Source organism: Pseudomonas sp. BNK-44-b (genome assembly GCF_047456245.1).
In the GTDB taxonomy this organism is placed as follows: Bacteria; Pseudomonadota; Gammaproteobacteria; order Pseudomonadales; family Pseudomonadaceae; genus Aquipseudomonas; species Aquipseudomonas machongensis.
Genome location: NZ_CP179908.1, coordinates 2,282,904 through 2,339,558, shown reverse-complemented (window position 1 = coordinate 2,339,558; position 56,655 = coordinate 2,282,904). Strand labels below are relative to the sequence as shown.

Below are 56,655 nucleotides of genomic sequence, written 5' to 3'. Positions count from 1 at the left end.
CCGCGCCCTTTTCGAACGGCGAATCATCCCAGGTCAGGTGCGGCGCACTGGCATCGGCACCGGTCGGCAACAAGGGCACGATGGCTGGGTAATCACCGCCATGGCCATCGGCACCCTGGATGCCGCTGCTGTAGATTTCGGCCACCAGTTCGTTCTTGCGCAGGCCCGGTTCGATCCGTTCAAGGATCCGCCCGTGCATGTTTTCCACGATGCGTGCGGCAATGCGCATGTAGGCGATTTCCTGCCGCGACTTGACTGCCCGCTGCCAGTTCACCAACCCGGCCGCATCGATCAGCCGGGCCTTGGGCAAATGTTTCTGCAACGACAGGAAGGCTGCGGCGCTGAAATAGTAGTTATCCATTTCGACGCCGATGGTCAGCGCGTCCCAACCACGGGCAGCGATCACTTCCCGCGACAGGTAGTCCATGGGATGCCGCTCCCGGGACTGCACGTAGATGTCCGGGTAACCGACGATGTTGTCCTGCTGCATGAACACCGTGCGCCTGGCGCCGTTGGCGTCCTGGCCGCGGCCGAACCAGACCGGCTCGCCATCCATCGCCAGCAGCACGCACTGGTGAACATAAAACGACCAACCGTCGTAGCCGGTCAGCCACGCCATGTTCGACGGATCGGTGACCAGCAACAGCTCGATGCCCTGGGCCTGCATGGCCATTCGCACCTTGGCCAGCCGCTGGGCGTATTCCTCCCGGCTGAACGGGAGATTGACGACTATCTGAGACATGCACCTGCCCTCTTGTAGATGAAGCGGGGTAAATGACGCGCGGACAAAAAACCCTTAGCTGCCGAACTGGACGCCCTTGCCCGCCGAGCGCGCTCGCTCGAACGCGAGATTGGCCATGGCGGTATCCTGGGCGCCGGTACCGGTGAGGTCGCACAGGGTGACCTGCGAGGCGTCCGTGCGAGCGGGGCGTTGACCGGCCAGCACCTGGCCCAATTCGGCGAAGTTCGATTCGTCGCTGACGACGCCCGCCGCGAGGGCGTGATGCAACTCGCCGAGGATGCGGGTCTGGCTCAGTCGATCGGCCACGTAGCGGTCGACCTGTGCCAGCACCTGTGGGGAGATTTCGTTCTTGTGCTCGGCATCCGAGCCCATGGCGGTGATGTGCAGACCGGGATGCAGATGGCGCACATCGATCAACGGCTCGCGACTTGGCGTGCAGGTGATGGCGATATCCACCTCGACCATGGCTTCGTCGAGGGTGGCGCAGGGCTTGACCGCCAGACCGGTGTCACGGGTCAATTCCACGCTGAAGGCCTGCGCCTTGGCCAAGTCCCGCGCCCATACCCGCACGTTGTCGATGGGGCGCACCAGGCGCAGGGCCTGCAACTGCAACGCGGCTTGCTCGCCAGCGCCGATCAGCGCCAAGCTGCGGCTGTCGGATCGCGACAATGCCCGCGCCGCCACCGCTCCGGCAGCGGCCGTACGCACCGCGGTCAGGTAACCGTTATCCAGCAACAAGGCATCCAGCAGACCGGTGCGCGCCGACAACAGCATCATCATGCCGTTGAGGCTGGGCAGGCCGAGTTTCGGGTTGTCGAAAAAGCCCGGGCTGACCTTGATCGCAAAGCGCTCCAGCCCCGGCAGGTAGGCGGTCTTCACGTCCACTTCGCCGTTGTGCTCGGGGATGTCCAGACGCAGGATCGGTGGCATCTCCACGGCGGCGGTGGCCAGCAGCACGAAGGCCTGCTCGACGGCTTCGATACTGGGCAGATCAAGCGCCACACAGGCGCGCAGATCGGCTTCGCTCAACAGGGTGATTTCACTCATCAACGGGCGCTCCCATGACGTCGTTATTGTTCGGTTTCATGCCTCGGCTCCGGCAAGTACCCGCAGATGCTGATCGGTGTCGACGTTACGTCCGCTGATCACCACCACCACAGGGCCACGAGGCTGGATCAGGCCTTCGAGCAGCGCGGCGATTCCCACAGCAGCCGCGCCTTCCAGCACCTGGCGCTCTTCGCGATAGGCGTGGCGGATAGCGTTGGCGATGGAGGTTTCGCTGAGCAAATGCAGGTGATCACAGGTGTCGCGGGTCATGCTGAAGGTGTATTGGTTGTCCAGACCGATACCGCCGCCGAGGGAATCGGCCAGCGTCGGCAGCTCCTCGACTTCCAGCGGATGGCCGGCTGCCAGGCTGGCGTGCATCGCCGCGCCACGCTGCATGCTGATGCCGTGGGTGACGATCTGCGGATTGGCGGTTTTCAGCGCCAGCGCCACGCCGGCGAACAGACCACCGCCGGACAACGGCACCAGGACCTGGGCGACGTCCGGTCGCTGCTCGAGGATCTCCAGCCCCAACGTGCCCTGGCCGGCGATGATCGCCGGATGATCGAACGGCGGCAGCAGGATCGCACCCTGCTCGGCGGCAAGGCGCTCGGCTTCGCGCTGGGCATCATCCTGGGAGTTGCCGACGATGCATACGTGGGCCCCAAGATCGCGAATCGCCCGCACCTTGTTTGCCGGTACCCGTTGCGACAGGCAGATCGTCGCCTTCACGCCCTGGCGGGAAGCCGCGTAAGCCAATGCGCGACCGTGATTACCGGTCGACGCCGCCACAACACCTCGTTGTTTTTCTTCAGCACTGAGTTGCGCCACGGCATTGCTCGCACCGCGCAACTTGAAGCTGCCGGTGATCTGCTGGGACTCGAGCTTGAGGTAGACCGGCACGCCCACCAGCCGAGACAGGCTGGGCGAATGCTCCATGGGCGTGCGTCGCACCAGCGCTTCGATACGCTGGCGGGCGAGGTAGATATCGTTGAGCTGTGGCGTTGGCATGACCGCGTCCCGATAAGATATTGGGCGCAGTCTAAGAGGCCAGGATTGTCGCGCTGAATGTACTAGGTCAATTCAGGACAACTTTTTTCGGCGTCTGTTTTCCCGCTCAAAAGTCATGGATACGTGGGTACTGACCAAAGATTTCACGCATGTTGATCAAGGCTTCGCGCGCGTCCTCGTCGCTGCATTCGGCGCCAACACACACCCTCACCGCCCGTGCCCTGGGTGTGCCACGCACGGTGAACGGGTCAGGCGGCGTGACGGCAATATGCCGATGGCGCAGGGCCCGCACGAGGCTGTCGACCTCCCAATGCGGCGGGATACCGACCCAGGCATTCAAGGCATGGGGATGTTGGCCCAGCACGAACTCCCCCAGGTATTCGCTGACCATCGCCTGGCGCACCGAGAGCAACTGGCGCTGCAAGCGCAGCAGCGTGTCGGCGCGACCATCGCGAATCCAGCGCGTGGCAATCTCCGAGACCATCGGCGTGCCCATCCAGCTGTTGACCCGCAGGATGCTTTCGGTACGCAGTGCCAGGCGCTTGGGCATCACCAGATAACCCACGCGCAAACCGGTCAGCACCGACTTGGTCATGCTGGTGCAGTAGAAGGACAGCTCCGGTAGGTAATGACTGATCGGCGGAGCGTGGCGCTCTTCGAGCAACGGGCCGTACACATCGTCCTCGATGATGTGCACGCCGAAGCGCCGGGCAATCTCGGCGATCTCCCGGCGGCGACTGTCCGGCATCAGCGTGGTGGTGGGGTTGTTCAGGTTCGGCGTGCACACCAGCGCAGTGATGCGCTCATTGCTGCACATGTCTTCGAAGTGCTCGGGATCGATGCCGTGGCGGTCCATTTCGAGCCCCTTGAGGGTGAACCCCAGCACTTGGGAATTGCCGATGACGCCGTGATCGGTTCTGCCTTCGCATAACACCACGTCGTCGGGCCCGGCGAGAGAAGCCAGGGCGAGGAAGATCGCATGAGCCGCGCCGTTGGTGATCAGGATGTCGTCACGTTCAACCCGCAGGCCCAGGCGGCCGATCCATTGCATGGCCGCCTCGCGGTGGGATTCGAACCCGGCGATGGGGCGAAAGGCGTGAATCCACGGCTGATCTTCCTCGGTGCTGAGCTCCCGGCAGGTATCGCGCCAGACCTGGTCGTGCTCGCGGGTATGGAGGATGCGTGCGATGGAAAAATCCACCAGCGCTCGCTCGGGGCTGTCGAGAATGTAAGTCGCGACCCGGTCGCTCATGCGCCGCGAAACGAAGCTGCCGCGCCCTACTTCACAACGCACCAGGCCCTGGCGCTCAAGCTCCTTGTAGGCATTGGTCACGGTCTGCACGCTGATGCCCATGGCATCGGCCACATTGCGCTGCGCAGGCAGGCGTTGATCGTTGGCCAACAAGCCCTGTTCGATGTCGTCGGCAATCGCCTGAACCAGAATCTTGTATTTCGACTCGCCGCTGCGGGCGATTTCCAGTGCTGCTTTCCACTTGTCCATCGGCGTAGAACCCGCGTGTTCCCCAGTGTCGACAGCATCCCGCGAGAATTCGTGCAAAGCAATTGTCCTAGTGCAATGCAATGTCGTGTAGGGCTTTTGTATGCTCGTTCCAAGGTCGATGCCCGGACTTCTCGGCAAGCCCGAAAAATAAAACCAATCGATCTGTACGGCTGCAGTGCCCAAGCCCTGGTATCAGCTTTCGTGCGCTTTGCTCTTGTCACACTGCCTCCTAACACAGAGCCGTCATCGACGGGTCCACAAGAAACAGGAGATTTTATCGATGAGCAATTCCTTTCCCCGCAAGCCCAATGGTTTACGCCACCTGTTCGTGGCGTGCGCAATGTTCGGCCTCGCCGCCGGCGCCCACGCCGCCACGACGCTGGAAACCATCACCAAAAACAGCAAAATCCGGATCGGCTACGCCAACGAAACCCCGTTCGCCTTCACCGAAACCGACGGCCGGGTCACCGGTGAATCGCCGGAAATTGCCAAGGCCATCTTCGCCAAGATGGGCATCAAGCAGGTCGACGGCGTGTTGACCGAATGGGGCTCCCTGATCCCGGGCCTGCGTGCCGGGCGTTTCGATGTGATTGCCGCCGGTATGTACATCACCCCGGAACGCTGCAAACAGGTGATTTTCACCGACCCGCAATACCAGCTGCCCGATGCGCTTCTGACCGCCAAAGGCAACCCGAAGAATCTGCACAGCTATGAAGACATCGTGAAGAATCCGGAGGTGAAACTGGCGATCATGGCCGGTACCGTTAACCTGAAATATGCCCGGGATTCCGGCGTGAAAGAGGCCCAGATCCTCCAGGTTCCGGACACCACTGCCCAGTTGCAAGCCGTGCGCGCCGGCCGCGCCGACGCCGCCGTGGGCACTCAGCTGACCATGAAGGGCCTGGCCGCCAAGGGCGGTGAGAAGGTCGAAGCGGTCACCGAGTTCAAGGACGATCCGTCACACACCGGCTACGGCGCCCTCGCCTTCCGCCCGGAAGACAAGGACCTGCGCGATGCGGTCAACGCCGAACTGAAAAAGTGGCTGGGCTCCGAAGAGCACCTCAAGGCGGTCGCGCCGTTCGGTTTCGACAAATCCAACGTGACAAGCAAAACGGCTGCAGAGCTCTGCGCTCAATAGTCGAAACAGGCATGGCGCTGGCATGGCGCGATGCCTATTTCCCTGCTTAATCGGGATGCTGAACCATGGGTGAGTTACTTCCGCTATTGATACAGGGCGCCTGGGTCACTATCCAGGTGACGTTCTTCGGTTCGCTGCTCGCGATCGTCGCGGCCATTCTTGCGGCACTCGGGCGCATGTCGCCGTGGCGGCTGGTGAGCTGGTTTTCGGTCACCTACATCGAAGTGTTTCGCGGTACTTCGTTGCTGGTGCAACTGTTCTGGCTGTTTTTCGTGTTGCCGCTGCCGCCATTCAACCTGGAGCTGAGCCCCTACGCCGTGGCGATTGTCGGACTAGGCCTGCACATCGGCGCTTACGGTGCGGAGGTGATGCGCGGTGCGATCAGCTCCGTGGCCAAGGGTCAATACGAAGCGGCGACCGCGTTGAACTTCAGTGCCTACAAGCGCTTTCGCCGGATCATTCTGCCCCAGGCGCTGCTGGCCGCGATTCCCCCCGGCACCAACCTGCTGATCGAGCTGCTGAAAAACACCTCGCTGGTGTCGCTGATTACCCTGTCCGACCTGAGTTTCCGCGCTCGGCAACTGGATCAGGCTACCTTCCAGACCCTGGAAATTTTCAGCCTGGCACTGGTGATGTATTTCATCCTCGCCCAGGCGATCAACCTCGGCATGCGCGCAATTGAGCGTCGCCTGGCACGTGGCCGGATGCGTGGAGGCCTGTCATGAATCTGTTCGACTGGACCTATGCCTGGCAGATCCTGCCCGATCTGCTGCGCGCCTCGCTCAACACCGTGGGCATTACCCTGATCGGCTTCCTCATCGCCATCGTGCTGGGGCTGTTCCTCGCCATCGGCCGGCGCAGCCGCCTGTACTGGCTGTCGTGGCCGATCGCCGGGACGATCGAGTTCATCCGCAGCACGCCGCTGCTGATCCAGGTGTATTTCCTCTACTACGTGCTGCCCAACTACGGGGTGAGCATGACCGCCATGCAAGTGGGGATCATCGGCATCGGCGTGCATTACGCCTGCTACATCGCCGAGGTTTACCGCGGTGGGCTGGACGCGGTGCCACGGGCGCAATGGGAAGCCGTCACCGCGCTGAACATCGCGCCGTACAGCGCCTACCGCAACATCATCCTGCCCCAGGCCCTGCGGCCGATTCTGCCGCCACTGGGCAACTATCTGGTGGCGATGCTCAAGGACACACCGGTGCTGTCGGCCATTACCGTGGTGGAAATCATGCAGCAGGCCAAGAACATCGGCTCCGAGAACTTCCGATACCTGGAACCGATCACCATGGTCGGCCTGTTTTTCCTCGCCCTGAGCATCGCCCTGGCTTATCTGGTACGGCGCCTCGAACTGCGCCTGGAGCTACGCTAATGACTTCTCCACTCTCGACTTCCCATGACCTTTCCCGGCGCGGCAATCTGACACCGCTGCATTTGCAGGAGGCCACGGCCATGCATCAACCGAAGGCAGTCCAGCCGATCGTCAGCTTCCAGGATGTCACCAAGAGTTATGGCAGCTTCACGGTGCTCGACCACTTGAACCTGGATGTCACGCCGGGCGAGAAAGTCGCGATCATCGGCCCCAGCGGCTCGGGAAAATCCACGTTGTTGCGGGTGCTGATGACCCTGGAAGGCATCGACGACGGGGTGATCCGCATCGAAGACGACCTGCTGACCCACATGCCCAACCGCAATGGCGTGTTGGTGCCAGCCAATGACCGGCATATCCGTCGCGTGCGCGGCAAGATCGGCATGGTGTTCCAGAGTTTCAACCTGTTCCCGCACATGACCGCGTTGCAGAACGTCATCGAGGCGCCGGTGCAGGTGCTGGGCATGAAGCCTGCCGAAGCCCGTGAGCGAGCAGCGGATCTGCTGGAGCTGGTGGGGCTGGGCAGCAAGCTGGGGCACTACCCTTCGCAGTTGTCCGGTGGACAGCAGCAGCGGGTGGCGATTGCGCGGGCTTTGGCGATGCGGCCGAAGGTCATGCTGTTCGACGAAGTGACTTCGGCGCTCGATCCTGAGCTGTGCGGTGAAGTGCTCAACGTGATCCGCAAGCTCGGCGCCGAGCACAACCTGACGATGCTGATGGTCACTCACCAGATGGGCTTCGCCCGGGAGTTCGCTGATCGCGTGTGCTTCTTCTACAAGGGGCAGATCCACGAACAGGGCACACCAACGCAGGTCTTCGAGCATCCGCAACAGGAGCGTACGCGTGCGTTTCTCAGTGCGGTGAAAGAAGCCAACTAGGGCCTGTCGGGTTCTATTCCATTTCCACGGACGGTTTGAAACCCGGCACTGACGGTCTGATCAGATAAACCCAGAACATGGCAAGCCCGTGTATATCTGCCCTGCAGACGAACTTGCCATGCACGGTCAATTAAATCCACATGAAACCCTAAGCTGCAAAGTGCGACAGGGGTCACAACTATCCAACCCATAAAAAATGCCGACAACTTCCCGACATTAACATGCGGCACCCGCCCTTCGGTAACCCAATGATTTAGCACTATTAATACAATTGAAAGCTTATATTGGTGCACGTTCTGCGCAGCGATTCATCATTTTGATTCCAATCAAAAAAAGAAGGATCGTTGTATGCGTCATTCACGCTTGAGACTTCCCCTGTGCCTGTTATTTACCAGTTTGAGTGTCGGTGCATTCGCGGCCAATGAATTCACTCGCGATTCGGGTGCACCGGTAGGCGATAACCAGAACTCTCAGACAGCGGGTGCCGATGGCCCGGTACTTCTGCAAGATGCCCACCTGATCGAAAAACTTCAGCGTTTCGATCGCGAGCGAATCCCCGAACGCGTGGTTCATGCACGCGGCACAGGTGCCTACGGCACGTTCGAACCCACCGCAGACATCACCGACCTGACCCGCGCCGAAGTGTTCAAGAGCGGCACGAGTACCCCGGTCTTCGTGCGGTTCAGCACCGTGATGGGGTATCGCGGCTCACCCGAGCAAGCCCGTGATCCGCGGGGCTTTGCCGTCAAGTTCTATACCACCCAGGGCAACTGGGACATGGTTGGCATCAACGTGCCGGTGTTCTTCATTCGTGACGCCATCAAGTTCCCGGACTTCGTCCATGCCAACAAGCCCAGTGCTGTCACCGGTGTGCAGGACCCCAACCTGGCCTTCGACTTCTTCGCCCACAGCCCCGAAGCGACCAACATGCTGACCCACATGTACTCGCTCGAAGGCATGCCGGACTCCTACCGGCACATGAACGGCTCGGCGGTGCATGCCTTCAAGTTCGTCAACGCCCAAGGCGAGGTGCACTACGTCAAGTTCGCCTGGAAGACCCAGCAAGGTCTGCACAGCCTGGAGCCTGGGCAGATCAGCGAGTCCATCGGCAAGGACCCGAACATGATGACCAACGACCTGTACGGCGCGATCAACAAAGGCGACTTCCCCAAGTGGGACCTGTACGTCCAGGTGCTCAAGCCCTCGGAACTTGGCCAGTTCGCGTTCAATGCACTGGATGACACCAAGGTCTGGACCGGCGTGGCCGAGCGCAAGGTCGGCACCATGACCTTGAACAAGGTTCCGGACAACTACTTCGAGTCCACTGAAGAGTCCGCGTTTGCCCCCTCCCGCCTGGTGCCAGGTATCGAGGCCTCCGAGGACCGCATGCTGCAAGGCCGCCTGTTCGCCTACGCCGACACCCAGATGTACCGCCTGGGCGCCAACTATCAGCAGATTCCAGTCAACCAGCCGCGTAACAAGGTGAGCAACAACTCGCAGGACGGCGCGATGAACAGCAGCGGTCGCAAGGGCGAGGTCAACTACGAGCCTTCCGGTATCGCCGAAATCCCGCAGGACCCGCAATACAAGTACGCCAGCACCCCGGTCAGTGGCGTCACGCAGCAGTTGGCAATCAAGAAACAGGCGAACTTCCTGCAGGCTGGCGAGTATTACCGCGCCCTCTCCTCCAAGGAAAAGGGGCTGCTGATCGAAGCCCTCAGTGGCGACCTGAACCATGTGACAAACGAAAGCAACAAGTACGCGATGCTCTCGTACTTCTACAAGGCCGACCCGGACTACGGCACTCGCCTGGCCAAGGCCACCCATGCCGATATCAAGCGTGTGGACACCGCCGCCAAGGCATTGGCGAACTGATCAGCCTGTGAGTGGCAAGCCTGCGCTGTCTGATGGCGCAGGCTTGCGGGAGAGTCCCGATGAGCATTGCACGAATCAAGACCAGCCTCGCCGCCGCCGCGGTGCTGCTGCTTCTGGTGATTGGATACCGGCTCTTGCATCTGTTCGTCCCCGGCCTGTGGCTACCTGCCGATACCGAACAGTTCCAGGCGCAGGCTGGAGTCCAGCGCGTCGATCCGCACCTGTACGACAGCCAGTGGTTCGATGCCGCGCGCGCCGGGCGCAGCGACATCACCGATGCGCTGCTCCAGGCCGGATATCCGATCGACAGCCAGACCAGCCGAGGCCATACCGCGCTGATCCTGGCGACTTATCACGGCGACCTCGACGAAGTGAACGTCCTGTTGCGGGCCCATGCTGACCCCTGCCTTGCCGACAACAATGGCAACACCGCGCTGATGGGGGCCCTGTTCAAAGGTGAAATGGTCATTGCCCGGCGCTTGATCGGCCTGTGCCCCATCGATGCAAGCAACAACGATGGCCAGACTGCACTTTCGTTCGCAGCCCTGTTCGGCCGCCTCGACATCCTTGCCGAGCTGGTACGGCACGGTGCCGACCCGCAGCACAGGGATGCCAGGGGCAATACCGCGCTGATGATCAGCGAGTCGCAGGGTAACGATGCGGCGGTTGCGGCCTTGAAGGCCATTGCAGGTCATTGATGGCTATGCCGTTTGAGGTCGTTCGACATTTCTCGCAGCTCGTCCTTTTGTTTGCCAGCAGAACAAAGATGGGCTGTGGATCAACGAGCCAAGTGTTACACTGCGCCGCTTCAAATCAGCGCTCGATGCGCTGAACATCCGTGACCGCCGCCAGCGCGATACCCGCCTCAGCTTCGCAACCCTGTGCCTGAGGGCTGCGCCATACATTCCCGCAGGACAAGTACTTGATTTCTACAGCCAATATCACGATGCAGTTCGGCTCCAAGCCGCTCTTCGAGAACGTCTCGGTCAAATTCAACAACGGCAACCGCTACGGCCTGATCGGGGCCAACGGCTGCGGCAAGTCGACCTTCATGAAGATCCTCGGTGGCGACCTGGAGCCGTCCGCCGGCCAGGTCATGCTCGAGCCCAACACCCGCCTGGGCAAGCTGCGCCAGGACCAGTTCGCCTACGAGCAGTTCAGCGTCATCGACACCGTGATCATGGGCCACGGCCAACTGTGGAAGGTCAAGGCCGAACGCGACCGTATCTACTCGCTGCCGGAAATGACCGAAGAAGACGGCATGGCCGTCGCCGAGCTTGAAACCGAATTCGCCGAGATGGACGGCTACACCGCCGAATCACGCGCCGGCGAGCTGCTGCTGGGCCTGGGCATTCCGCTGGAGCAACACTTCGGGCCGATGAGCGAAGTGGCGCCAGGCTGGAAACTGCGGGTGCTGCTGGCACAGGCGCTGTTCTCCGATCCGGACGTGCTGTTGCTCGACGAACCAACCAACCACCTGGACATCAACACCATCCGCTGGCTGGAAAACGTGCTCACCGCACGCAACAGCACCATGGTGATCATTTCCCACGACCGTCACTTCCTCAACAGCGTCTGCACCCACATGGCCGACCTGGACTACGGCGAGCTGCGCCTGTTCCCGGGCAACTATGACGAGTACATGACCGCCGCCACCCAGGCGCGCGAGCAGTTGCTGTCGGACAATGCCAAGAAGAAAGCCCAGATCGCCGAGCTGCAGACCTTCGTCAGCCGCTTCTCGGCCAACGCCTCCAAGGCCAAGCAGGCCACTTCGCGCGCCAAGCAGATCGACAAGATCCAGCTGGCCGAGGTCAAGCCGTCGAGCCGGGTCAGCCCGTTCATCCGCTTCGAGCAGACCAAGAAGCTGCACCGCCAGGCCGTGGTCGTGGAAAAGATGGCCAAGGCCTTCGACGACAAGGTGCTGTTCAAGAACTTCGACATTACCGTCGAAGCCGGCGAGCGCGTAGCGATCATCGGCCCCAACGGCATCGGCAAGACCACCTTGCTGCGCACCCTGGTCGGCGAGCTGCAGCCCGATGCAGGCTCGGTCAAGTGGACCGACAGCGCCGAGGTCGGCTACTACGCCCAGGACCACGCCCACGACTTCGAAGACGACGTCACCCTGTTCGACTGGATGGGCCAGTGGACCAGCGGCGAGCAGGTGATTCGCGGCACGCTGGGGCGCATGCTGTTCTCCAACGACGAGATCCTCAAGTCGGTGAAGGTGATTTCCGGGGGTGAACAGGGCCGCATGCTGTTCGGCAAGCTGACCCTGCAAAAGCCCAACGTGCTGGTGATGGACGAACCAACCAACCACCTGGACATGGAATCGATCGAAGCGCTGAACCTGGCGCTGGAGAACTATCCGGGCACCCTGCTGTTCGTCAGCCATGACCGTGAGTTCGTGTCGTCGCTGGCCACACGGATCATCGAGCTGTCGGCCGATGGCGTGGTCGACTTCAGCGGCACCTATGACGACTACCTGCGTAGCCAGGGTGTGGTGATCTAAAGCGGCAAGCCTCATCGAGGCACCGTGCAATGCGGTGCCCGTGAGGCGGCGGTGGAATTGCGGTGAGAGCGGTTCCGCTGGTTACGGCCGGTCGCGAGACGATCCCCTACCTTTGATCATCCCGCCGGCAGACGAATCCTGAATTGCGCCCCACCCAATGACGACTGCGCCACGGTCAGCGTCCCGCCCTGCCCTTCGATCGCCCTGCGGCTGATCGCAAGCCCCAAGCCAAAACCACCGGTACTGCGGTCCCGACTGCGGTCCAGGCGGTAGAACGGCTGGAAGATCCGCTCGCGCTCCTCAGGCGGAATACCGATCCCGTCATCCTCTACCGTCAGCAGGCAAGCGCCATCCGCCTCGAGCTTGAGTCGCAGCAGCAGGCTTTCGTCGCAATAGCGCATGGCATTGCGCACCAGGTTCTGCACCGCCCGCGCGGTCAAGCGAGGATCGAGGACGAAACGTGGCAGCCTGTCGTCAGCGCGCACCTCCCATCTGATCCCGCGACCATCGAGTTCTTCGGCAAAGCTGCCCAGCACACTGTCGACCAGTTCCAGCAACGACACCTCGACCCGCTCGCGGACCTGGTCGGCGTTCTCCAGGCGGCTGTACGACAGCAGCTCAAGCACCAGCTCGTCCAGCTCCCGCACATGCCCCACCAGTTCCAACAAACGCTTGCGGCTGGCCGGCGGCACTTCATCGAACAGCAGCACCAGGCCGAAGTCCAGGCGCGTCAGGGGGGTACGCAGCTCATGCGAGACCGCATTGAGCAGCTCGCGTTGCTGGTTGACCTGGCGCTCCAGGTCGCCTGCCATGGTGTCGAACACTCCGGCCAGCTCGCCGATGTTCGAGCGCGGCGAGATCTGCGTACGCTCCGCCATCTCCCCGCGCCCCAGGCGCCGCGCGGTTTCCTTGAGCCGTTCCAGGTCGCGCCAGTGCGGCCAGACCCACAGCAGCAGGCAACCCAGCATGGCGGCACCGATCAGTACCGTGACGCCCCACGACAACACATTGATATCGAGCGGATCCGGCGGCGAGTGCAGGCGCACCAGCCAGTCCTTGTCCAGCGGAGCCAGCACGGTTTCGTAATAGCCCCAGTCGGCGATGCGCACTGCATACAGCCCGTGCTCCAGCCGCGCACGCTCCTGCGGCGCAAGGTCGGCGGCGTCCATGCGCAGCAGTTGCACCTGCAGGGGCGCAAAGGCCGAGGCCAGGTCCTGCTCCACCGAAGGCCATTGCTCGCGCGGGGCTTGGTGGAACTGGCGGACGATCAACGACTGCACGCCCTTGGCCTGGTCGAGGTTGTACGCCATGAAGCGTTCATGGAACGCCCCGACGATAGCGTCGGGGATCAGCAGCAAGGCACCGGCATAGGCGACGATGATCACCAGGTACAGGCGCACCAGGATCTTGAGCATGGCGCGTCAGTACTCCCACTCGACCCGGCTGAACAGATAGCCCTTGCCCCACACGGTCTTGATCTTGCGGGCTTCGCCGGCATTGTCGTCGAATTTGCGCCGCAGCTTGGAGATGGCCACGTCTACCGAACGGTCGGTACCGTTGAACTCGATGCCGCGCAGTTGCTGGAGGATGCGGTCGCGGCTGAGCACTTCACCGGCATTGCGTGCCAGCACCACCAGCAGGTTGTATTCGCCACTGGACAGCTCCACCTCGCAGCCGCGCCAGCTCACGCTGCGCTCGGCCAGATTGATGCTCAGGCCACCGACCTGGATCAGCTCGCTATCGAGCCGTGGTTCGTTGACATTGCTGCGGCGCAGCAAGGTGCGGACCCGGGCCAGCAGTACGCGGGGCTCGCATGGCTTGGTGACGTAGTCGTCGGCGCCCATTTCCAGGCCCAGCACCTGGTCATGGCTGTCGTCACGGGCGGTCAGCATCAGGATCGGCAGGCTTTGCGACTCCTGGCGCAGCAGGCGGCACACCTGCAGGCCGTCAAGGCCGGGCAGCATCAGATCGAGCACCACCAGGTCGGGGCGCTGACGACGAAACTCGTCGAGCACATGATCGCCACGGGCGATGACCCGGACGTGGAAGTCGTTGCGCTGCAGGTAGCTGGCAATCAGTTCGGACAGCGCGCTGTCGTCTTCGACCAGAAGGATATTTGGCATGTGGGTCGTCATGAACAGATAGGCTTGAGACCTTACCGTCGTCATTGCCGGACAAGCCCACGCCTACAGAGGCTGCGACTACCTGTGGAAGCGGGCTTGTCCGGCGATGGGGCCAGTGCAGTCAGTTGCTCGCAGGATATAGAATCCTACGCTCCACACGGCACGAGCCTTACACTTTTTCACACACGGCGTACACAGCTTAACAGCCCATGCGCGAGCGCCTGCCTTAGCATAGGGGCGATCCTATCCGGAAGATCCGTATGTCCATTCCCTTCTCCAAGCGCCCTTTGGCGATTCTCGCTTTGCTTACACTGGCCCTGACCGGCTGCAACGACGCCCCCGAACAGGACGCGCAGGCACCCGCCCCCCAGGTGCGGGTCGAAACCGTGCAGTTGCAAGCCATGGCGATCAGCACCGAACTCAGCGGGCGGATTCTCGCGCCACGCACCGCCGAAGTCCGCGCCCGGGTTGCCGGCGTGGTGCTCAAGCGGGTGTATCGCGAGGGCAGCGACGTCAAGCAGGGCGATGTGCTGTTCCTCATCGACCCGGCGCCGTTCAAGGCGGACCATGACAGTGCCCGCGCCGCGCTGGCCAAGGCCGAAGCCACCTTGTACCAGGCGCGCCTGCAGGAACAACGTTACCGCGAGCTGGTCGACGACAAGGCCGTGAGCCGCCAGGAATATGACAATGCCCGTGCCGCCTTCCTCCAGGCGGACGCCCAGGTTGCCGAAGCCCGGGCCGCACTCGAACGCGCGCGACTCAACCTGGGCTATGCCACGGTCACCGCACCGATCTCCGGACGGGTTGGCCGCGCGCTGGTCACCGAAGGGGCGCTGGTCGGACAGAACGAAACCACCGCGTTGGCCGTCATCCAGCAACTGGACCCGATCCACGCCGACGTCACCCAGTCGACCCGCGACCTCAACGCCCTGCGCCGCGCCATGCGCGCTGGCGAGCTGCAGCAGGTCGGCCAGGACCAGGCCCGCGCCACCCTGATCCAGGACGACGGCAGTGCCTATCCGCTGCCGGGCAAGCTGCTGTTCTCCGATATCAGCGTCGACCCGAGCACCAACCAGATCACCCTGCGCAGCGAATTCCCCAACCCTGACCTCGATCTGTTGCCCGGCAGCTACGTGCGTGTGCGCCTCGAACAGGCCCTGCAGCCCAAGGGCATCAGCGTGCCGCAGCGGGCGATCCTGCGTGACAGCGCAGGCGTACCCAAGGTCCTGGTGGTCGACGCCCAGCAGCGCATCGAGGAACGCCAGGTGGTACTGGGCAATGCCCAGGGCGACCGCTGGATCGTCAGCGAAGGCCTGGCCCCCGGCGAACGGGTGGTGATCGAGGGGCTGCAGCACGTCAAGGTCGGCGATCAGGTCCGGGTCGATGCCGACAAGGCCGCCAACCCCATCGTCCAGCGCAACGGCCAGTGAGGGCCTGATCCATGCCGCAATTCTTCATCGACCGCCCGATCTTCGCCTGGGTGGTTGCGTTGTTCATCCTGCTCGCCGGTGCCTTGGCCATCCCGCAATTGCCCGTGGCGCAGTACCCCGATGTCGCTCCGCCGCAAGTGGAGGTGTACGCCGTCTACCCCGGTGCCTCGGCGCAGACCATGGACGAAAGCGTGGTCAGCGTGATCGAGCAGGAGCTCAATGGTGCGGACAACCTGCTGTACTTCGAGTCCCAGAGCAGCCTGGGCAGCGCGACCATCACCGCCACCTTCGAGCCGGGCACCATCCCTGACCTGGCCCAGGTCGATGTACAGAACCGCCTCAAGGTGGTCGAGTCGCGCCTGCCGCGGCCCGTCACGCAGCAAGGCCTGCAGGTGGAAAAAGTCTCCACCGGCTTCCTGCTGCTGGGCACCCTCACCTCCGAGGACGGCAGCTACGACGAGATTGCCCTCAGCGACCTGTTGGCGCGCAACGTGATGAACGAGATTCGCCGGCTCAAAGGCGTCGGCAAGGCACAGTTGTATGGTTCGGAGCGGGCCATGCGCATCTGGATCGACCCGGCGAAGCTGGTCGGCTTCAAGCTCACACCCCAGGACGTCGCCGACGCCATCGCCGCGCAGAACGCCCAGGTTGCACCAGGCAGCATCGGAGACCTGCCCGCCCGTGCGACCCAGGAAATCACCGCCAACGTGGTGGTCAAGGGCCAACTGAGCACGCCAGAGGAGTTCGCGGCCATCGTGCTGCGGGCCAACCCGGATGGCTCGGTGGTCACCGTGGGTGACGTGGCGCGGGTCGAGATCGGTGCCCAGGAATACCAGTACGGCACACGCCTGAACGGCAAGCCCACCAGTGCCTTCAGCGTCAAGCTGTCGCCGGGGGCCAACGCCATGGAAACCGCGACCCTGGTACGCCAGAAGATGGATGAGCTGGCACGCTATTTCCCGGCCGGCGTGAAGTACGACATCCCCTATGACACCTCGCCGTTCGTCAAGGTCTCGATCCAGCAGGTCATCAGCACGCTGTTCGAAGCCATGCTGCTGGTGTTTGCGGTGATGTTCCTGTTCCTGCAGAACATCCGCTACACGCTGATCCCTACGCTGGTGGTTCCGGTGGCGCTGATGGGCACCTTCGCGGTGATGCTGGCGTTGGGTTTCTCGATCAACGTGCTGACCCTGTTTGGCATGGTGCTGGCCATCGGCATCCTGGTGGACGACGCCATCGTCGTGGTGGAGAACGTCGAACGGATCATGGCCGAGGAAGGTCTATCGCCGAAGGCCGCGACGCGCAAGGCCATGGGCCAGATCAGCGGGGCTATCGTCGGCATCACGCTGGTGCTGGTCGCGGTGTTCCTGCCGATGGCCTTCATGAAAGGCTCGGTGGGCGTCATCTACCAGCAGTTCTCGTTGTCGATGGCGGTATCGATCCTGTTCTCGGCCTTCCTCGCCCTGAGCCTCACCCCGGCACTGTGCGCCACCCTGCTCAAGCCAGTGGCCAAGGGCGAGCATCACGTACGCAAGGGCTTCTTCGGCTGGTTCAACCGCCGCTTCGAGGGCATGAGCAATGGCTACCAACGCTGGGTTGCCCACGCCTTGGCTCGTAGCGGGCGCTACCTGTTGCTCTACGGGCTGCTGGTGGCGGTGCTGGCCTATGGCTTCAGCCAGTTGCCCAGCGCTTTCCTGCCGACCGAAGACCAAGGCTACACCATCACCGATATCCAGCTTCCGCCAGGCGCCAGTCGCATGCGTACCGAGCAGGTGGCGGCGCAGATCGAGGCGCACAATGCCGCAGAACCCGGGGTGGGTAACACCACGCTGATTCTCGGTTTCAGCTTCTCAGGCAGCGGGCAGAACGCCGCGCTGGCGTTCACCACGCTGAAGGACTGGTCAGAACGCGGCGCCGACGACAGCGCACAATCGATCGCCGACCGTGCCACGATGGCCTTCGCCGCGCTCAAGGATGCCGTGGCCTATGCCGTGCTGCCGCCGCCAGTCGATGGCCTGGGCGAGTCTACGGGTTTCGAGTTCCGCCTGCAGGATCGCGGCGGCCTGGGTCATGCCGGGCTGATGGCAGCCCGTGACGAGCTGCTGGCCAACGCACGCACGAGCAAGGTGCTGGCCAACGTGCGCGAGGCATCGTTGGCCGAAAGCCCGCAGGTGCAACTGGAAATCGACCGACGCCAGGCCAACGCCTTCGGGGTTTCCTTTGCCGACATCGGCGCCGTGCTCAACACCGCGGTAGGCTCGAACTACGTCAACGACTTCCCCAACCTGGGCCGCATGCAGCGCGTGGTGGTGCAGGCCGAGGGTGACCAGCGCAGCCAGGTCGAGGACTTGCTGAAGATTCACGTGCGCAACAGCAGCGGCAAGATGGTGCCACTGGGGGCGTTCGTCCAGGCCCGGTGGCTCAGCGGCCCGGTGCAACTGACCCGCTACAACGGCTACCCGGCAGTGTCTATTTCCGGGGAACCGGCAAGCGGCTACAGCTCCGGCGAGGCAATGGCGGAAATCCAGCGCCTGGTCGATCGACTGCCAACCGGCAGCGCACTGGAATGGACCGGCCTGTCGTTGCAGGAGCGTCTTTCGGGTAGCCAGGCGCCCTTGCTACTGGCCCTGTCGCTGCTGGTGGTGTTCCTGTGCCTGGCAGCGCTCTACGAGAGTTGGTCGATTCCTACCGCAGTGTTGCTGGTGGTTCCGCTGGGTGTGCTCGGCGCCGTGCTTGCGGTAACCCTGCGCGGCATGCCCAACGACGTGTTCTTCAAGGTCGGCCTGATCACCTTGATTGGCCTGTCGGCAAAGAACGCGATCCTGATCATCGAATTCGCCAAAAGCCTGGTGGATCAGGGGGTCGACGCTGCGGATGCGGCGATGCAGGCCGCCCGCCTGCGCCTGCGCCCGATCGTCATGACATCGTTGGCGTTCATCCTCGGCGTCGTGCCGCTGGCCATCGCACGCGGCGCAAGCTCAGCCAGCCAGCAGGCGATCGGCACCGGCGTGATCGGCGGGATGCTCAGCGCGACACTGGCGGTGGTGTTCGTACCGGTGTTCTTCGTGGTGGTGATGCGGCTGGCCCGCAAGCGCCGCGCTGAACCGGATCATGCAGTACCCCACGACGCCTGACTGGACAAGCCAGGCGTTGAATGAGAGGGTTCCGGGCATCGACTGCCCGGGACCCTTTTTCATGCCTGCCGCCCTGCCCCCCTGCTCCATCCTCATCCTCGCCGGTGGCCGCGGACAACGCATGGGCGGGCGCGACAAGGGCCTGGTGCCATGGCGGGGCGAACCACTGATCGCACATATCCATCGGGTGGTGCGGGGGTTGAGCGACGACCTGGTGATTTCCTGCAACCGCAACCAGGACGCCTATGCCGCCTATGCCGACCAATGTGTGGGCGATGCCGAGGCGGATTATCCTGGGCCACTGGCCGGCGTCATTGCCGGGCTCAAGGTGGCCAGACACCCGTGGGTGGTGGTGCTGGCCTGCGATTCGCCGCGGGTCGACCAGGCGCTGATCGATGGGTTGCGCGGATTGGCTGCCCGCCATGACAGCGCTGCGATGGTGCGCCAGGGAGGCTATTGGCAGCCGATGTTCAGCGTATTGCCGACGCGCCTGTTGCCACGGCTGGAACAGGCGTGGCAGGCCGGTGAGCGGAGCCTGCAGCGGGCCTTGTCGCGTGAATCGCTGGAGGGGCTGGAATGTGCCGTCGACGATGAGCGGCTCGGCAACTTCAACAGCCCGGAGTGGTTACGCTAACCGGCTGACACCCCACCCAGTTCTTCGATACTGATCTCGCGCATCCGAAACTTCTGCACCTTGCCGGTCACCGTCATCGGAAACTCGTCGACGAAACGGAAATGCCGCGGCACCTTGAAGTGCGCGATGCGCGCCTTCGCCCATTCGCGCAACGTCTCGGCGCTGGCGCTGTGCCCCGGATGCAGCCGCACCCAGGCGACGATCTCTTCGCCGTACTTGCTGCACGGAATGCCGATCACCTGCACGTCGGCCACCGCCGGGTGGGTGAAGAAGAACTCCTCCAGCTCACGCGGATAGATGTTCTCCCCGCCGCGAATGATCATGTCCTTGCTCCGTCCGACGATACGCACGAACCCGGCCTCGTCCATCTGCGCCAGGTCGCCGGTGTGCATCCAGCCCTCCTCGTCGATACTCTCGGCGGTAGCCTTTGGGTTGTTCCAGTAGCCGAGCATGACGCTGTAGCCACGCGTGCACAGCTCGCCGATCTCGCCGCGTGGCAGGGTGTTGCCCTCGGCGTCGATGACCTTGCTTTCCAGGCGCGGCTGGGTACGACCCACGCTGGTCACGCGCACTTCCAGTTCGTCCTCCGGGCCGGTCTGCAACGACACCGGACTGGTCTCGGTCATGCCATAGGCGATCTGTATCTCGGCCATGTGCATCTCGTCGATCACCCTACGCATCACTTCGATCGGGCAGGTGGCGCCAGCCATGATCCCCGTGCGCAGGCTGGAGAGGTCGAATTCGCAGCGACGCGGGTGGTCCAGTTCGGCAATGAACATGGTCGGTACGCCATACAGCGCAGTGGCGCGTTCCTCGGCCACGGCTTGCAGGGTGAGCAAGGGGTCGAAGGCATCGTTGGGGTAGATCAGCGTGCTGCCATGGGTCATGCAGCCGAGGTTGGCCATGACCATGCCGAAGCAGTGGTAGAGCGGCACCGGCACCACCAGGCGGTCATGCTCGGTCAGGCGCAGGCTCTCGCCGACCATGTAACCGTTGTTGAGGATATTGTGGTGGCTGAGCGTCGCGCCCTTGGGGAAGCCAGTGGTGCCGGAGGTGTACTGGATATTGATCGGCTCGCACGGGCGTAGACTTGCCTGACGGCGACCCAGCGCCTCGACACTGACCTCAACGGCGCGAGCCTGCAGGTCGCACCAGGCGGTAAAGCCTGGCGGCGGCTTTACCGCCAGGCTGATCACCCCGCGCAGCTCCGGCAGGCGCTCGCAGTGCACAGCCCCGGGCTTGCAGGCCGACAATCCGGGCACCAGGTCGCAGAGCATTGCGTGATAGTCGCTGGTCTTGAACGCATCTGCGCAGATCACCCAGCGGCAGCCCGACTGGCTCAGGGCGTAGTCCAGCTCACTGCTGCGGTAGGCCGGGTTGATGTTGACCAGGATCGCACCGATCTTGGCGCTGGCGAACTGGGTGATGCACCACTCGGCGCAGTTGGGAGCCCAGATGCCCAGGCGATCGCCCGCTTGCACGCCGAGCGCCATCAGCGCGCGGGCATGCTGTTCAACGGCATCGGCCAGCTGGCGCCAGGTGTAGCGCCGTTGCTGGTGACGCACCACCAGGGCCTCGCGGTCGGGGAAGCGGGCCACGGTGGCGTCGAAGGCGTCACCGATGCAGTGGTCGAGCAAGGGCTTGTCCGGGTTGCCCTGGGTGTGACTGGGGTGGGTCATGGAGGGGCCTGATAATTATTGTGTTGTTTAGGCGGGCCCTGTCGCGGGGCAAGCCCGCTCCCACAGGTATCCACTGTAGGCAGAGGGGTAACTGTGGGAGCGGGCTTGCCCCGCGATAGGGCCGTCACAGACGACCGATTACCTGACGAACACCTGCGGCGTAGTGGTCGACATGTCACCCCCTGGCAGCTTGATGTTCTTCACCTTCTCCAGCGTGTTCGGGTCGAACACCGCCAGGTCGTTGAAGGTCCCGCCCAGGTAGAGCTTGTCGCCCGCCTTGTCGAAGGTCACGCAGTAGTAGGTATGGTCCAGGTTCGCCGCCTTGACCAGCTTGCGCTGCTTGATGTCGTAGCGAGCCAGGCGGTTGAGCACACCATAGATCTGGTTCGGATCCTTGGGCGAGCGCAGCCCGGTGAAGTACAGCTCGGTCAGGTCGGCGAACTCCTGGGTGTGGGTCTTGCCGGTCTTGAGGTCCACGCTCAGGTAGCCGTACAGCAGCTCGGCGGTTGCCGGATCCTGTTTTTCATCCTTGAACCTGGCGATGGTATACAGCATCGAGAACTCGTGGCGCGGGCTCTGGTGCGGCCAGAAGTACAGCACGTCGGGCGCGCTGTAGCCCTTGCGGTTCCAGTTGCGCAGCGGCAGCGCCACGTCGTACTTGCCGGTCTTGACGTCCATCTTGTAGATATCCGGCCCGGCGACGAACAGGCTGCCATCGTCGGCGGCACGCATCAGGTAGACCTGGCGCGGCATGGGGAAAGTCCGCACCGGCTTGGCGCCCACCCCGTCGGCCGTGCTGAACACCTCCAGGCGTGGCGGCTTGACCACGTAGTGGTCGTTCAACCGCTGGGTCGGGTTGACCGTGGCATAGACCTCCTTGCCGTCGGGGCTGATGGCGAAGGAGTACATCGACTTGCCCACCTCGCCCGGCACACTCGACAGGTTGGCGTGGAAGGTGGTCTTGCAGGTGTCCAGGTCGATGCCATAGATATCGGCATAGTGATTGTTGAGGATGTAGGCGGTGCGGTTGTCCGGCGCCATCATCGCCGTGCCCGGGCCGAAGGCGTCCGGCAGGCGACAGCTCTTGAACAGCGTATCGCTGGCCACATCCACCACGTGCAGGTTGTTCGGGTAGTTGGTGGCGATCAGGTACTCATGGCCAGGCTTGAGGGCCGGCCCGGCGTCGCCGTCAGTGGCGTGCACGGCCAGTGTCGCGGCGCAGGTGGCGACGCTCAGCGCCAGTTGCGCGCAGAATCCAGGTTTCATGCGGTTTCCCCTTGTCGTTCTTGTCGGGCCGGTCACTTGTCTTTCGGGAATACGGTGCCGAGGTTGCGCCAATCGTCCTGCGAATTGCTCGCCTGGGCGTTCCAATCCTGGTAGGTGCTCATCATGTCGGGCACCTGGGCCGGCCACCAGCAAGGGTCGGAGCAGCCGTACAGGTCAGCCTCCATGGGCTGGCACAGCGAGCTGACGCCACCAAAGGCGTCCACTTCCCAGCCTGGGTCGGTGGTGGCGGTACAACCGGCCACTGCGCTCATGGCCATGACTTCTTCGACGCGGTCTTCGGCGGCAGCCTGTTCAAGAATGCGCGCCTTGTTGTTCAGGGGCTTCAAGTGCTTCATGTCAGTGCGCCTTGCGAGGAGTGATGTAGCGATCGATGAAGGCCGGGTTGGCGGCCATGATGCGGCTGTAGACCTCGATGCCGAAGTCGACCCAGTCGCGCATCAGTTCGCAGTAGTGGTAGGTCGGGTGCTGCGGGTCGCCGTAGCGCGCATAGCTCTCGTGATAGCAGCCACCGGAGCACAGGTTGCGGATGCGGCAGCTGTCGCATCCGGTGCCGCTGCGGTCCAGGCGCTGGGACAGGAAATCGTTGAGCTCGACCTGCTTGACCGCCGTGTGCACGTTGCCGAAGGTCGGCAGGCTGGAGCCGGTGAAGCGGTGGCACAGGTTCAGCTCGCCCTCGTGGTCGACCGCCAGCATTTTCAGGCCTGCGCCGCAGGGCAGCGCTTTCTTGTGCCCCTCGTGGATGTCGGTGATCAGTTGGTGCAGGTTGGAGAAACCGATGTTGCGGTGCTGCAACGCCGCCTCCAGGTACTGGCGCCCCAACGCCTTCATGTTGGCGAACACCTGCACCAGCTCTTCGCCAGTGAGGTTGAAGTCGGCCATGTCGCCCGATGTCACCGGGGCGAAGCCCACTTCGGCAAAGCCCAGCTCGTTGAACAAGTGGTTCCAGATGGTCTCGACATCGGTGATGCCGCGGGTAAGGGTCACCCTGGCGCCGACCGGGCGGCTGTCATAGCGCGACAGCAGCATGTCGGCCTTGCGCCGCACCACATCGTAGGTGCCCTGCCCGCCCACGGTGATGCGGTTGCGGTCGTGCACGGTCTTGGGCCCGTCGATGCTCACCGACAGCCCGAAGCGATGGGCATTGAGCCAGTCGACGATCTCCTCGGTGAGCAGCGTGGCGTTGGTGGTCATGATGAACTCCACCTGCTTGCCGGCCTCGGCGAAACGTCGCTCGCAATAGCCGACCATGTGCTCGATCAGCGGCCGGTTGGACAGCGGCTCGCCGCCGAAAAACACCACGCTGTAGCGGGTTTCGTCGGGGGACTCCTTGAGCAGCATCTCCACCGAGGCCTCGGCGGTGGCGGCGCTCATCTTGCGCCCTGCCGAAGGCTTGTCGAGGTCTTCCTTGTAGCAATAGGTGCAACTGAGGTTGCAGCCCGTATTGACGTTGAGCACCACCGTATTGAGCGCGGTGCGCTCGACCTGCTTGAGGGCGATTTCAGGGGTCAGCGGCGAACCGTCGCTGACCAGCTCCAGTGCGATCAACTCGCGCAGGGTGTCCTGGATATCGTCGCCGGCGAACTGCTGGCCGAGACGCTGCATCAGCTCTTCGGCCGAGCAGCCTTGCTGGCGCAGGGTGTCGATGATGCCGCCGGTCACCGCGTCAGCGGTGAACAGCGAACTGCTGGGGATATGGAACAGCATGCGGTCGGCATCGACCTGCACTTCATGCAGGTTGCGTTCGACCAGATTCAGTAGTGCGCCCATGGTGATCTCCCGATAATCGATCCGTTGGAAAAACCGTGCCTGCTGCCCTTATGGCAGCGGCGGGTTGTTCCAGCGCTGGACGGTGACGATCATGTGGCCTTCACCCGTCTGCCCGCCGTCAGCCAGCGTGGCGATGACTTTCAGGTTGCCGGCGTTGTTGGTCATCATCTTGCGCGCCGGGTTCGGGCCGGCACCGCCGGGTACGAACACGCCGTCGGCCTGCATCTGCCCGGCGAACTTGACGTCTTCGTCCTCGACGGCGCGCTCGTTGAACGGCTCGACCTTCCAGGTGGCCGGCAGATAACCAATGCGCAACGGTTGGCCATTGGCGTCCTTGCCCCAGGCCTCGGCCTCGAAGCGCCCCTGGACCTTGGGTACCGAAGCACCGTTCTCGCCGATGCGGGCAATGGAGAACGCCGGCACCACCTTGACCTCCTCGACCTTGTCGTAGACCGCAAGATTCACGCCCATGAGCGTGCCCAGCGTCACCTCGCGCTGGCCAGGTGCTGCATCGGTTGCGGCGCGGGCCTTGAGCCGAACCAGGGTTGGGGTCTGCTCCAGAATCTCGGTCACCTGTACACCGGCACCCAGCTCGGGCTTGCCGGACAAGCCGCTGCCCACCAAGGTGATCTCGCGCTCGTCCCCGGCCTTGATGAAGGCCGGTTGCACCGCCAGCAGGCGAGCCTTGCCCTCCTTCGCTGCGGTGAAATCGAGGCCGCGCTCGTCGTGCTCGGCCTCGAACATGCGCCCCTTCATCTCGCCATCGAGGGCGGCGAAGACCTGGCGCATCGTGCTATCGCCGATCTTCACGTTACCGCGCCACTCGTAGCCGTTGTAGAGGATCGCCGAGCCGCTGCCGTTGAACGGCGTGCCGTCAGCGTACTGCCCCTTGACCTCGACCTTGAAGCTGTCGCCCTGGTCGGCACTGACCGTCATCACGCCCCGGACATCGCCTTTGGCAAGCATATGACCACTGAACGCCCACTGCCCCAGTAGCGCGTCAGCCTGGGGCTTGGCCTTCTGCCACGCGCTCCAGGCGGGGCTATCGAGCGGGAAGCGCTTGGCCAGGTCCGGCACCACCTGCTTGAGGGCGATTTCCAGCCAGTCACGGTCACGTGCCTGGGCCTGGTATTCGAGGGACGGCCACTGGCCAAGGTGGAAGTTGACCAGGTGTTCCCATTCCTGCGCAGGGCGCCGCTGCAATGCGACACGGGCACCGGAATGGCAGCGGCCGCAGGTTTCGGCCAGTTGCGTATCGAAGTGTTCGACGGTATTGAGCCGGCGTTCCATGGCATAGCGCACGCCATCAGTCTCGCTCGGCGCCAGGCCCTGTTTGTCGGCCAGGTACTTGACCAGGGTGCGGCGCTCGTCGTCGCCGATCTGCAGGCCGTGCATCACCTGCATGCGGGCGATGCTCATCAACCAGCCTTCGGGGGTCTTGCGCTGGTGGCTGATGCGACTGTAGGCATCGTTGCCCTCGGGGATGTGGCACCCCATGCACTTGTTCTGCAAAATCGCCGGGCCCGGTTCGGCCGCCATGGCCTGGGCGCTCAGCAGGGCGGCGGCGACCAGCGCCCATGTGCCCGCCTGCTGCCGGAGTCGAGTCGTCTTCAAGATCAGACCTCCACGGTGTTGTTCTTATCGTTATCGCACGCTTGGATACCGCCGGTGCATGTGACAGTGGCAATACAGGAAGCGTGCCAGGTGTTTGAAAGTGGCTTTTTTTCAGTGACTTGAGCTGCTTTGAGCGGTCTGCCCCGGTCAGTGGCGGCGGGTCGGAACGTCCCAATTCGCGACAGGTTGTTTCAGGTTGAGACAGGGGTATCGGTGGTGGTCTTTTCGCGGGCAAGCCCGCTCCCACTGGTTGGTGCAGGATTCAATACCTGTGGGAGCGGGCTTGCCCGCGAAAAGGCGCCTCGGCCTACCTGTTTCACCACCGTCTCACACCGTCTCAATGTGCAACAGCACAGCCCCGCAACCCACCCTGTGCGTCAGAACAAAAACCCGCCTGATCAACGAGTTAAGCCCGCCAACCCACCTTGGCACGGCCATTGCGCCGCCCTTGCCACATTCCAATGACAAGAGGCACCGCCCCATGTTTTCCGACCTGCCCATCCTGCCCGCCACCCAGGCGTTCCTCGCGCGCAAGCTGAAAATGCGCATCGGCGCCGACTGGCAGGACGCTGCCAGTGGCCGCACTTTGAGCTTTCGCAACCCGGCCACCGGCGAAATACTCGGCGAGGTCCCCTCGGCCGACAGAGAGGACGTCGACCGTGCCGTGCGCGCAGCCCGCCAGGCCTTCGACGACTCGCCCTGGAGCCGGATGCGCCCTCGCGAACGGCAGAACCTGCTGTGGCGCCTGGCCGACCTGATGGCCCGTGATGCCCGCGAACTGGCCGAGCTCGAATGCCTGAACAATGGCAAGAGCGCCAACGTCGCCCAGGTCATGGACGTGCAACTGGCCATCGACTTCCTGCGCTACATGGCCGGCTGGGCCACCAAGATCGAGGGCAGCACCGTCGAAGCGTCGATGCCGCTGATGCCCGACGAGCAGTTCCACGGCTTCATCCGCCGCGAAGCAGTGGGCGTAGTCGGTGCGATCGTCGCCTGGAACTTCCCGCTGCTGCTGGCCTGCTGGAAACTTGGCCCGGCGTTGGCCACCGGCTGCACCATGGTGCTCAAGCCTGCCGACGAAACCCCGCTGACGGCGCTCAAGCTCGCCGAGCTGGTCGATGAAGCCGGTTATCCGGCTGGTGTGTTCAACGTGGTCACAGGCACCGGGCTCAACGCTGGCGCGGCGCTCAGCCGCCATCCGGGCGTGGACAAGCTCACCTTCACCGGCTCGACCGAAGTCGGCAAGCTGATCGGCAAGGCTGCGATGGACAACATGACCCGCGTCACCCTGGAGCTGGGCGGCAAGTCGCCGACCATCGTCATGCCCGACGCCAACCTTCAGGAAGCCGCCGCCGGCGCGGCGACGGCGATCTTCTTCAACCAGGGGCAGGTGTGCTGTGCAGGGTCGCGCCTGTATGTGCACCGCAAGCATTTCGACAATGTGGTGGCCGACATCGCCGGCATCGCAAACGGCATGAAGCTCGGCAACGGCCTGGACCCGGCGGTGCAGATGGGGCCGCTGATTTCCGCCAAGCAGCAGGATCGGGTCAGCAGCTACATCGACTTGGGCCGCGAGCTCGGCGCGACCATCGCCTGCGGCGGTGAAAGCTACGGGCCGGGCTACTTCGTCAAGCCAACGGTGATCGTCGATGTCGACCAGCGCCATCGCCTGGTCCAGGAAGAAATCTTCGGCCCGGTGTTGGTGGCGATGCCCTTCGACGATATCGACGAGGTCGTGCGCATGGCCAATGACAACCCTTACGGGCTGGGCGCGAGCATCTGGTCGAACGACCTGGGCGCCGTGCACCGCATGATTCCGCGCATCAAGTCCGGTTCGGTCTGGGTCAACTGCCACAGTGCGCTGGACCCGGCCCTGCCTTTCGGTGGCTACAAGCAGTCGGGCGTCGGCCGGGAGATGGGTGCCGCGGCGATCGACTACTACACCGAGCTCAAGTCGGTACTGATCAAGCTCTGAACCTGAGCTGTCCCGGCCTCTTCGCAGCTTTGCCGGCAAAGAGGCCGACTTTCTGAAAACAACAAGAAAACATGGAGCACACCATGAGGCATCCGCTCGTCTGCACGCTGGCCCTTCTGCTGGCCACTCCCCTCACCCAGGCCCAGGAGCTCTACAACCAGGATGGCACTGTCCTCAACGCCAACCTCGAGGCCTTGTTCGGCATCTTTCACAGTGACGAAAGCTTCAATCAGGCCGGTAACCGCTCGCCTGGCAGCAACAACTGGCGCGAGGGCTACGTCAAATATGGCCTGAGCGCGAGCCAGACCTTGGCCGACACCGGCTCACTGTACGGCGCCTTCAGCCTGCTCAGCTCCGCCACCTGGGGTGACGGCGATGCCGCGGGCCTGACCCTGGGGGACGAACGCCGCACGGCCGTCGAGGATGCCTACCTGGGCTGGCGCTCGGGCACGCTGTTCCCGCTGCTAGGTGAAGACGGCATCGATATTTCCGGCGGCCGCCAGGTGGTCACTTTGGGGGACGGCTTCCTGATCCAGGGCGATCCCGTCAACCTTGGCAAGGTCGACCTGGGTGCCAATTTCAATCGCGGCGGCGCCTACTACCTGGCGGCGCGCAAGGCCTTCGACCGCACCGCCGTGCTGCGCCTGGGCAGCAGCCAGGGCTGGCGTGGCGACCTGATGTGGCTCAAGTCCGATAACCACTATCAAGCCGACAGTTCCATGGCTGTCGCCAACCTGGAGCACGTCGGCGACGCGGGTACCGTTGGCCTGAGCTGGATTCACGGTCTGGATGTGGACCGTCGCTATGCCCAGATCATGGGCCTGGAGCACCGCGATGGCATGGACACCGTCAGTCTGCGCGGGCGCGGCAGCCTTGGCGTCCAGGACCTGGAAGTCGCGGGCGAATATGTCACCCAGGACCAACGAGGCACCCGTGAGAACGCCTGGTACCTGGAAGGCAGCTGGACCTTCTCGCAGCTGCCATGGACACCCACCGCCACCTATCGCTACAGCCGCTTCTCCAAGGACTTCGACCCATTGTTCTACGGGCTCAGCCGGGGTTACGGGACCTGGTTCCAGGGTGAGGTCGCCGCCAATTATGCCGGCCCGTTCAATACCAACACCCAGGTCCATCATGTGGGCTTGAAGGCCAAGCCGCGCGACAACCTGACCCTTGGCGCGCTGTACTTCGATTTCGACACGCTGGACGCCGACCAGGGCAATGTCGGCGGGCGGGAACTGGACCTGTATGTGGAATGGATGGTCAACGATCACCTGCTGGTCAGCCCGGTGCTGGGCTTCTACAAGCCTGAGCGCAGTGCCGACAATGGCGGCATGCAGCTGGGTAGTCGGGATACCGGGACCTATCTGCAACTGGTGATCGGGACTTTCTTCTGAGCCTTCGCCAGGCGTCGTGCAGGCGCTTGGTTACTCGCAAAAGCATACCCGGCCCTCAGCGATAACCCTGCTCCAGCAACCAGCGCCGCACCATGGCTTGTGCCTGTTCTGGCTTGTCTGCCAGCGCCTCGAGCAGACCCGAACCCGCCTGCAGGGCCCGTACAACCGGCGCCAGTTCGATGCCCTGCAGGTGCCATACCCCCAGCGGCTGGTCGGCCGTCACCACCACCTCGGCCTCGTCCACCCAGCCTTCGCGCAACACTGGCCTGCGTTCAACTCGAACCGCCTGCCAGTTTGCGGCCTGGTGCATGGCCTGGTCATCAGGCCATCTCTGGCGCGGTACCCAGAACCCCGCGTCGGTATGTCTTTGTTCCAGTCGATAGAAATCCCGCCCTGTGCGGGCAAAACGCAGGAACAACTGCTCGACCCGTTGCTGGTGGAAGCGTCGCGCCAACGCCGACCGCTCCGGTCGCCTCAACAAGGTGTTGATCACCACCGGCGCCTGCAAGGCCGACGACAGTGACTGGAAGATCCCGTTGCCCGACAGAGGATCGACGGCCATTGCCGCATCCCCCACCCGCAGCCAGTCCGCGCCGGCACACGCGCCTGCAAGAATCGCCGTGCTGCTGCGTGCATGCACCTGAGCGGGCTCCAACGCTTGGGTATCGAACAACTGTGCGACCCCTGCCGACTGCCGCCGCCGGGCCGCGCAATACTCCCCCAGTGCCGCCCTGCCCGGCAGCGAGGCCGCGCTGGCATCGAGGGTGATCTGCCAGTAGCAACGCCCGTCTGCCAGGCGCGCCATCCATGCCCAGCCATCATCGAGGCTTTCCACTGCAGAGACCGGCGCGCCGCGTGCTGTCGATTGCCAGAGGTTGAGCAGGCTGACGGTTTCCGGACCGCGCAGGCGGCTGGCAGGCAGGGGCGCCTGGCGACCACGGGCTTCGACCAGAAAATCGCCGTGCAGCACCTGGCCGTCGTCGAGCTGCGCCTGGTATCGCCCGTTCTGCGTCAGCTCGCGGACACGCCCGTGAATGACATTCACCCCGGCGCACAGCAGATCCTCGCGCAGCGCTCGATCGAAGCGCGCACGATCGAGCAGGAATTCCTGATTCATCTGCATCCGTTCGCCGTTCCATTGCACCTGGCGCGCGGCGGCAACCGTCGCCACCCCCAACGCCAGGCCCAGCCCTGCGTGGCGCAGGCCGTCCAGCACCCGCTGCGATACCCCTTCGACGGCATCGAAACGGCGCCAGTCCGACACCAGCGTGACCGCATAGCCCATGCGCCGCAGGCCTATGGCGGTTGCGGCCCCGGCAGGGCCTGCACCAAGCACGAGGATCTGCGGGTCACGGCTCATCGACACCTCGACGCTCAGGCCCGACGAAAGCCGCATGCGCCTGCAGCCAGGCACGTAGCTGTGCAGGTTGCAGCTCGGGATGCTCGCGTAACAGTGCGCACATTCGCCCGGTCAAGGCCGCGCACGCCAGGCTGGCCCCTGCCTGGGCATTCCCCCCCACCGGCGCGCCGAAGTCGGCCTGCGCCGTGCCCAGCCATGACCACTGGCCTGCGCGGCAACGGGCGTCGCCCGTGATGCGCAGCACGTTCGGGTAGCTGGCCGGATACACCGCAGCGCCACGGGCTGGGCTGGCCGCGCACAACACGACGCCGGCAGCCTGGGCGGCGGCGCAGGCCTGGCGCAGCACAGGACGGTCCTGCTGCAGCCCCAGGCTCAGATTGACCAAAGTGGCGCCCTGCTCCACCAGCCACAGCAATGCTGCAGCCACCTGCAAGGCGCTGGTCCGTCCTTGGTCGCTGAACACCTGGGCTACCAGCACCGGTACATCACCGGCCCCCTCGCGCAGACACTCCAGGACCGCACGTCCGTGGCCAAGGGCATCAGGCTGCGCCTCGCCCTCCTGGAGCAATCCGTCTTGCAGCCAGAAGCGCCGCGCGGCCGCCACTGTCGACATTTGCGACAACGTGCAGCCGCTATCGATCACCCCCAAACGCAGTTCAGTGGCCATGATCGACACGTACCTGCTGCAGAATCCGCAGTTGGCCGTCCTGCAGCTGCAGATGCAGGTCTGCATCGGCCAGGGTCGACGGCCTGTGGCTGATGAGAATGCGCGTGCGCCCGGCAAACAGCTGGTCGATAGCGGCAATCACCTCGCGCTCGGTCGCCTCGTCCACGGCCGAAGTCGCTTCGTCCAGTACCAGGATCGCCGGATCCTGTAGCAAGGCGCGGGCGATGGCGATACGTTGTTTCTGCCCGCCGGACAGCTGCTGGCCGCGCTCGCCGAGGGCGCCATCGAGCCCCATCGGCAGGCTGTGCACCAGGCCCTCCAGGCGGGTCAGGCGCACCACCTGCTCCAGTGCGCTGCGGCTGGCGTCAGGTGTGCTGTAGGCGAGGTTCTGAGCCAGGGTGCCACGAAACAGTACGATGTCCTGGCTGACCACCGCGATGCGACGGCGCAGTGCAGCCAGGTCGAGTTGGCGCAGGTCGACACCGTCGAGCAGGATACGCCCACGATCCGGGTCGTAAAAACGCTGCAGCAGGTCAATCAGGGTCGACTTGCCCACCCCCGAGGCTCCGCTGATGGCCACCTTCAGCCCAGCCGCGACGATGATATCGACCTGATCGAGCACCGCTCCTTGGCGGCCATCATGGGCGAAGCCAACGCCTTCCAGGCGCAACTCACCCGGCCCGTCGGGCATCGGCGTGGGCACCTGTGGCTCGCTGACCGCCACCGGTTCGCGCTTGAGCTCCATGACCCGGCCCAGGCTCACCGCCATCCGCTGCACCGCGACATACAGGCCAAGCAAGCTCTGCACCGGCCCCACGGCCATGCCCAGGTAGGTCGAGAAGGCGATCAGGGCGCCCAGCTGCCAGGTGCCCTGGATTACCCACCAGCCGCCTACCAGAAAGGCACAGGCGCGGCACCACGAGGTCAGGGTGCCGGGCACGGCCTGGGTGAAGAATTCGGTGATCTGTACCTTGAGCAGTTGCTTCATGTAGCCCTGCCCCAGCTGATCCAGGCGCCCCGCTTCACGCCCCTGTTGCCCGGCGGCCTGGATGAACTTCATCGCGGGCAGCGTCTCGACCAGGAACGACGACACGTCTGCCGAACGCTCACGCAGGCTGCGCACTTCGCGTTCGACCTTGCGCCGCATCCAACGCAACCAGAGCACTTCGATCGGTACGAGCAAGGCCAGCAACAACGACAGTTGCCACGACAACATCAGCATCAAGGCCACCGCGCCAAGCAGGCCGATGACGCTGGAGACGGCAGCGAACAGCGAATCCACGGCAAAGCGCTGGATCTCGGCCACATCACCGTCCAGGCGCGAAAGGATATCGCCCGTACGGCGTCGCCCATAGAACGTCGGCGACAGTTGCTGCAAGTGTCGATAGAGGTCGTCGCGTAAGGCGAACAGGATGCGCCCCGACAAGCGCGTATGCAGGTAGCGGTTGACCCCCGACAGCACGGTACCCAGCACCCCGGCACCGATCATCAACGCCGCCATGTGCCAGAGCGTCTGGTAATCGCGTGCCAGCAGGCCCTCGTCGATCAAGGTCTTGACCAGCCAGGGCTGGGCCAGGGCCAGCAGCGAAGCGACCAGCGACAACCCCAGCAACACGGCGATGGCCCGGCGCTGGGGCCGCACGAAACCGTACAGCCAGGCCAGGGCCTGGCGCATGAGCACGGGGTCGCCAGACTCGATCAGGCGCGAGAACACTCCGCCCATGGTCTATCCGCGCAACTGCTTGAGCTTGCGGTACAGCGTCGCGCGACTGATGCCCAGCGCCTCGGCGGCGGCCGATACATTGCCCTGGTGGCGCGCCAAGGCGCCACGGATCAATTCCAGTTCATTCTCGCGCAGGCTACCGGCAGCAGGCGTGCCACTGGACAACTCGTCGAGCAGGCAATCGGTCAGGTGATCGAGTCCGAGCACCTGCTCACCCGCCTCGCGCATGGCCAGTGCGGTGCGCAATACCATCTCCAGTTGGCGGATATTGCCCGGCCAGTCGAAGCCTTCAAGCAGGGAGGTCAATGCCGGATCCAGGGTGACGCCGCGGGCGCCGAGCTTGTCCAGCACCCCTTCGATCAGGGCACCGAGGTCATCACGCTCGCGCAGGGCCGGCAGGCGCAGGGACACGCCGTTGACCCGGTAGTACAGGTCCTCGCGAAAGCGCTGTTCGGCTACCTGCCGCTTGAGATCACGGTGCGTGGCGCAGACGATCGCCACGTCGATGTCCTGCTCCACGCCGGCCCCCAGCGGTGCCACACGGCGCTCCTGCAGCACGCGCAGCAGCCGGGCCTGCAGGGCCAGTGGCATGTCGCCGATTTCGTCGAGAAACAAGGTACCGCCATGGGCCTGCATCAGCCGACCGACCATGCCGCCGCGGCGCGAGCCGGTAAACGCGCCGTCGCGGTAGCCGAACAGCTCGGACTCGATCAGCCCTTCGGGAATCGCTGCGCAGTTGACTGCAACGAACGGTTTGTCCGCGCGCGGGCTGGCTTGGTGCAGGGCACGCGCCACCACTTCCTTGCCTGTCCCGGTTTCGCCCAGCAGCAGCACCGGCAGCCCGTTGACCAGGCCCTGGCGAGCCATGCGCAAACCCCTCGCCAGACGGCTGTCGCCACCGCCCAGTGCATCGAGCGCCGACCACTTGACCGCCGCAACAGGCTTTGTCGCGACGGTCGCGCCCAGGTTGCCATGGCGCGGCAGTTGCAGCACCCGAACGAAGAATTCACCTTTGGCGGTCTGCACACTGCTCATCCCGCCCTGCAACAGGCGGTTGAGAAAGGCCGGCGAACGCTCGCCGAGCAAGTCGCTGCAACGTCGGCCGATCAAGCCAGGGCGTGGTAGCCCGAGCAACTGGCAGGCATTTTCGTTGGCTGCCATCACCTCACCATCAAGGCTCAGGGCCAGTAGCCCATGCCAGGCACTGCCCAGGTACTGCGGACGACTGTGGAACGCCAACACCAACTGCTCGGGGTGGTACAGGCCGAACAGCCGACCCTCGATGTTGCCGGCGGCAAGCATCAGGGTCGAAAGGCTGTCCTGCGGCTGGCTCATCACCCCTTCGCGGGTGATGTCGAGCACGCCGATCACTTCGCCGCGTGGATCGCGCAGGGGCACGGAGGTGCAGGAGAACGGGCTGAGGCGATCGAGGTAGTGTTCACCGCAGTTGATCAGGGTGGGCCGCCCTTCGACCACGGCGGTGCCGATGGCATTGGTGCCGCGCAGCGCCTCGCTCCAGCAACTGCCGGGGTGCAGGTCGCGCAGGCCATTGCGATTGAGCACATGGGTCTGCCCTTCGATGGCCAGCACATTGGCCTGGGCATCGCCGAGAATGATGATTCCGCCCTTGCCCTGGCGCTCGACCAGGTAGTCGAGTTCGGGGGTGACGGCGTCGATCAGCGTGCGGTTGAGCTCGAGCAGGGTCTGCAGGTTCTGGCCGTGCTCGACGCCAAGGCCGACCTGTTCGCCTTGCAGGCAGTCCAGGCCATGGCCGTGGCTGCGCCGCCATGAGGCATCGATCTCTTCGCGCAGCATGCCGGAAGGCAGCTCGCCCTCGTTGGCCAGGTGCAGGCGGACCTGGCGGGATTGCTGCATCGGGTCGTGGGCGTCTGTTATGGGTGATTGTCGCGCCATCGTTTACTCCAGCTGTACCCCGGAACTCTGCGCAGTGTGCGTCAGCCTGACGCATACGTAAAGCGGGCTGCGGCTGTGGGTGGCGCAGGCTGTGCCGGTGTCTGCGGGCGAGCCCGCTCGCACGACGAAAGCGCCCGGCCACCGCGTCTTTTCCGATCCGCGGGTGCACAGGGTCGCTTGCTGGGACCGACCAACCCTGCGCTCAGGGCGCCCGCCGATCACTTGCCATGGGCTGGACGAATCAACAGCGATACAATCCAGGCTTACCCACACCAGTGCCCGCCATGATCCAGTCAGACCTCGACCTCTTCGGTTCTCAGCCGCAATCGCTGGCCAGCCAGGTCATGCTGTTGCCAGGCTTTGCCCTGCCCGAGGTCGAAGCCCTGCTCGATGCCCTGCGCCCAGTGTTGCGCGCGGCACCCTTTCGACACATGCAGACGCCCGGCGGGCTGCACATGGCCGTCGCGCTGAGCAATTGCGGCAGCCTGGGCTGGGTCAGCGACGCGCGTGGCTACCGCTACAGCCCGCTGGATCCGCTGAGCGGCAAGCCCTGGCCGGCGCTGCCCGAGGTGCTGCTGACGCTGGCTGCGCGGGCCGCTTCCCAAGCCGGCTTCGAGGGGTTTGTGCCGGATGCGTGCCTGGTGAACCACTACCTGCCCGGTACACGCCTGAGCCTCCACCAGGATCGCAACGAGCAGGATTTCAGCCAGCCTATCGTGTCGATCTCGCTGGGGCTGCCCGCCGTCTTTCTGCTCGGCGGCATGCAACGCAGCGACCGGCCGCAGCATGTGCCGCTCAGTCATGGCGATGTCATGGTATGGGGTGGCGAGGATCGCCTGCGCTTCCATGGCGTGCTGCCGATCAAGCCGGGCAAGCATGAGCGGATGGGGGAACGACGGATCAACCTGACCCTGCGCAAGGCAGGCTGAGTGACCGTACCGAATGCAGATTCGGCACGATCACTCAACGAGCATCAGCGACTGGCCTCCAGCACCTGGTTCAATGCCGCCCCGTCGATACTCAAGGTCGCCGAATCGAACATGCCGTTGACGTAATTGCGCACCAGTTGCTCCTGGCGTTGTGCCCTGAGCAGTTGGGTCAGTTGCGGTGTCACCTCCTCCAGGGTTGCCGCCCGCGCCGGTTGCTGTTCGACCAACTTGATGATGTGCAGGCCCGCCGCCGTGCGCACCGGTTCACTCACTCCGTCGACCTTGAGCCGCGTCACCACCTCACGCACTTCAGGTAGCAACTGGTCGAGCGCCTGCAGCCCGCTGTCGCCGCCTTGGGCGGCAGTGCCGGTGTCCTGGGAGTGCTCGCGGGCGAGCGTGGCGAAATTGCCGTCGCGTGCCTGCTTGGCCAGGGCCTGGGCCTGCTTGACCACTGCCTCGTCGTCCTTGGGATTTTCGACCCGCAGGAAAATCTGGCTCAAGCGATAGCGTACCGGCAGGCGCAGTTCGTCCTTGTTGGCTTGGTACGCCTGCTCAAGCTCTGCCTGGTTCGGGTAATCGTCAGGCACTTGCGTGACCGAAGCGAGGTAGTCGCGCAATACGATCTGTTCGCTCACCGCACGGGTCTGCGCCTCGACATCTGGACGCTGTGGCCAGCCCTTGGCTTCGGCCTGGCGATACAGCGCCTTTTCTGCCAGGCGGGCGCGAATCCATGCCTCCAGTGCCGGACGATCGCCACGCAGGTGCTCGCGGGTCGACTCCGGTAACTGCGCCAGCAGCGTCTTCAGCTCGTCGCTGCCGACCCTCTGTTCGCCCAGGCTGGCCAACACCGGTCCTTTGACCTCGGTCGCCGCCGGGTGCGCTGCGGCGACCGGCTCCTCCCCCGGACGTAGAACAAGGGCGACAGCCACGGCAATGACGGCCAGCGCACCCGCGCCGGCCAAGAAGGTACGGGAAGTCACGAAGCAGTCGCCGCGCCAGCCACCTGTTCGGTCTGGTCGGCGACATTGCGGCTGTAGTCGCGCAGGTAGACGATGAACTCCTGCAACAGGCGATCCCACAGCACCAGGCTACCCAGCAGATGCTTCTCGCTGACGCCATCGGCCACCACCACGTCCTTTTCCATCACCAGGAACTCGCCCTGCACCGACAGCCGGGCGAAACGACGGCTGGCGTTCCAGCGCTCGGCCAGCCCGGCCGGCAGCTCGCCCTGGATGCGCAACGCGCAACTGAAGGTAAAGTCGAGGAACTCGCCCTCCTGGTCCTTGGCTCGATTGCCGAACCGTACTGCGTAACCCACGCCCTGGCTGGCGCTGAGCAGCTGCACGACGGCATTCTGCTCGCTACGATTGACCCGGCAGCCGGCATCCTGCAGCAGCTTGGTCAGGGAATCGGCGCTCACGGTTTCGATCAGGGTGACTTCGGTCATGTGTAGCCTTCCTTGTGGTGATGAAACAGCTCGGATTCATTCACACGCAGCAGGAAGACGGCTATAGCGGGGGCTGGCAAGACATAAGCGCTGGCGAATTCCCTGCCTCTGCGACCGTCCATCTGCAATCGCGCGTGTCGATATCAAGTAGTAGCACAAGGATTGCGCTCGGCCAGAAATTCTCTTTGCCCTGGCATCGGCACATCGCGGCGAACCCTATCCTCCGCCCTTTCAAAGCCCGGTGCTTGTGTGTAAAACGGTCCAACCATCTTCTTCGACGCAAGGACCTCCAGCATGCGCTACCGCCCTCTCGGCCGCTCCGGCCTGCAAGTCTCAGCCCTGACCCTGGGCAGCATGATGTTCGGCGAACAGACCGATACCGAGGCTTCGCTGCGCATCATCGACCGCGCCTGGGACCAGGGCATCAACTTCATCGACACCGCCGATGTCTACAACGCCGGGCGCTCCGAGGAGATCGTCGGCGAAGCGGTGGCACGCCATCGCCAGGACTGGATCGTTGCCTCCAAGGCCGGCTACGGTCCGGCAGACGGCCTGCCCAACCGCAGCGGGCTGTCACGCAAGCACCTGTTCAATGCGCTGGAGGCAACACTGACGCGCATGGACACCGACTACCTGGACATCTACTACCTGCACCGCGAAGACCACAAGGTACCGCTGGAGGAGACCGTGCGAGCCATCGGTGATCTGCTGCAGCAAGGCAAGATCCGCTATTGGGGCGTGTCCAACTTCCGCGGCTGGCGCATCGCCGAGATCTGCAACCTGGCCGAACGCCTCGGGGTGCCCAAGCCTGTGGTGAGCCAGCCGCTGTACAACATCGTCAACCGCCAGGCCGAGCCCGAGCAACTGACCGCCGCGGCCTACCACGGGCTGGGCGTGGTGCCCTTCAGTCCCCTGGCCCGAGGCGTGCTCAGCGGCAAGTATGCGCCAGGCTCGACCCCTGACGCCGGCAGCCGCGCCGGGCGTCAGGACAAGCGGATCATGGAGGTGGAGTGGCGTCAGGAGTCGCTGGCCATCGCCCAGAAGATCCACGCCTACACCGACGCCAAGGGCGTAGGTATCGTCGAATTCGCCATCGCCTGGGTGCTCAACAACCAGCTGGTCAGTTCGGCCATCGTCGGGCCGCGTACCGAAGCGCAGTGGGAAACCTACGCCGGCGCGCTGGAGGTCAACATTACCGCCGAGGACGAAGCCTTCATCGATTCGCTGGTAACACCGGGGCATGCCTCGACGCCGGGGTTCAACGACGTCGCACACTTTGTCAGCGGACGCTTGGCGCGCTGAAGTGCGCCGCCGTTCCTCCCGAACGAAATCGATGATCGCCCGTGACGCCGTCGACACTCGTCGGCGGCTCAGGTACTACAGATAGCCTCCCGGATAGGCGACTTCTGCTACTGGATACGCCGTAAATGCTCTATTGCAAGCCATTGGGGAGCGACAAGCGGGGATACCGGTCCCCCCTTTCCCCAATGGGACAGGTATGGTGCAGCCCATCGTATTTACTGCACCCAGAGGCTTCAATGACACTCGAGCACCTGTTCCGCCCCGTTCAAGTCGGCCCCCTCACCCTGCCAAACCGCGTCTTCATGGCGCCCCTGACACGCCTGCGCAGCCTGGAACCGGGCGATGTACCCACGCCGCTGATGGCTGAGTACTACAGCCAGCGTGCCAGTGCCGGGTTGATCATCAGCGAAGCGACACAGATTTCCTTCCAGGCCAAAGGCTATTCGGGATCACCCGGTATCCACACCGACGAGCAGATCGCCGGTTGGCGCCTGGTCAACGAACGCATCCATGCAGCAGGTGGCCACAGCGCGGTGCAGGTCTGGCACACCGGGCGCATTTCCCACACCTCGCTACAGCCCGGCCAGGCCGTGCCGGTCGCGCCCTCGGCATTGCCCGCTGATGCCCGCACCTCGCTGCGCGACGCACAGGGCAATGTCATTCGCGTCGAAACCTCCGCGCCGCGGGCCTTGAGCGAAGCCGAAATCGCCGACATCGTCGCTGACTTCGGCCAGGCCGCCCACAATGCGCAGCACGCAGGCTTCGACCTGATCGAACTGCACGCCGCCCATGGCTACCTGCTGCACCAGTTCCTCTCGCCCAGCGCCAACGTGCGTGAAGACCGCTACGGCGGCAGCGTCGAGAATCGCGCACGGATCGTGCTGGAAGCGGTGGACGCCGCCATCGCCGCCTGGAGCGCCGACCGCGTGGCGATCCGCATCTTCCCGCTGGGGCCGTTCAATGGGGTCGACAACGGTGAGGATCAGGAAGCCGCAGCGCTGTACCTGATCGAAGAACTGGCCAAGCGCAACCTGGCTTATCTGCATCTCTCGGAGCCGGATTGGGCCGGTGGCAAGCCGCTGCGTGACGAATTCCGCGAGGCGATTCGCGCCGTGTATCCGGGGGTGATCGTAGCGGCTGGCGGCTACACCCCGGAAAAAGCCGAGGCGCTGATTGCGCGTGGGCTGATCGATGCGGTGGCCTTCGGGCGCAGCTATATCGCCAACCCGGACCTGGTGGAACGCCTGCAGCAGCAAGCGCCTTTGAACGAGCACCGCGCACAGTTCGATTACGCCAATGGCGCCGAAGGCTACACGGACTACCCCGCGTTGCGCCGGGCTTGATACCGGAGCTATGCAGGCGCGGACTTGACCGCGCCTGCAGGCGATAGCTCTGTGAAAGCAGGTTCAGCTGCGAAGCCGTTATCCCGCTGCGTGATCGGGTTTGCGTTCGCCTTGAGCAGGTGCAGGCTTGCTCCCGGACAACCGCCAGCTCACCCCGGTCACCCCATAACGCTCGGCCATGGGTCGACTCACCTTCTTGATCTTCTCTCGTCCGAACTTCGGAATGATCCCGACCCCTGCATCACAACTGGCCCAATGCCAAGCCTCGGCATTGTCCATTCGCTCCGATCGAATGATGAAGCTGCGCGCCTCGTCGTGCAGCGTGTATTCGATGATGTACAACTGTGGGGCTGGCATCACGGGCCTCCTCTTCTCCATGGATGACTACTGATTGATCAGGGTTTTCCGTGAAGATTCAAAAGATTATCGAACCCGCTGAAAAACCCTGCCAAGGCTGCACCGTTTGCAGCTGAGCAGCCGCTTGCTCATTGACTGCGACCACCGCCGTGGCTGTTCTGGCCACCCCGGCGCCCGGCTTCGGAAGCACGAGCTCGATCATTGGCGAAGTTGCCCCCCGAATTCTTGCCGCCCTTCTGGCCTGCACGGGAAGCCCGCTCGCGGTCGTTGGCGAAGTTGCCAGGGTTGGTTTCCTTGGTGCCACCACGTTGGCTTGGGCGATCCTGATCGTGTGCCATGTCATTTCTCCTTTACGGGTCTGTGGCGTAAGGCACGAATACGCGCCCCACAAGAGTTCCGAACGGATGTGTGACGATCTGCTCCATCGCGTTGTCGGCGGACTGACCGGCGGCGCTAAAAGGCGGCGATAACGAACGATTGCGCACCAACCTTCTCGCCGTATAGCACTGGGCTTCAGGCATGCACGCTCCACTGCACCACATCGGCCGCGACGGGCAGTTCGTCGATCGCATGGATCATTCCGCTGGCCAGGGCCTCACGTGGCCCGAGGATGCGTGGATAGGCCATCAGGTAGCGCACCACATCCAGGTCCTCGGCCGAGCCTTGCGTACGTTCGGCGACGATCTCGGCATACAGACGCAGGTCGTAGTCCAGGCTCATGGCGTACTCGGCCATGCGCGAGTGGTCCACTGAGCCATGCAGGGTCCAGTGGAACGGGTGAAAGAGGAACTTGCTGTACTGGCAAGCCGTACGATGGCTGCCGGCAAGAAACAGGATATTGCCCATCGACTCGACGGTGCCGAGGTTATGGGTGTGCACCGGCACCGGCTGGCCAAGCAGGAAGTTGTACAGCGTGAAGCCATAGCTGCACTCGCCGCCCATGGTGGCGATGTTGATCTGCAACACCTCGGCGCCCTGCTGCACGGCACGTGAGCAGGTACTGATCAGGTTGCCACAGGTCGAGGAATTGATCGGGCCGGTGAAGTGAATGATATGTCGGGCCATGCATACCTCCAGGGTCGTCCATCGAAGACGATGGTTCAGTCGGTCGGGCTGGCGATACCGGACGCAGCGTGCAGCCGCTGCAGAAGGTCCGGCATTCGGTGGAATCGTCTGGCCCGGCAAAGTTCCCCCGCAACACCCAGCCCTGCGCCTGCCGGTGGACACCGACGGCGACGCGCCCCTGTGCAAGGCTGCCTGGGCCGCGCCGTGCTGTGGCATCATCGACGCTCCGACCGCCCGCGAGCGCCTGTGCATGCTGATCGACGAAGAACTGACCCTGAAGAAGCTCGAGACCTTTCTCGCCTTCATGCGCAGCGGCAACCTGGGCCGTGCCGCCAGCGAACTGTCGACCAGCGCGGTCAGCGTGCACCGGGCGATCCACTCGCTGGAAAACGCCCTGCGCTGCCCGCTGTTCAAGCACGAAGGCCGCCAGCTGATCCCGCTGGAAAGCGCCTATGTGCTAGAGAAAAAGGCCCGACAACTGTTGCAGGACGCCGAGCAGATGGTGCGCCAGACCCGCGAGGCCGCAGGTTTCTATGCCGAACGCTTTCGCCTCGGGGCGCTGTACTCGCTCACGGTCAAGACCGTGCCCAAGCTGGTCATGGGCCTGAAGCTGCGCCGCAGCGAGCTGAACATCGACCTCACGCTCGGCTCGAACGTCGACTTGCTGCACCGTCTCAAGAACCATGAACTGGACGCCATCCTGGTCTCGCTCGACGACAGCATCAACGATCCGGCCTGTGAACACCTGGCGCTGTTTTCCGACGATATCTTCCTGGCCGTGCCGACCGACTCGCCGTTCGCCGAGCAGGCCGAAGTCGACCTGGCGGACCTGGCCGACTCCACCTTCATCACCCTCACCCAGGGTTTCGCCACCCACCGTGACGGCGCGCGGGTGTTCGAGCAGGCCGGCTTCGAACCGAAAGTGGCGATGCAGGTCAACGATATCTTCACCCTGCTGAGCATGGTCAGTTCCGGGGTGGGCTATGCGCTGCTGCCGGGACGTATCGCCGCGGTGTACGAGAACCGCGTGCGCTTGATCGCGCTGCAACCGCGCTACCGGTTGCAGCAGCACATCGGTGCGGTGTTTCTCAAGGCCCGCGAGCGCGAGCCGAACCTGCTGGCGCTACTGGCTGAATGCCGGATGTACAGTCGCGAAGGGTGACAGCCCAGGCCGACTGTCCTCCTCATCCCACCAGGCCGCGTACACAGAAATACAGGATCGACGGCCCCATCAGGCACCCCAGCCCGGTATGGAAAGTGGCGGTCAGCGCACCATAAGGCACCAAGCGCCGATCCGTTGCAGCCAGCCCGGCCGTCACACCGGAAACGGTCCCGGCCAGGCCGCCGAACACCATCGCCGAGCGCGGGTTGTCCAGGGCCAGCATACGTGCCGACACTGGCGTGAACACCATCACCAGGATCGCCTTGATCAGGCCTGTTGCAATCGACAAGGCCATCACATCGGAGCTTGCCCCCAGCGCCGCCCCGGTCACCGGTCCGACGATATAGGTCACCGCGCCCGCGCCGATGGTGGTGATACTGACCGCATCGCGATAACCAAAGGCCCAGGCCACCGCCGCGCCGACGATGAACGGCAGCACAGTTCCCAGCAACAGCGCCACCGCGCCAATCATCCCGGCCTTGCGCGCTTCGGTGGCCTGCACTTCGAAGGCGGTGGCGACGATAGCGAAATCGCGCAGCATCGCTCCCCCCATCAGCCCGATCCCGGAAAACAGCGTCACGTCCGCCAGGCCTTTCTGGCCGCCGGTCAGGTTGCCGCCGATCCAGGCCAGCACCAGGCCGATGACGATGGCGACGGCCGAGCCGTGCACACGGCCGAAGGTGAGGTACTTGGAGAGCATCACCGATACCCACATCACCGCACCGACGACGGCGAAAGCGGTGATCAGGTCATTGTGTTCCAGGGCTTTCTCAATGAGTGGCCACATATCAACGACCTCCCGCAGGTGCAGGCTGCACCGAGGCTGGCGGTGTCGCATCGAGCGCCGGCAGCGGCTCGCCGCGGTGACTGCGGCTGATCAGCGCGATGGTCGCGCCGCACACCAGCACCGCACCGACCGCGGCCACCACGGCCACAGGCCCGCCGTGCAGGGCAGTGACCACATTCTGCTGGGCCGCCATGGCCACCACCACCGGGATGTACATCGCGCCCCAGAAACCGACACCGAACTCGCACTCTTTGCTCATGCCACCCTTGCGGTGCATGTACAGCCGCGCACAGATCAGCAGGATCATGGCGATGCCGACCCCGCCCACATTGGATTTGACGCCCAGCAGCACGCCCAGGAAGTCGCCGACGATAACGCCGGCCAGCGTGCACACCGCCAGCAGAGCCACACCATAGATGATCATTGTTGTTGTCCTCAGGTTGTATCGAAGTTGTTTGTTGTTGTCCTTCGAGCTACAGCGCGGTCATCGGTTGTCGGCCACCTCCTGACGCAACAGTGCATCGATGCTGTCGGCACGGGTGGACTCCACGCTCAGCACCTTTCCAGGCTCGAAGACTCGCCTGGCAAGACCCGTGAGTACGCTGCCCGGCGGCAATTCGAGGTGCAGGCGCACACCGCGCTCCCAGGCGCCGCGCAGGGTCGCGCGCCAGTCGACGATGCGGGCCATGTTGCCGGCCAGGTCGTCGCGCAGGCGTGCCGGATCGAAAATCGGTCGTGCCGTGCTGCCGCTGAGGTAGGTGATGCGTGGGCGACGCAATTCGACCTCGCAGAACGCTGCGGCCAGGGTAGCCGCAGGCGCCGCCAACAGAGGGCAATGCGACGGCACACTGACCGCCAGGCGCCGGGCCACGCCCTGCCCCAGGCTGCGCGCGCGCGCGGCGACCGCTGTCATCGCGGCATCGCTGCCGGCGATGACGATCTGGTTGTCGCTGTTGAGGTTGGCGAGGTACACCTCACCCCCGACCGCTTCCAGCAAACGCTCGACACTGGGCAGGTCCAGGCCGCTCAAGGCCGTCATGCCGTAGCCTGTCGGATAAGCCTGCTGCATCAGCCCGCCGCGCAGCGACACCAGGCGTACGGCGTCCTCCAGTGCCAGCGCATCGGCGGTGACCGCCGCGGCATAGGCACCGATCGACAACCCGGCCACATACTCCGGTGCCGGGCTGCGTCGCATCAGCCAGCGCGCCCATGCCACGCCGGTCAACAGCAGGCACAGCTGCACGGCGCGGGTATGGCGCAACGCCTCGGCGCTGTCGAGCGTGAGCACCTGCTCGCCCAGCGCCTCGCTGGCCGCTTCGAGCAGATCCGAACTGCCCTCCGGCAGGCAATGAAGCATCCCCACCTGCTGGGCGCCCTGCCCCGGGAACGCGAACAGGCTGCTCATGCCGCATCCTCCTGCAGTTGCCACGGATCACTCACCAGACGCACGCCAGCCGCCGACTTGAGCAGCACCCGACGCGCCCCGCTGGCCCATTCGCGCAAGGCAACCGCCCCCTCGGGCGTTTCCAGTTGCGCATCGACGCGACAGGCCGCGCCTTCCAACTGTTTCAGCAGTCGAGCGGCCTGCTCACGAGGTATCGACACAGGGGCACGCAGCAGCAGATCAAGATCGCTGCCAGCGTGCAGCACCTCGATTCCCGTCGCGAGCTGGAAACCCGTGCTGCCGGTAGGTCCCCACAGCCACTCGCGATCGTTCAACCAAGCGCTGACCTGCGATAACGCACGCAAGGCTGGCGACGACAACTCGCCCTCCCAGCGCAGCGCTTCGGGGCTGACCCAGCGCTCGATGTCCAGCAGGCGCATCTGCCAGGCAAAACGCTGCTCGCGCCCTCTCCCGCGTACCCCGACCGCCACCTGGTCCGGTGCCACCAGCGCCCGGCGCACTACCACCGGCTCGCCGGCTGCCAGCACCGAGTGCACCCAGGCAGGCGCATCGGCAGGCAGCATGGCCGGAGTCATGCCCCAGAGCAGGTCATGTGGGCGCGGGGCGTACATCTCAGGCCTCCTGCCATTGGCTGCGCAGGCGCTGACGCACCTCGCGGGAGGCGCTGCGATGCTCGCCGTTCAGGCGACTACGCAGGTCGGTGGTATCGCCAATGTCGCGCACGGCATCGATCAGGCAGGCACGGACCTGTACCAGATCCCGGGCGGTCGGCGCCTGCGCGTTATCCACGGCAAGACGCGTGTGCAGCAGCCCCAGTGAGGCGTAGCTTTTCAGGTCGTAGGCCATCGGTGGCACTTCGGCGGCCAAGGCTTCCAGGTCCTCGACACTGCGCAGGGTGATACGCGCCGCTGCCGCCTTGCCCATCGCATGCACCATGACGCCACTGTCATCCAGCGCGATCAGGCGCTGCGCCTGGTAGCCGTGGGCAAGAAACGCCCCGGACATCGCCTTGCCCACCAGCAGCCCGATCACCGGATGCCCGGCCAGGCGCGCCTGGGCATACGCTTCCACCGCACCGGCCAGGGCCTGGTGGATGCCCAGCGCTTCCTCACGCCGCCCGTAGGCCTGGCTGGGTACATCGATCAGCGCAACCAGCACGCGCTTCTCACTGTCGCGGTCGGCCTCCACCGCCTCGGCGACCGCCTTGGCCAGGCCCCAGCCTTCAAGCAGGCCAACCTCGCCGCTACGGGCGCGTACAAAGGGATTGCGCGCATCGGGCACCACGGCGATAAAGCGCGCCAGGCGATTGTCCAGCTCGCCATCGACCACCTGCACCGAGGCGGGGAAGCCTGGCAGCGACTCGCCGCTGGCAAGGCCCTGCAACCAGTTCTGGGCACGGTTCATCAGGCATCTCCTTGATACAGGGCACGCACGGCGGCGGCATCGAGTTGCGGGCAGTCATCACCCAGTTGCGCCAGGCGCTCAAGAAACCACTGATGGCGGCTGGCACGCTGCGCAGAAGGTGCGTCCAGCAACGCCAGCAACTGGCTGCGAACAGCCTCGACGTCATCGGCGACGTAGCCGTCCGCCAAGCCGCTGGCGTGGCGCTGCTCGCCACCGGTCAGGCTCCAGATGAAAGGCCGGTCACGCGAGTCGTACTCACCGATCCCCGCTTCCTGCTCGATCACCTGTGGGCCATTGAGGCCCAGGCGTGCTTCGCGGGTTACCAGCAGATGGCTGCACAGCCCGGCGGCAATGGACATGCCGCCGAAGCAGCCGACTGAACCCGCGATCACGCCAATGACCGGCCGGTAGGCACGCAGTTCGACGATCGCGGCCTGGATCTCGGCAATCGCCGCCAGGCCCAGGTTGGCCTCCTGCAGGCGCACGCCCCCGGTCTCCAGCAACAGCACGGCGCAGGTGGGGACACCGTTACGGTTGTCTTCGACGGCCAGTTCCAAGGCGCCGGCGATCTTCGCGCCCCCCACCTCGCCCATGCTGCCGCCCTGGAACCCGCCTTCGATGGCTGCGACCACGGCGGGACGGCCGTCGAGCGTGCCCTTGGCGATGACCACGCCGTCATCGGCCTGCGGCACGATGCCTTGGCGTGGCAGCCAGGGCGACATCAGGCGGTCGAAGGGGCCAAGCAGCTCGCGGAAACTGCCCGCATCGAGCAAGGCCCTGGCACGCTGGCGGGCCCCCAGTTCGACGAAACTGCGGCTGTGCAACAGGCGTTCGTTATCAGTCATGGCCGATCTCCTCGAAGCCTTGTTCCAGGCGCAGGCGCACTACGCCGGGCGTGGCGCCGAAATCATGGATGTCGATCTTCAGCGCAGGCAAGCTGCGGCCGTCGAACAGGCGCTGGAACAGCTGGCTCCAGCGTGCCTGGCTGCCGTTGACCGAGGTCACGACCTGGATATCGAGGCTGCCGGCCTGGCCGGGCTCGATCAGCACCTCCAGGTCGCCGGAGCTGACGCAGCCGACCAGGGCACGGCCACGGCCCGGTTGCGCAGCGGGGAATTGAAAGTTCAGGGTTTCCATGTCACAGGCTCCCGGCTTTGTCGAGGAACAGGCAGGCGGCCAGCAGATCGGCAGCACCGCCTGGAGAGGCATTGAGTTGCAGCAGGCGCGCATCCAGGGCGCGCAGTTGACGGCGACCCGCCAAACTCGCGCTGCCGCCTGCATCAAGCACCGCACGGGCCCCTTGCTGCAGGGCATCCAGGCCTTGCTGACCGGCACGCCAGAGCACGCAGGTGTCGCTCAGCGAAGCCATGATCGCCAGCAGCGCATCCAGGCGTGCATGGGTCTCGCTGGCGCCAGCGGCGCGGCTGCGCCAGAGTTGCGGCAGAGCGTGACCGGTGATCGCCGGAAAGCCTTGCTGGGCCTGCTCGCGCGCTCCACCTGCGCCATAGCGGCGGCGCACCTGGGTGCCGTGGCTGTCCTGTGCGGGGGCGGCCGGATCATCGATCAGCGCAAGGCGCCCGGCAAGGGCGGCAAGGGTATGCGGGTCGCTGCTCAGCGGGCTCAGCGCCCGCGCCGCAACCAGCAGTCCCAGCGCCCAGATAGCACCACGATGGGTATTCACTCCGGCTGTGGTGGCGAGCATTGTCGCCTCGCCTTCGCGCCCAAGGCGTCCCAGCTCGGCGCGCAGCGGCGCAGCGATCTCGCCATGGCGTTGCGCCGCTTCGGCCATCTGTCGCAGGCACGGCCACAGCGACAGCGCCGAGGCGTGCATCAAGGCCAGGTTCATGTCGCCATGGGCGCCGCTGCCGCGCCGGTCCACCAGCCCAGGCTTGGGCGAGAGGTCGGCCTCATCGATCAGGGCTTCGACGGCCAGGTCCGCCAATTGGTCGGGCAAGGCCAGGGGCTGTAGGCAAAGTGCTTTCATCACCAGCTCCTGAAGCGTGCGGGCGGGTTATACAGGCCACCGGACCACTCCACGAGGTCGGCGATACTGCGTGCGGCGAGCAACTCACGGGTGGCGTCGGTACGGCGGATGCCCAGGTCTTCGGGCAAGGCCACCAACCCTTCGCGGCGCAGGCGCTCGGTATCCTTGGGCTCATGGCGCAGGCCAATGGCGGTGACCCCGGCCACCGCCGCGATCATCTGCTGGCGTTCCTGCAGGCTGCGCGCCTTGTACAGGTAGGCGATGCCCTCTTCGGTGAGCAGGTGGGTGACGTCATCGCCGTAGATCATCACGGGTGCCAGCGGCATGCCGGCCTTCTTCGCCACCTCGACCGCATCCAGGGTTTCGACGAAGGTCGGTTTACCGCCCTCCTGGTAGGTCTCGACCATCTGCACCACCAGCTTGCGCCCGCGCTCGAGCAGGGTTTCGGGCACGGTCATGTCCAGCCAGGCCGGTGTCGCGTGGCGTCGCCCGCGTGGGTCGTGGCCCATGTTCGGTGCCCCGCCGAAACCGGCCAGGCGGCCACGGGTGACCGTCGAAGAATGCCCGTCGCCATCGACCTGCAAGGTGGCGCCGATGAACAGGTCCACCGCGTACTGCCCCGCCAGCTGGCACATCAGCCGGTTGGAGCGCATCGAACCGTCGCGCCCGGTGAAGAACACGTCCGGACGCTGGGCGATGTAGTCTTCCATGCCCAGCTCGGTGCCGAAGCAGTGCACGCTCTGTACCCAGCCGGTCTCGATGGCCGGAATCAGCGTCGGGTGAGGATTGAGGGTCCAGTTGCGGCAGATCTTGCCCTTGAGCCCCAGCGACTCGCCGTAGGTCGGCAGGATCAGCTCGATGGCGGCGGTATTGAAGCCGATGCCGTGATTGAGCGACTGCACCTGGTGTTTTTCATAGATGCCGCGGATCGCCATCATCGCCATCAGCACATGCACCGGCTTGATATGGCGCGGGTCGCGGGTGAACAACGGTTCGATGTAGAACGGCTGGTCGGCGACTACCACGAAGTCGATCCACGAGGCAGGAATGTCCACCCTGGGCAGATCGTCGACACGGTCAACCAACTGGTTGACCTGGGCGATGACGATGCCATCGCTGAATGCCGTGGGCTCGACCAGCGCCGGAGTGTCCTCGGTGCTCGGGCCGGTGTAGAGGTTGCCATCGCGGTCGGCAGTGAAGCCTGCGACCAGCGTGACGTTGGGGATCAGGTCCACCAGCAGGCGCGAGTAGAGCTCGATGTAGGTGTGGATGGCGCCGACTTCGAGCAGACCGTCTTCGAGCAACTGGCCGATGCGCTGGCTCTGGGGGCCGGCGAAGGAGAAGTCGAGCTTGCGCGCGATGCCGCGTTCGAACAGGTCCAGGTGCTCGGCGCGGCTGACGCTGGGCATGATCAGGTGCAGGTCGTGGAGACGGCCAGGGTCGGCCTTGGCCAGCGAGCGCGAAAGAAAGTCCGCCTGCTTCTGGTTGTTGCCTTCGAGCACCACTCGATCACCCGGGGCGATCAGCAGTTCGAGGGCCTCGACGATCCGCTCGGTGGGCAGTACCACGCCATCGGCGAGGTGACTCACCCGCTCGAGACGGCGCTGCTTTTCGGCGCGCCTTCTCGACCATTGCGGCGGTGGATTCTTCGTTGTGGTCATTGGTGACTCCACGGGTTCGCTGTCGTGGGGTCACCTTAGGCCTGGGGGGTGGGAGGCATCAATCAAGCACGGTGGTCGATCGTTACGGTGAGCGTAATGGTTCTACTATTCCTGATGAGGAAGATTAAATCTTATCTAAATAGTCTGAAACGATGGGCCAATGGCGTTGGCAGTCGATAATCAGATGTCCCTTTCTCATCGCCATTCCGTCATAAGCGGCCACCTCCTTCAGAATGGTGGCTTTATTGGAGTTCCAATAATCGCGGAGCATCGGCTCAGAAATCATGTCTAACAAAGGGCGCCAGGAAAAATCCAACTTAATCTCGTCTTCGTCATACCCACGGCTTTCTTGTAGCATCCACATCAGGAATCGGACGAACCTCATAGTATTGCGGACGTCAAGTTCTGGATTAAAGCATACGTTCAGAATATAAGAACTCATATCATTGTAAATACCGTTTGCGTCAGACGCACCTACGCGGTCGTAGAAACCACAACCAACCCCCGAATCACCAGGACCTGTTCGATTAGCTAACTGGTACAAGATATAAAGCGCGACGGATAACCTAAACTCGTCGAGAGTATTCTGGTCGACGAGATCCTCACCAGAGCTTGAAAATCCCTTCCCCACAACCTGTTCGAAAGTCAAGGACTCGATATCCTCGAAAATATTTTTCTTCTGCTTCACGTATGAAGCATAAAAATCATCAAATATTTTCTGTGAGAGAAATCTCATACCCTCTATCGTAAGTCGGTACACATTCCCTGACGTCTCTGCTGCCCTGTCACTGTGTTTAAGCAGCGCGCGGCTTATGTTGTGTAATTGCCCACCGCGATCGAGCGAGCACTGTTGCCGAAACACCAAAAGATCCTTCCAGCCCAATACTCCTCGTGACGGACGAATCAGGCCTTTGAGTAACGGGCCTTCTGAAAAATTTTCCTCTCCAAAAAACCAATGAGCAATGCCGATTATATTCTCGCTTGTGTTCGCCGCGCCTACTTGCGGCTGGGCCCGCCAGAAGCAGCTATCTATAATCTTGGCGAGTGCGCTTATCATTACATCTCGATCCGAACGCCGAAAGAAGCCCGACACAGAGTTGTAGTCGGGGAGCGTTTCTATTGCTTTTTCTAAGATTTCGCGAATATGCGGCCCCTTAAGACGCGAGGCATTCTCGGCTAGCATCCCCCAAAACTGGATATGTACGCCACGGCCAGAAGAATGAATGAACTCCTGTTTGCCGAGCACCTCGTCGATAGTTTTCCCTGCGATCAACTCTTGCACAGAAGCTTTATAAAATATGTGAGTTTCCGTTAGTGCAGGCACCTTAAGCTCAAGGATCAAGTCAATGTACCGCTCCAGATTTCGCGCCCCCGCCAAATTGACATACGCCCGCGTTTTTTTATTGTCAATCTCATTAAGATCCACTAGCCTGCCAGCGACGCCAAATATCTGCTTCAGAAGAAAAGAGCTTCCCGGTGGGCCAGCTTCGATTAGGTCAAGGTATTCTTGACTCTGCTTGCATTTTGACATGTCATTGTCAAACACCACCCCAAAAATTCCGCTGCGCCCACCGCCTTCCTCAAGATGGATACGTCTGAACATGCCTGGATAGGTTTGCTGCAACAGCACGAGATTCACGAGATCGTCACGATTGAAGTCCGTATTGTCGTAAGACACTTTCTCCAACTGCATTACCAATAGGGCATTGATGATTCTTTTTATCTTGCGGAAATTGCCCATCAACTCAAGATATCGTGACGCGTGCTCACCCTGCAGCATCTCCGCCATTTTCGTAAGTAATGGAGTGAGCTTGCTCATCCGCTCCACAGGGACCAAATCCAATCCTGGAACATCCTTTCTCCAGTCTTGATTCAAGTATCGCGCCAGCGCGGCAGCATCCACGAAAACGTTAACTTTTAATGTGACGAACTTCTCAAGAAACTCTCGTGCCCGCTCACCATCACTAGCCAACGCCACCAACATTTCGGTGTCATAGCACAAAATGTACGTTGCGCGGCGAAGCCTGAAAGCCTTCTTCATTCCGAACAGCACATTATTGATGGCCGACGGTTCCAATCGATCGAGATCATCGATCACGACGATCAACTTTTTGCCCACTCGCTCAAGCGTCGAATCCAGACTCTCCAGCAATTCGTCCAGTGTATCGCTGCCCGGCTCCAGTTCCACTTTCAGACCAAATAACGAAAACTCGGCCTTGCCTTTCAACAACCGAGAATACCGTGAGGCGAAAGGCTGGAGTTCAGGCACATAGCTTTCCCGCTGGATACACGCAATCAACTCTCTTACAAAGCGCTGAGCGAGGTCGGCATCGCCTGCATACTTCAATGGTTCAAAGCGGAACACAAGAATTTCTGGCTGCTGCCAATGTTTGGCAGCAAGGTTGATAAAGCTTGTCTTGCCAACCCCCCAAGGGCCATCCACACCTAGCACTATCGACTCATGCTGGGTACACGCCAACACCGCATCCGCAAAATCCTTTGCCCTGGGCGCCATGCCGAGCTGGTCGTGTTCGTGCAGCGAAACTTCGTTGTCCTGGAGAAAATGAACCTCCTTGACCGTGTCAGCATGCCTGTTCAGACGCAGATGTGCGGTCAAGACAGACGAGAATATAACAAGCCCACCGATCAGGATCAGAAGCCCCGACGATGCGGGCAGTTTATCGACCTCTTTGTGAAGCACGTCCATCAGCGGCGAAGCGAGTTCGTTCGATACCGCGCCCAGGACAATGAACGCGAGGAGGTCAACGCGCCTGCTTTGCGTGTAACGGCGGGCCAGACAGAGGCCGCCGCGCACATACAGGTAAGCCAGCATCAACGCTGTCATCAATAGTGTGCCCAGCACCCCCCACTTCCAAATAGCAGGATGATGAGCAAGGAGCCCCTTATAGAGGCCGAGACCTAGCCACGTACCAAGTTGATAAATACCGAATATGACAAAGCCCAAGAGATAGGCTTTCAAATACACAAAGAACTCAGGTTCCTGGGCATTGCGTTGCATGTCTACTGCGTCCTTACGTGCACTCCTGGCGCGCAAGTATCCCGCACGACAGAGAAAGCAAGCAAGGTGCCATCATCTGCATCCCTGAAGTCCGGTGGTGGCTGCTCCCACAAACCCGCCTAACATCAGATCGTGTGTCGCCAGCTTTTTTGAACTCTCCCCTCACCCACTCCCTCAATCCTTCAGAGACCCGGGAGTCGTCCCGAAACCCGCCATGACCAAGCCGCCGCAAAAATACAGCGCCAGGATTGGTTTGAGTTCGACTGACAGCAGGAGCTTGGCAACGATGAACGAGCACATGATCCAGGCTGACGCGGGAACCCCTTGGAGCGAATGGCAGAAATCCGCGCACCTGGCCCGGGCCGCCTGGATCACCCCCGAACAACTGTGCCCGCCGGGCCGGCGCTTGGTATTGGTAGCGCCGCATCCGGATGACGAGGTGCTCATGGCGGGCGGATTACTGAGTGACTTCCATGGCCGCGAGCAGGACCTCGTGCTGATCTCTGCCACCGACGGCGAAGGCAGCCACCCAGGCTCGGCACAATGGACTGAACGACGCCTGCGCCACCAGCGCCCACTGGAGAGCCGCCATGCCTTGCAGCAGCTCGATCTGCGGGTCGGCGATCTGGATTGGCGACGGCTGAACCTCAAGGACGGCGCCTTGCCCCGGGACGAGGCCTTCCTGATCAATTACCTGAACCAGTTACTGCAACCCGGCGATCTGTTGATGTGTCCCTGGCGCCACGATGGCCATTGCGACCATGACGCGGTGGGCCGTGCCTGCGCACAGGCCGCCCAGGCGCGCGGGGCAACGCTGGCCGAAGCGCCGATATGGGCGTGGCGCTGGTCGACGCCGGACGATCCTCGGCTACCTTGGCAACGCGCGCGTCGTATCCAGCTCGACGAAGCGAGCCTCGCGCGCAAGCGCCAGGCCATCGCTGCCCATGTCAGTCAGATGGAGGCGGATGCGGACACGCCGCCCGTGGTGCCGCAACAGCTGCTGGAATGCCTGCTGCAGCCTTTTGAACTGGTCTTTATCTGACAGCCAGCCCCTCGCAAGTGCCCCTTCAGCGCCCGCGCTTGAGCGTCTCGCTCGGCAATTCGCGGAACAACTGGCGATAGCTCTCGGAAAACCGCCCCAGGTGCCAGAATGACCAACGCATCGCCACTTCCGCTACCGTCACCTCGCTGGCGCGGCGCAGCAGGTCGCGGCGCGCACCGTTGAGTCGGCGCAGACGCAACCAATGCGCCGGGGGCATGCCGGTAAAGGCCTTGAAGGCCTCCTGCAATTGACGCAACGACACCCCGGCCACCTGCGCCAGCTCCATGAGATTGAGCGTCTCTTCCGGGCAGTCCGCCGCCCATTCGCTGACCCGCTGCATGATCGCCCGCTCTTCACCGCGCTTGCCCAGTGCCTGGCCTTGCAGGCGCTGGCAGGCGTTGTCGAGGATGAACAGGCAGTCATCGAGCAGTTGCTCGGCCAAGGCCTGCCCTTCGAGTGGGCAGTCAGCCTGCGCCAGACGCGTCAGGGTCGCGCTCAGCCAGCTGCCGAACAGCGCATTCTGGCCGCTGCCCAGCGGCACCATGAACAGCCCCTGCAAACGCTCCAGATCCAGGCCGTGCCGCTGCAGGAACGGCTGGTCGAACACCACCGCCACTTCCTGGTAGTTCTCCGGGGTTATCCAGATGTTGCGGCTTTGTTCATTGAGCAGGTACAGGCTGTTCTCGACCTGGTCGAAGCAAAAGGTCAGCGAGCCGCTCGGGGCGCGGAAGAACTGCTCGACTCGGGTATTCAGGCGCTCTTCGTACACCTCGACGCCATCGAGCCCCAGGCAGCGCAGCTGGCCGCTGAAATGCCCGGGTGACATCTGCCGGTACTGCTGCTGCCAGCCAGGGGTGGCACGCACCTGCTCGGTGACATCGGTGGTGTTGAAAGCCTGGACCTGCAAGGCGGTTTGCGTATTCACGCGACGTCCTATATGCACTCTTTTGGTGCATTGATTGACGGAGAAAACGGATAGATCACCCCGAGGGGCAGCGCCCAAGATAGTCCTCAGCGTGACCTGTGGGAAGTGGCGCCGTGAAAAGGTTTGTAATACCTCCTGGAGGTCGACGGCCTTCACGCGCTGCGCATGCCCACCACCAAAACCTAACCAAGAGGTCTGTATGAACGCCCCCTTCGATCAGCTGTCCGCCTGGCTGAAAGAACACCGGATCACCGAAGTCGAATGCGTGGTCAGTGACCTGACCGGCATTGCCCGCGGCAAGATCGCCCCGACCAACAAGTTCCTCAACGAGCGTGGCATGCGCCTGCCCGAGAGTGTGCTGCTGCAGACCGTCACCGGCGACTTCGTCGATGACGACATCTACTACGGCCTGCTCGATCCGGCGGACATCGACATGATCTGCCGCCCTGACCCGGCAGCGGTGTACCAGATCCCTTGGGCGATCGAACCGACCGCCATCGTCATCCATGACACCTTCGACAAGCACGGCAACCCCATCGAGCTGTCGCCGCGCAACGTCCTGAAGAAAGTCCTCAAGCTCTACGCCGACAAGGGCTGGCAGCCGATCGTTGCGCCCGAAATGGAGTTCTACCTCACCCAGCGCTGCGAAGACCCGGACCTGCCGCTGCAGGCGCCATTGGGCCGTTCGGGCCGTGCCGAGAGCGGCCGGCAGTCGTTCTCCATCGATGCCGCGAACGAATTCGACCCGCTGTTCGAGGACGTCTACGACTGGTGCGAAATCCAGTGCCTGGACCTGGACACGCTGATCCACGAAGACGGCCCGGCGCAGATGGAGATCAACTTCCGTCACGGCGACGCCCTGGACCTGGCCGACCAGATCACCGTATTCAAGCGCACCATGCGCGAGGCGGCGCTCAAGCACAATGTCACCGCCACCTTCATGGCCAAGCCGATCACCGACGAGCCGGGCAGTGCCATGCACCTGCACCAGAGCGTGGTCGACATCGCCACCGGCAAGCCGGTGTTCGCCAATGAAGACGGCAGCATGAGCGAGCTGTTCCTGTACCACATCGGTGGCCTGCAGAAGTACATCCCCAAGGTACTGCCGATGTTCGCGCCGAACGTCAACTCGTTCCGCCGCTTCCTGCCGGACACCTCGGCGCCGGTGAACGTGGAATGGGGCGAGGAAAACCGCACCGCCGGCCTGCGCGTGCCGACCTCCAGCCCCGAGGCGATGCGCGTGGAGAACCGCCTGCCGGGCGCCGACGCCAACCCTTACCTGGCGATCGCCGCGAGCCTGCTGTGCGGTTACCTGGGCATGATCGAGAAGATCGAGCCGAGCGCGCCTGTACAGGGCCGCGCCTACGAGCGCCGCAACCTGCGTCTGCCGATCACCATCGAGGATGCGCTGCAGCACATGGAAGACTGCAAGGTCCTGGAAGACTACCTGGGGCGCCAGTTCGTCCAGGGCTACGTCGCGGTCAAGCGCGCCGAGCATGAAAACTTCAAGCGGGTGATCAGCTCCTGGGAGCGCGAGTTCCTGCTGCTGAGCGTGTGACCCCATGGAGGGTTTCTGTGGGAGCGGGTCGATCCGCTCCCACAGGCAACGCGCTGCCCCTGCTTCCGTTTCGAACCCGAAGAACAAGTCCAACGAGGTGCCGACATGCGTCATTTGCAAACCATGATTCCCGCAGCCTTCGCCCTGATGTTCGGCGCGGCCGCCCAGGCCGAGCCCACGGTCAGCGTGTACAACTGGACCGACTACATTGGCGAGACCACCCTGGCCGACTTCCAGGCCAGTACCGGGATCAAGGTGGTCTATGACGTCTTCGACTCCAACGAAACCCTCGAGGGCAAGCTGCTCGCCGGCCGCACCGGCTACGATGTGGTGGTGCCCTCGAACCACTTCCTCGCCCGCCAGGCCAAGGCCGGCGCGTTCCTGCCACTGGATCGCAGCAAGTTGTCGAACTGGCAGCACCTGGACCCGAAACTGCTCAAGCAACTGGAGCAGAACGATCCGGGCAACAAATACGCTGTGCCGTACCT

General features: G+C 63.6%; 49 protein-coding genes and 2 pseudogenes (2 of these 51 running past the window's edge). 20 read left to right on the top strand and 31 right to left on the bottom strand.

What is annotated here, in order from left to right:
• The 4 genes from doeA to ACMGGG_RS10575 all read right to left on the bottom strand — a co-directional run.
• Positions 1-742, bottom strand: partial view of an ectoine hydrolase DoeA gene (gene doeA / locus ACMGGG_RS10590; RefSeq protein WP_414155432.1) — the 5' portion only. The gene continues 449 nt to the left of window position 1, outside the view; 742 of the gene's 1,191 nt are visible here — the first part of the coding sequence; the start codon lies at positions 740-742; its stop codon lies beyond the left edge, outside the window.
• A gap of 54 nt (positions 743-796) precedes the next feature.
• Positions 797-1,789 carry an ectoine utilization protein EutC gene (gene eutC, locus ACMGGG_RS10585; protein ID WP_414155431.1) on the bottom strand — a complete coding sequence of 331 codons (993 nt, stop codon included), beginning with the start codon at positions 1,787-1,789 and terminating at the stop codon, positions 797-799.
• Between the two features lie 36 nt (positions 1,790-1,825).
• Positions 1,826-2,797, bottom strand: coding sequence for a hydroxyectoine utilization dehydratase EutB (gene eutB / locus ACMGGG_RS10580; RefSeq protein WP_112898207.1), 972 nt, complete (start codon positions 2,795-2,797; stop codon positions 1,826-1,828).
• 106 nt (positions 2,798-2,903) lie between these two features.
• Positions 2,904-4,298, bottom strand: coding sequence for a PLP-dependent aminotransferase family protein (locus ACMGGG_RS10575; RefSeq protein WP_112898206.1), 1,395 nt, complete (start codon positions 4,296-4,298; stop codon positions 2,904-2,906).
• Between the two features lie 280 nt (positions 4,299-4,578).
• Here ACMGGG_RS10575 and ehuB point away from each other — a divergent pair, with 280 nt between their 5' ends.
• From ehuB to ACMGGG_RS10535, 8 genes and pseudogenes are all read left to right on the top strand, one after another.
• Positions 4,579-5,436, top strand: a complete 858-nt coding sequence (ehuB, locus tag ACMGGG_RS10570; protein WP_054891354.1) for an ectoine/hydroxyectoine ABC transporter substrate-binding protein EhuB — start codon at positions 4,579-4,581, stop codon at positions 5,434-5,436.
• 65 nt (positions 5,437-5,501) lie between these two features.
• On the top strand, positions 5,502-6,161 hold the full coding sequence (gene ehuC, locus ACMGGG_RS10565; protein ID WP_063544843.1) for an ectoine/hydroxyectoine ABC transporter permease subunit EhuC: 660 nt from the start codon (positions 5,502-5,504) through the stop codon (positions 6,159-6,161).
• The gene (gene ehuD, locus ACMGGG_RS10560) at positions 6,158-6,814 is read left to right on the top strand and encodes an ectoine/hydroxyectoine ABC transporter permease subunit EhuD (RefSeq protein WP_065862854.1); all 657 of its coding nucleotides are present in this window, start codon (positions 6,158-6,160) and stop codon (positions 6,812-6,814) included. The genes ehuC and ehuD overlap by 4 nt, the downstream gene beginning before the upstream one ends.
• 80 nt (positions 6,815-6,894) lie before the next feature.
• The gene (gene ehuA / locus ACMGGG_RS10555) at positions 6,895-7,689 is read left to right on the top strand and encodes an ectoine/hydroxyectoine ABC transporter ATP-binding protein EhuA (protein ID WP_063544841.1); all 795 of its coding nucleotides are present in this window, start codon (positions 6,895-6,897) and stop codon (positions 7,687-7,689) included.
• Positions 7,690-8,037: 348 nt separating this feature from the next.
• The gene (locus tag ACMGGG_RS10550) at positions 8,038-9,564 is read left to right on the top strand and encodes a catalase (RefSeq protein WP_125929845.1); all 1,527 of its coding nucleotides are present in this window, start codon (positions 8,038-8,040) and stop codon (positions 9,562-9,564) included.
• A 59-nt stretch (positions 9,565-9,623) separates the two neighbouring features.
• Positions 9,624-10,262: an ankyrin repeat domain-containing protein gene (locus ACMGGG_RS10545; RefSeq protein ID WP_414155430.1), complete on the top strand. Its 639-nt coding sequence runs from the start codon at positions 9,624-9,626 to the stop codon at positions 10,260-10,262.
• Between the two features lie 73 nt (positions 10,263-10,335).
• Positions 10,336-10,452, top strand: a pseudogene (locus tag ACMGGG_RS10540) (integrase); the annotation flags it as partial.
• A 34-nt stretch (positions 10,453-10,486) separates the two neighbouring features.
• Positions 10,487-12,073 (top strand): ABC-F family ATPase, encoded by a 1,587-nt coding sequence (locus tag ACMGGG_RS10535; protein WP_054891347.1) that lies wholly within the window; start codon positions 10,487-10,489, stop codon positions 12,071-12,073.
• A 116-nt stretch (positions 12,074-12,189) separates the two neighbouring features.
• On the opposite strand, the gene ACMGGG_RS10530 is transcribed toward ACMGGG_RS10535, so the two are convergent.
• Both ACMGGG_RS10530 and ACMGGG_RS10525 read right to left on the bottom strand, forming a co-directional pair.
• Positions 12,190-13,488: an ATP-binding protein gene (locus tag ACMGGG_RS10530; RefSeq protein WP_063544840.1), complete on the bottom strand. Its 1,299-nt coding sequence runs from the start codon at positions 13,486-13,488 to the stop codon at positions 12,190-12,192.
• 6 nt (positions 13,489-13,494) lie between these two features.
• The gene (locus tag ACMGGG_RS10525; RefSeq protein ID WP_063544839.1) at positions 13,495-14,196 is read right to left on the bottom strand and encodes a response regulator transcription factor; all 702 of its coding nucleotides are present in this window, start codon (positions 14,194-14,196) and stop codon (positions 13,495-13,497) included.
• A 260-nt stretch (positions 14,197-14,456) separates the two neighbouring features.
• On the opposite strand from ACMGGG_RS10525, the gene ACMGGG_RS10520 reads away from it, so the two are divergent.
• From ACMGGG_RS10520 to mobA, 3 genes are all read left to right on the top strand, one after another.
• Positions 14,457-15,626 (top strand): efflux RND transporter periplasmic adaptor subunit, encoded by a 1,170-nt coding sequence (locus ACMGGG_RS10520; RefSeq protein WP_054891344.1) that lies wholly within the window; start codon positions 14,457-14,459, stop codon positions 15,624-15,626.
• A gap of 11 nt (positions 15,627-15,637) precedes the next feature.
• Complete coding sequence (locus ACMGGG_RS10515; protein ID WP_414155429.1) at positions 15,638-18,760, top strand: multidrug efflux RND transporter permease subunit; 3,123 nt, start codon at positions 15,638-15,640, stop codon at positions 18,758-18,760.
• Positions 18,761-18,821: 61 nt separating this feature from the next.
• Positions 18,822-19,394, top strand: a complete 573-nt coding sequence (mobA, locus tag ACMGGG_RS10510) for a molybdenum cofactor guanylyltransferase MobA (RefSeq protein WP_414155428.1) — start codon at positions 18,822-18,824, stop codon at positions 19,392-19,394.
• Here the strand turns inward: mobA and ACMGGG_RS10505 are convergent.
• The 5 genes from ACMGGG_RS10505 to peaA all read right to left on the bottom strand — a co-directional run bounded on the left by ACMGGG_RS10505 (position 19,391) and on the right by peaA (position 25,741).
• Positions 19,391-21,073 (bottom strand): fatty acid CoA ligase family protein, encoded by a 1,683-nt coding sequence (locus ACMGGG_RS10505; protein ID WP_414155427.1) that lies wholly within the window; start codon positions 21,071-21,073, stop codon positions 19,391-19,393. The genes mobA and ACMGGG_RS10505 overlap by 4 nt on opposite strands.
• Positions 21,074-21,211: 138 nt before the next feature.
• Entirely contained in the window at positions 21,212-22,339 is a 1,128-nt protein-coding gene (gene peaD / locus ACMGGG_RS10500; RefSeq protein ID WP_112898196.1) for a quinohemoprotein amine dehydrogenase subunit beta, read from the bottom strand.
• A 32-nt stretch (positions 22,340-22,371) separates the two neighbouring features.
• Positions 22,372-22,695 (bottom strand): quinohemoprotein amine dehydrogenase subunit gamma, encoded by a 324-nt coding sequence (gene qhpC / locus ACMGGG_RS10495; RefSeq protein ID WP_054891339.1) that lies wholly within the window; start codon positions 22,693-22,695, stop codon positions 22,372-22,374.
• A 1-nt stretch (position 22,696) separates the two neighbouring features.
• Positions 22,697-24,127: a quinohemoprotein amine dehydrogenase maturation protein gene (gene peaB, locus ACMGGG_RS10490; RefSeq protein WP_054891338.1), complete on the bottom strand. Its 1,431-nt coding sequence runs from the start codon at positions 24,125-24,127 to the stop codon at positions 22,697-22,699.
• 48 nt (positions 24,128-24,175) lie between these two features.
• Positions 24,176-25,741 (bottom strand): quinohemoprotein amine dehydrogenase subunit alpha, encoded by a 1,566-nt coding sequence (peaA, locus tag ACMGGG_RS10485; RefSeq protein WP_414155426.1) that lies wholly within the window; start codon positions 25,739-25,741, stop codon positions 24,176-24,178.
• 481 nt (positions 25,742-26,222) lie between these two features.
• On the opposite strand from peaA, the gene ACMGGG_RS10480 reads away from it, so the two are divergent.
• Together ACMGGG_RS10480 and ACMGGG_RS10475 are read left to right on the top strand one after the other, a co-directional pair.
• Positions 26,223-27,716: an aldehyde dehydrogenase family protein gene (locus ACMGGG_RS10480; RefSeq protein ID WP_414155425.1), complete on the top strand. Its 1,494-nt coding sequence runs from the start codon at positions 26,223-26,225 to the stop codon at positions 27,714-27,716.
• 83 nt (positions 27,717-27,799) lie between these two features.
• Positions 27,800-29,113: a hypothetical protein gene (locus ACMGGG_RS10475; RefSeq protein ID WP_414155424.1), complete on the top strand. Its 1,314-nt coding sequence runs from the start codon at positions 27,800-27,802 to the stop codon at positions 29,111-29,113.
• 55 nt (positions 29,114-29,168) lie between these two features.
• Here ACMGGG_RS10475 and ACMGGG_RS10470 read toward each other — a convergent pair whose 3' ends face one another.
• From ACMGGG_RS10470 to ACMGGG_RS10455, 4 genes are read right to left on the bottom strand one after another with little or no spacing between them, the layout of a single operon-like run.
• Positions 29,169-30,509: an NAD(P)/FAD-dependent oxidoreductase gene (locus ACMGGG_RS10470; RefSeq protein WP_414155423.1), complete on the bottom strand. Its 1,341-nt coding sequence runs from the start codon at positions 30,507-30,509 to the stop codon at positions 29,169-29,171.
• Positions 30,463-31,140 carry a S8 family serine peptidase gene (locus ACMGGG_RS10465; protein ID WP_414155422.1) on the bottom strand — a complete coding sequence of 226 codons (678 nt, stop codon included), beginning with the start codon at positions 31,138-31,140 and terminating at the stop codon, positions 30,463-30,465. Before ACMGGG_RS10465 ends, ACMGGG_RS10470 begins: the two co-directional genes overlap by 47 nt.
• Positions 31,130-32,863, bottom strand: a complete 1,734-nt coding sequence (locus ACMGGG_RS10460; protein WP_414155421.1) for an ABC transporter ATP-binding protein — start codon at positions 32,861-32,863, stop codon at positions 31,130-31,132. The genes ACMGGG_RS10465 and ACMGGG_RS10460 overlap by 11 nt, the downstream gene beginning before the upstream one ends.
• Positions 32,864-32,866: 3 nt before the next feature.
• Positions 32,867-34,777, bottom strand: a complete 1,911-nt coding sequence (locus ACMGGG_RS10455) for a sigma-54-dependent Fis family transcriptional regulator (RefSeq protein WP_414155420.1) — start codon at positions 34,775-34,777, stop codon at positions 32,867-32,869.
• Between the two features lie 284 nt (positions 34,778-35,061).
• Between ACMGGG_RS10455 and alkB the strand changes: the two genes are divergently transcribed.
• A complete protein-coding gene (alkB, locus tag ACMGGG_RS10450) occupies positions 35,062-35,706 on the top strand; it encodes a DNA oxidative demethylase AlkB (protein WP_054891331.1) in 645 nt (214 codons plus the stop codon).
• 44 nt (positions 35,707-35,750) lie between these two features.
• Here alkB and ACMGGG_RS10445 read toward each other — a convergent pair whose 3' ends face one another.
• Both ACMGGG_RS10445 and ACMGGG_RS10440 read right to left on the bottom strand, forming a co-directional pair.
• Positions 35,751-36,686 carry a peptidylprolyl isomerase gene (locus ACMGGG_RS10445; protein ID WP_414155419.1) on the bottom strand — a complete coding sequence of 312 codons (936 nt, stop codon included), beginning with the start codon at positions 36,684-36,686 and terminating at the stop codon, positions 35,751-35,753.
• Positions 36,683-37,153 carry a YbjN domain-containing protein gene (locus ACMGGG_RS10440; protein ID WP_065862836.1) on the bottom strand — a complete coding sequence of 157 codons (471 nt, stop codon included), beginning with the start codon at positions 37,151-37,153 and terminating at the stop codon, positions 36,683-36,685. The genes ACMGGG_RS10445 and ACMGGG_RS10440 overlap by 4 nt, the downstream gene beginning before the upstream one ends.
• Before the next feature lie 294 nt (positions 37,154-37,447).
• Between ACMGGG_RS10440 and ACMGGG_RS10435 the strand changes: the two genes are divergently transcribed.
• Both ACMGGG_RS10435 and ACMGGG_RS10430 read left to right on the top strand, forming a co-directional pair.
• Entirely contained in the window at positions 37,448-38,455 is a 1,008-nt protein-coding gene (locus ACMGGG_RS10435; RefSeq protein WP_054891328.1) for an aldo/keto reductase, read from the top strand.
• 236 nt (positions 38,456-38,691) lie between these two features.
• Positions 38,692-39,798, top strand: coding sequence for an alkene reductase (locus ACMGGG_RS10430; RefSeq protein ID WP_112898186.1), 1,107 nt, complete (start codon positions 38,692-38,694; stop codon positions 39,796-39,798).
• A 78-nt stretch (positions 39,799-39,876) separates the two neighbouring features.
• Here ACMGGG_RS10430 and ACMGGG_RS10425 read toward each other — a convergent pair whose 3' ends face one another.
• From ACMGGG_RS10425 to ACMGGG_RS10415, 3 genes and pseudogenes are all read right to left on the bottom strand, one after another.
• The gene (locus ACMGGG_RS10425) at positions 39,877-40,155 is read right to left on the bottom strand and encodes a DUF6555 family protein (RefSeq protein ID WP_054891326.1); all 279 of its coding nucleotides are present in this window, start codon (positions 40,153-40,155) and stop codon (positions 39,877-39,879) included.
• A gap of 128 nt (positions 40,156-40,283) precedes the next feature.
• Positions 40,284-40,439, bottom strand: a pseudogene (locus tag ACMGGG_RS10420) (general stress protein); the annotation flags it as partial.
• A 229-nt stretch (positions 40,440-40,668) separates the two neighbouring features.
• Complete coding sequence (locus ACMGGG_RS10415; protein WP_054891324.1) at positions 40,669-41,220, bottom strand: ATP-dependent Clp protease proteolytic subunit; 552 nt, start codon at positions 41,218-41,220, stop codon at positions 40,669-40,671.
• Between the two features lie 250 nt (positions 41,221-41,470).
• Here ACMGGG_RS10415 and ACMGGG_RS10410 point away from each other — a divergent pair, with 250 nt between their 5' ends.
• Positions 41,471-42,382 carry a LysR substrate-binding domain-containing protein gene (locus ACMGGG_RS10410; RefSeq protein ID WP_054891430.1) on the top strand — a complete coding sequence of 304 codons (912 nt, stop codon included), beginning with the start codon at positions 41,471-41,473 and terminating at the stop codon, positions 42,380-42,382.
• A gap of 22 nt (positions 42,383-42,404) precedes the next feature.
• On the opposite strand, the gene madM is transcribed toward ACMGGG_RS10410, so the two are convergent.
• The 10 genes from madM to ACMGGG_RS10360 form a co-directional block, all read right to left on the bottom strand.
• On the bottom strand, positions 42,405-43,169 hold the full coding sequence (gene madM, locus ACMGGG_RS10405) for a malonate transporter subunit MadM (RefSeq protein ID WP_063544830.1): 765 nt from the start codon (positions 43,167-43,169) through the stop codon (positions 42,405-42,407).
• 1 nt (position 43,170) lies between these two features.
• Positions 43,171-43,593 carry a malonate transporter subunit MadL gene (madL, locus tag ACMGGG_RS10400; protein WP_063544829.1) on the bottom strand — a complete coding sequence of 141 codons (423 nt, stop codon included), beginning with the start codon at positions 43,591-43,593 and terminating at the stop codon, positions 43,171-43,173.
• A 60-nt stretch (positions 43,594-43,653) separates the two neighbouring features.
• Positions 43,654-44,574, bottom strand: coding sequence for a malonate decarboxylase subunit epsilon (mdcH, locus tag ACMGGG_RS10395; RefSeq protein ID WP_063544828.1), 921 nt, complete (start codon positions 44,572-44,574; stop codon positions 43,654-43,656).
• Positions 44,571-45,185: a malonate decarboxylase holo-ACP synthase gene (locus ACMGGG_RS10390; protein ID WP_063544827.1), complete on the bottom strand. Its 615-nt coding sequence runs from the start codon at positions 45,183-45,185 to the stop codon at positions 44,571-44,573. The genes mdcH and ACMGGG_RS10390 overlap by 4 nt, the downstream gene beginning before the upstream one ends.
• A gap of 1 nt (position 45,186) precedes the next feature.
• On the bottom strand, positions 45,187-45,978 hold the full coding sequence (gene mdcE / locus ACMGGG_RS10385; RefSeq protein ID WP_063544826.1) for a biotin-independent malonate decarboxylase subunit gamma: 792 nt from the start codon (positions 45,976-45,978) through the stop codon (positions 45,187-45,189).
• Complete coding sequence (locus ACMGGG_RS10380) at positions 45,978-46,823, bottom strand: biotin-independent malonate decarboxylase subunit beta (RefSeq protein ID WP_063544825.1); 846 nt, start codon at positions 46,821-46,823, stop codon at positions 45,978-45,980. Before ACMGGG_RS10380 ends, mdcE begins: the two co-directional genes overlap by 1 nt.
• Positions 46,816-47,115 (bottom strand): malonate decarboxylase subunit delta, encoded by a 300-nt coding sequence (locus ACMGGG_RS10375; RefSeq protein ID WP_054891317.1) that lies wholly within the window; start codon positions 47,113-47,115, stop codon positions 46,816-46,818. Before ACMGGG_RS10375 ends, ACMGGG_RS10380 begins: the two co-directional genes overlap by 8 nt.
• A 1-nt stretch (position 47,116) precedes the next feature.
• The gene (locus tag ACMGGG_RS10370) at positions 47,117-47,962 is read right to left on the bottom strand and encodes a triphosphoribosyl-dephospho-CoA synthase (RefSeq protein ID WP_063544824.1); all 846 of its coding nucleotides are present in this window, start codon (positions 47,960-47,962) and stop codon (positions 47,117-47,119) included.
• Positions 47,962-49,623: a malonate decarboxylase subunit alpha gene (gene mdcA / locus ACMGGG_RS10365; RefSeq protein ID WP_063544823.1), complete on the bottom strand. Its 1,662-nt coding sequence runs from the start codon at positions 49,621-49,623 to the stop codon at positions 47,962-47,964. The genes ACMGGG_RS10370 and mdcA overlap by 1 nt, the downstream gene beginning before the upstream one ends.
• Positions 49,624-49,747: 124 nt before the next feature.
• Positions 49,748-52,642, bottom strand: coding sequence for a P-loop NTPase fold protein (locus ACMGGG_RS10360; protein WP_414155418.1), 2,895 nt, complete (start codon positions 52,640-52,642; stop codon positions 49,748-49,750).
• Positions 52,643-52,928: 286 nt separating this feature from the next.
• Between ACMGGG_RS10360 and ACMGGG_RS10355 the strand changes: the two genes are divergently transcribed.
• Positions 52,929-53,684: a PIG-L deacetylase family protein gene (locus tag ACMGGG_RS10355; protein WP_414155801.1), complete on the top strand. Its 756-nt coding sequence runs from the start codon at positions 52,929-52,931 to the stop codon at positions 53,682-53,684.
• A 25-nt stretch (positions 53,685-53,709) separates the two neighbouring features.
• On the opposite strand, the gene ACMGGG_RS10350 is transcribed toward ACMGGG_RS10355, so the two are convergent.
• Entirely contained in the window at positions 53,710-54,609 is a 900-nt protein-coding gene (locus tag ACMGGG_RS10350) for a helix-turn-helix domain-containing protein (RefSeq protein WP_414155417.1), read from the bottom strand.
• A 199-nt stretch (positions 54,610-54,808) separates the two neighbouring features.
• Here ACMGGG_RS10350 and ACMGGG_RS10345 point away from each other — a divergent pair, with 199 nt between their 5' ends.
• Both ACMGGG_RS10345 and ACMGGG_RS10340 read left to right on the top strand, forming a co-directional pair.
• On the top strand, positions 54,809-56,167 hold the full coding sequence (locus tag ACMGGG_RS10345) for a glutamine synthetase family protein (protein WP_112898178.1): 1,359 nt from the start codon (positions 54,809-54,811) through the stop codon (positions 56,165-56,167).
• Between the two features lie 105 nt (positions 56,168-56,272).
• Positions 56,273-56,655 carry the start of a polyamine ABC transporter substrate-binding protein gene (locus ACMGGG_RS10340; protein ID WP_414155416.1) on the top strand. Its footprint extends 706 nt past the window's final position, so only the first 383 of its 1,089 coding nucleotides appear in the window; it begins with the start codon at positions 56,273-56,275; its stop codon lies beyond the right edge, outside the window.

Coding starts and splice junctions, on each gene's coding strand:
- eutC (WP_414155431.1), bottom strand. CDS start 1,789: ATGAGTGAAATCACCCTGTTGAGCGAAGCCGATCTGCGCGCCTGTGTG.
- eutB (WP_112898207.1), bottom strand. CDS start 2,797: ATGCCAACGCCACAGCTCAACGATATCTACCTCGCCCGCCAGCGTATC.
- ACMGGG_RS10575 (WP_112898206.1), bottom strand. CDS start 4,298: ATGGACAAGTGGAAAGCAGCACTGGAAATCGCCCGCAGCGGCGAGTCG.
- ehuB (WP_054891354.1), top strand. CDS start 4,579: ATGAGCAATTCCTTTCCCCGCAAGCCCAATGGTTTACGCCACCTGTTC.
- ehuC (WP_063544843.1), top strand. CDS start 5,502: ATGGGTGAGTTACTTCCGCTATTGATACAGGGCGCCTGGGTCACTATC.
- ehuD (WP_065862854.1), top strand. CDS start 6,158: ATGAATCTGTTCGACTGGACCTATGCCTGGCAGATCCTGCCCGATCTG.
- ehuA (WP_063544841.1), top strand. CDS start 6,895: ATGCATCAACCGAAGGCAGTCCAGCCGATCGTCAGCTTCCAGGATGTC.
- ACMGGG_RS10550 (WP_125929845.1), top strand. CDS start 8,038: ATGCGTCATTCACGCTTGAGACTTCCCCTGTGCCTGTTATTTACCAGT.
- ACMGGG_RS10545 (WP_414155430.1), top strand. CDS start 9,624: ATGAGCATTGCACGAATCAAGACCAGCCTCGCCGCCGCCGCGGTGCTG.
- ACMGGG_RS10530 (WP_063544840.1), bottom strand. CDS start 13,488: ATGCTCAAGATCCTGGTGCGCCTGTACCTGGTGATCATCGTCGCCTAT.
- ACMGGG_RS10525 (WP_063544839.1), bottom strand. CDS start 14,196: ATGCCAAATATCCTTCTGGTCGAAGACGACAGCGCGCTGTCCGAACTG.
- ACMGGG_RS10520 (WP_054891344.1), top strand. CDS start 14,457: ATGTCCATTCCCTTCTCCAAGCGCCCTTTGGCGATTCTCGCTTTGCTT.
- ACMGGG_RS10515 (WP_414155429.1), top strand. CDS start 15,638: ATGCCGCAATTCTTCATCGACCGCCCGATCTTCGCCTGGGTGGTTGCG.
- mobA (WP_414155428.1), top strand. CDS start 18,822: ATGCCTGCCGCCCTGCCCCCCTGCTCCATCCTCATCCTCGCCGGTGGC.
- ACMGGG_RS10505 (WP_414155427.1), bottom strand. CDS start 21,073: ATGACCCACCCCAGTCACACCCAGGGCAACCCGGACAAGCCCTTGCTC.
- peaD (WP_112898196.1), bottom strand. CDS start 22,339: ATGAAACCTGGATTCTGCGCGCAACTGGCGCTGAGCGTCGCCACCTGC.
- qhpC (WP_054891339.1), bottom strand. CDS start 22,695: ATGAAGCACTTGAAGCCCCTGAACAACAAGGCGCGCATTCTTGAACAG.
- peaB (WP_054891338.1), bottom strand. CDS start 24,127: ATGGGCGCACTACTGAATCTGGTCGAACGCAACCTGCATGAAGTGCAG.
- ACMGGG_RS10480 (WP_414155425.1), top strand. CDS start 26,223: ATGTTTTCCGACCTGCCCATCCTGCCCGCCACCCAGGCGTTCCTCGCG.
- ACMGGG_RS10475 (WP_414155424.1), top strand. CDS start 27,800: ATGAGGCATCCGCTCGTCTGCACGCTGGCCCTTCTGCTGGCCACTCCC.
- ACMGGG_RS10470 (WP_414155423.1), bottom strand. CDS start 30,509: ATGCGGCTTTCGTCGGGCCTGAGCGTCGAGGTGTCGATGAGCCGTGAC.
- ACMGGG_RS10465 (WP_414155422.1), bottom strand. CDS start 31,140: ATGGCCACTGAACTGCGTTTGGGGGTGATCGATAGCGGCTGCACGTTG.
- ACMGGG_RS10460 (WP_414155421.1), bottom strand. CDS start 32,863: ATGGGCGGAGTGTTCTCGCGCCTGATCGAGTCTGGCGACCCCGTGCTC.
- ACMGGG_RS10455 (WP_414155420.1), bottom strand. CDS start 34,777: ATGGCGCGACAATCACCCATAACAGACGCCCACGACCCGATGCAGCAA.
- alkB (WP_054891331.1), top strand. CDS start 35,062: ATGATCCAGTCAGACCTCGACCTCTTCGGTTCTCAGCCGCAATCGCTG.
- ACMGGG_RS10440 (WP_065862836.1), bottom strand. CDS start 37,153: ATGACCGAAGTCACCCTGATCGAAACCGTGAGCGCCGATTCCCTGACC.
- ACMGGG_RS10435 (WP_054891328.1), top strand. CDS start 37,448: ATGCGCTACCGCCCTCTCGGCCGCTCCGGCCTGCAAGTCTCAGCCCTG.
- ACMGGG_RS10430 (WP_112898186.1), top strand. CDS start 38,692: ATGACACTCGAGCACCTGTTCCGCCCCGTTCAAGTCGGCCCCCTCACC.
- ACMGGG_RS10425 (WP_054891326.1), bottom strand. CDS start 40,155: ATGCCAGCCCCACAGTTGTACATCATCGAATACACGCTGCACGACGAG.
- ACMGGG_RS10415 (WP_054891324.1), bottom strand. CDS start 41,220: ATGGCCCGACATATCATTCACTTCACCGGCCCGATCAATTCCTCGACC.
- ACMGGG_RS10410 (WP_054891430.1), top strand. CDS start 41,471: ATGCTGATCGACGAAGAACTGACCCTGAAGAAGCTCGAGACCTTTCTC.
- madM (WP_063544830.1), bottom strand. CDS start 43,169: ATGTGGCCACTCATTGAGAAAGCCCTGGAACACAATGACCTGATCACC.
- madL (WP_063544829.1), bottom strand. CDS start 43,593: ATGATCATCTATGGTGTGGCTCTGCTGGCGGTGTGCACGCTGGCCGGC.
- mdcH (WP_063544828.1), bottom strand. CDS start 44,574: ATGAGCAGCCTGTTCGCGTTCCCGGGGCAGGGCGCCCAGCAGGTGGGG.
- ACMGGG_RS10390 (WP_063544827.1), bottom strand. CDS start 45,185: ATGTACGCCCCGCGCCCACATGACCTGCTCTGGGGCATGACTCCGGCC.
- mdcE (WP_063544826.1), bottom strand. CDS start 45,978: ATGAACCGTGCCCAGAACTGGTTGCAGGGCCTTGCCAGCGGCGAGTCG.
- ACMGGG_RS10380 (WP_063544825.1), bottom strand. CDS start 46,823: ATGACTGATAACGAACGCCTGTTGCACAGCCGCAGTTTCGTCGAACTG.
- ACMGGG_RS10375 (WP_054891317.1), bottom strand. CDS start 47,115: ATGGAAACCCTGAACTTTCAATTCCCCGCTGCGCAACCGGGCCGTGGC.
- ACMGGG_RS10370 (WP_063544824.1), bottom strand. CDS start 47,962: ATGAAAGCACTTTGCCTACAGCCCCTGGCCTTGCCCGACCAATTGGCG.
- mdcA (WP_063544823.1), bottom strand. CDS start 49,623: ATGACCACAACGAAGAATCCACCGCCGCAATGGTCGAGAAGGCGCGCC.
- ACMGGG_RS10360 (WP_414155418.1), bottom strand. CDS start 52,642: ATGCAACGCAATGCCCAGGAACCTGAGTTCTTTGTGTATTTGAAAGCC.
- ACMGGG_RS10355 (WP_414155801.1), top strand. CDS start 52,929: ATGAACGAGCACATGATCCAGGCTGACGCGGGAACCCCTTGGAGCGAA.
- ACMGGG_RS10345 (WP_112898178.1), top strand. CDS start 54,809: ATGAACGCCCCCTTCGATCAGCTGTCCGCCTGGCTGAAAGAACACCGG.